41 protein-coding genes, 3 tRNA genes and 2 rRNA genes (2 of these 46 only partly in view) are annotated in these 44,829 nt (G+C 39.4%); 42 read left to right on the forward strand and 4 right to left on the reverse strand.

Annotation, left to right across the window (positions count from 1 at the left end; all coding sequences use genetic code 11):
* The 22 genes from rnmV to MKY88_RS00445 all read left to right on the forward strand — a co-directional run.
* Positions 1 to 87: the final stretch of a ribonuclease M5 gene (rnmV, locus tag MKY88_RS00340; RefSeq protein ID WP_069483064.1), read on the forward strand. The gene continues 480 nt to the left of window position 1, outside the view; only the last 87 of its 567 coding nucleotides appear in the window; the start codon falls outside the window, past its left edge; it ends in the stop codon at positions 85 to 87.
* A complete protein-coding gene (gene rsmA, locus MKY88_RS00345; RefSeq protein WP_258270510.1) occupies positions 80 to 961 on the forward strand; it encodes a 16S rRNA (adenine(1518)-N(6)/adenine(1519)-N(6))-dimethyltransferase RsmA in 882 nt (293 codons plus the stop codon). The genes rnmV and rsmA overlap by 8 nt, the downstream gene beginning before the upstream one ends.
* 156 nt (positions 962 to 1,117) lie before the next feature.
* Positions 1,118 to 1,378: a biofilm formation stimulator Veg gene (veg, locus tag MKY88_RS00350; protein WP_004229199.1), complete on the forward strand. Its 261-nt coding sequence runs from the start codon at positions 1,118 to 1,120 to the stop codon at positions 1,376 to 1,378.
* Positions 1,379 to 1,493: 115 nt separating this feature from the next.
* Positions 1,494 to 1,673, forward strand: coding sequence for a small, acid-soluble spore protein, alpha/beta type (locus MKY88_RS00355; protein ID WP_025116349.1), 180 nt, complete (start codon positions 1,494 to 1,496; stop codon positions 1,671 to 1,673).
* Between the two features lie 220 nt (positions 1,674 to 1,893).
* Positions 1,894 to 2,760, forward strand: a complete 867-nt coding sequence (gene ispE, locus MKY88_RS00360) for a 4-(cytidine 5'-diphospho)-2-C-methyl-D-erythritol kinase (RefSeq protein WP_069483062.1) — start codon at positions 1,894 to 1,896, stop codon at positions 2,758 to 2,760.
* Positions 2,761 to 2,816: 56 nt separating this feature from the next.
* Positions 2,817 to 3,650 carry a pur operon repressor gene (purR, locus tag MKY88_RS00365; RefSeq protein WP_069483061.1) on the forward strand — a complete coding sequence of 278 codons (834 nt, stop codon included), beginning with the start codon at positions 2,817 to 2,819 and terminating at the stop codon, positions 3,648 to 3,650.
* A complete protein-coding gene (locus tag MKY88_RS00370) occupies positions 3,647 to 4,021 on the forward strand; it encodes a RidA family protein (protein WP_008181603.1) in 375 nt (124 codons plus the stop codon). The genes purR and MKY88_RS00370 overlap by 4 nt, the downstream gene beginning before the upstream one ends.
* A gap of 224 nt (positions 4,022 to 4,245) precedes the next feature.
* Positions 4,246 to 4,548 (forward strand): septation regulator SpoVG, encoded by a 303-nt coding sequence (spoVG, locus tag MKY88_RS00375; RefSeq protein ID WP_069483060.1) that lies wholly within the window; start codon positions 4,246 to 4,248, stop codon positions 4,546 to 4,548.
* 272 nt (positions 4,549 to 4,820) lie between these two features.
* Positions 4,821 to 6,191, forward strand: a complete 1,371-nt coding sequence (gene glmU / locus MKY88_RS00380; RefSeq protein WP_069483059.1) for a bifunctional UDP-N-acetylglucosamine diphosphorylase/glucosamine-1-phosphate N-acetyltransferase GlmU — start codon at positions 4,821 to 4,823, stop codon at positions 6,189 to 6,191.
* Between the two features lie 24 nt (positions 6,192 to 6,215).
* Entirely contained in the window at positions 6,216 to 7,175 is a 960-nt protein-coding gene (locus MKY88_RS00385) for a ribose-phosphate diphosphokinase (RefSeq protein ID WP_036122044.1), read from the forward strand.
* Between the two features lie 265 nt (positions 7,176 to 7,440).
* A complete protein-coding gene (locus MKY88_RS00390) occupies positions 7,441 to 8,037 on the forward strand; it encodes a 50S ribosomal protein L25/general stress protein Ctc (protein WP_069483058.1) in 597 nt (198 codons plus the stop codon).
* Between the two features lie 155 nt (positions 8,038 to 8,192).
* Positions 8,193 to 8,753 (forward strand): aminoacyl-tRNA hydrolase, encoded by a 561-nt coding sequence (pth, locus tag MKY88_RS00395; RefSeq protein WP_069483057.1) that lies wholly within the window; start codon positions 8,193 to 8,195, stop codon positions 8,751 to 8,753.
* A 199-nt stretch (positions 8,754 to 8,952) separates the two neighbouring features.
* Entirely contained in the window at positions 8,953 to 9,180 is a 228-nt protein-coding gene (locus MKY88_RS00400) for an anti-sigma-F factor Fin (protein ID WP_008180264.1), read from the forward strand.
* Positions 9,181 to 9,319: 139 nt separating this feature from the next.
* The gene (gene mfd / locus MKY88_RS00405) at positions 9,320 to 12,829 is read left to right on the forward strand and encodes a transcription-repair coupling factor (protein WP_340812823.1); all 3,510 of its coding nucleotides are present in this window, start codon (positions 9,320 to 9,322) and stop codon (positions 12,827 to 12,829) included.
* Between the two features lie 247 nt (positions 12,830 to 13,076).
* Entirely contained in the window at positions 13,077 to 13,613 is a 537-nt protein-coding gene (gene spoVT / locus MKY88_RS00410; RefSeq protein WP_012291886.1) for a stage V sporulation protein T, read from the forward strand.
* Positions 13,614 to 13,772: 159 nt separating this feature from the next.
* The gene (locus tag MKY88_RS00415) at positions 13,773 to 15,395 is read left to right on the forward strand and encodes a putative polysaccharide biosynthesis protein (RefSeq protein ID WP_328205580.1); all 1,623 of its coding nucleotides are present in this window, start codon (positions 13,773 to 13,775) and stop codon (positions 15,393 to 15,395) included.
* 9 nt (positions 15,396 to 15,404) lie between these two features.
* A complete protein-coding gene (gene mazG, locus MKY88_RS00420; RefSeq protein WP_258270504.1) occupies positions 15,405 to 16,874 on the forward strand; it encodes a nucleoside triphosphate pyrophosphohydrolase in 1,470 nt (489 codons plus the stop codon).
* The gene (locus MKY88_RS00425; protein WP_008180273.1) at positions 16,871 to 17,161 is read left to right on the forward strand and encodes an RNA-binding S4 domain-containing protein; all 291 of its coding nucleotides are present in this window, start codon (positions 16,871 to 16,873) and stop codon (positions 17,159 to 17,161) included. The genes mazG and MKY88_RS00425 overlap by 4 nt, the downstream gene beginning before the upstream one ends.
* 139 nt (positions 17,162 to 17,300) lie before the next feature.
* Positions 17,301 to 17,600, forward strand: a complete 300-nt coding sequence (gene yabP, locus MKY88_RS00430) for a sporulation protein YabP (RefSeq protein ID WP_004229167.1) — start codon at positions 17,301 to 17,303, stop codon at positions 17,598 to 17,600.
* Complete coding sequence (yabQ, locus tag MKY88_RS00435) at positions 17,597 to 18,088, forward strand: spore cortex biosynthesis protein YabQ (protein ID WP_069483053.1); 492 nt, start codon at positions 17,597 to 17,599, stop codon at positions 18,086 to 18,088. Before yabP ends, yabQ begins: the two co-directional genes overlap by 4 nt.
* 17 nt (positions 18,089 to 18,105) lie before the next feature.
* Entirely contained in the window at positions 18,106 to 18,510 is a 405-nt protein-coding gene (locus MKY88_RS00440) for an FtsB family cell division protein (RefSeq protein ID WP_069483052.1), read from the forward strand.
* Positions 18,511 to 18,644: 134 nt separating this feature from the next.
* Positions 18,645 to 19,082, forward strand: coding sequence for a S1 domain-containing RNA-binding protein (locus tag MKY88_RS00445; protein ID WP_008180281.1), 438 nt, complete (start codon positions 18,645 to 18,647; stop codon positions 19,080 to 19,082).
* Between the two features lie 90 nt (positions 19,083 to 19,172).
* Here MKY88_RS00445 and MKY88_RS00450 read toward each other — a convergent pair whose 3' ends face one another.
* The 4 genes from MKY88_RS00450 to MKY88_RS00465 form a co-directional block, all read right to left on the reverse strand.
* Entirely contained in the window at positions 19,173 to 19,424 is a 252-nt protein-coding gene (locus MKY88_RS00450) for a hypothetical protein (RefSeq protein ID WP_328205576.1), read from the reverse strand.
* A 144-nt stretch (positions 19,425 to 19,568) separates the two neighbouring features.
* Positions 19,569 to 19,640: transfer RNA gene (locus MKY88_RS00455), tRNA-Glu, on the reverse strand.
* Positions 19,641 to 19,645: 5 nt separating this feature from the next.
* Positions 19,646 to 19,722: transfer RNA gene (locus tag MKY88_RS00460), tRNA-Met, on the reverse strand.
* Positions 19,723 to 19,732: 10 nt separating this feature from the next.
* A tRNA-Gly gene (locus MKY88_RS00465) sits at positions 19,733 to 19,807 on the reverse strand.
* Between the two features lie 446 nt (positions 19,808 to 20,253).
* Here MKY88_RS00465 and MKY88_RS00470 point away from each other — a divergent pair.
* From MKY88_RS00470 to MKY88_RS00565, 20 genes are all read left to right on the forward strand, one after another.
* Positions 20,254 to 22,638 (forward strand): SpoIIE family protein phosphatase, encoded by a 2,385-nt coding sequence (locus MKY88_RS00470; protein ID WP_193833534.1) that lies wholly within the window; start codon positions 20,254 to 20,256, stop codon positions 22,636 to 22,638.
* Between the two features lie 38 nt (positions 22,639 to 22,676).
* Complete coding sequence (gene tilS / locus MKY88_RS00475) at positions 22,677 to 24,083, forward strand: tRNA lysidine(34) synthetase TilS (protein ID WP_328205573.1); 1,407 nt, start codon at positions 22,677 to 22,679, stop codon at positions 24,081 to 24,083.
* 67 nt (positions 24,084 to 24,150) lie between these two features.
* Positions 24,151 to 24,693, forward strand: a complete 543-nt coding sequence (gene hpt, locus MKY88_RS00480) for a hypoxanthine phosphoribosyltransferase (protein WP_069483048.1) — start codon at positions 24,151 to 24,153, stop codon at positions 24,691 to 24,693.
* Between the two features lie 281 nt (positions 24,694 to 24,974).
* The gene (gene ftsH / locus MKY88_RS00485; RefSeq protein ID WP_340812824.1) at positions 24,975 to 27,005 is read left to right on the forward strand and encodes an ATP-dependent zinc metalloprotease FtsH; all 2,031 of its coding nucleotides are present in this window, start codon (positions 24,975 to 24,977) and stop codon (positions 27,003 to 27,005) included.
* A 162-nt stretch (positions 27,006 to 27,167) separates the two neighbouring features.
* Complete coding sequence (locus MKY88_RS00490) at positions 27,168 to 28,001, forward strand: aldo/keto reductase (RefSeq protein WP_340812825.1); 834 nt, start codon at positions 27,168 to 27,170, stop codon at positions 27,999 to 28,001.
* A 179-nt stretch (positions 28,002 to 28,180) separates the two neighbouring features.
* Entirely contained in the window at positions 28,181 to 28,948 is a 768-nt protein-coding gene (locus tag MKY88_RS00495) for a type III pantothenate kinase (protein ID WP_258270498.1), read from the forward strand.
* A gap of 21 nt (positions 28,949 to 28,969) precedes the next feature.
* Positions 28,970 to 29,851 carry an Hsp33 family molecular chaperone HslO gene (gene hslO / locus MKY88_RS00500; protein WP_069483044.1) on the forward strand — a complete coding sequence of 294 codons (882 nt, stop codon included), beginning with the start codon at positions 28,970 to 28,972 and terminating at the stop codon, positions 29,849 to 29,851.
* Positions 29,835 to 30,806 (forward strand): peptidyl-prolyl cis-trans isomerase, encoded by a 972-nt coding sequence (locus tag MKY88_RS00505; RefSeq protein WP_340812826.1) that lies wholly within the window; start codon positions 29,835 to 29,837, stop codon positions 30,804 to 30,806. Before hslO ends, MKY88_RS00505 begins: the two co-directional genes overlap by 17 nt.
* A gap of 278 nt (positions 30,807 to 31,084) precedes the next feature.
* Positions 31,085 to 32,014, forward strand: coding sequence for a cysteine synthase A (gene cysK / locus MKY88_RS00510; RefSeq protein WP_008180299.1), 930 nt, complete (start codon positions 31,085 to 31,087; stop codon positions 32,012 to 32,014).
* 150 nt (positions 32,015 to 32,164) lie between these two features.
* Positions 32,165 to 33,574 (forward strand): anthranilate synthase component I family protein, encoded by a 1,410-nt coding sequence (locus MKY88_RS00515; protein ID WP_445669162.1) that lies wholly within the window; start codon positions 32,165 to 32,167, stop codon positions 33,572 to 33,574.
* Positions 33,571 to 34,152 carry an aminodeoxychorismate/anthranilate synthase component II gene (gene pabA, locus MKY88_RS00520; RefSeq protein WP_340812827.1) on the forward strand — a complete coding sequence of 194 codons (582 nt, stop codon included), beginning with the start codon at positions 33,571 to 33,573 and terminating at the stop codon, positions 34,150 to 34,152. The genes MKY88_RS00515 and pabA overlap by 4 nt, the downstream gene beginning before the upstream one ends.
* Complete coding sequence (gene pabC / locus MKY88_RS00525; RefSeq protein WP_328205565.1) at positions 34,153 to 34,992, forward strand: aminodeoxychorismate lyase; 840 nt, start codon at positions 34,153 to 34,155, stop codon at positions 34,990 to 34,992. It abuts the gene before it with no gap.
* Positions 34,993 to 35,005: 13 nt separating this feature from the next.
* A complete protein-coding gene (folP, locus tag MKY88_RS00530) occupies positions 35,006 to 35,860 on the forward strand; it encodes a dihydropteroate synthase (RefSeq protein ID WP_193833540.1) in 855 nt (284 codons plus the stop codon).
* A complete protein-coding gene (folB, locus tag MKY88_RS00535) occupies positions 35,860 to 36,225 on the forward strand; it encodes a dihydroneopterin aldolase (protein ID WP_069483038.1) in 366 nt (121 codons plus the stop codon). Before folP ends, folB begins: the two co-directional genes overlap by 1 nt.
* Positions 36,225 to 36,737: a 2-amino-4-hydroxy-6-hydroxymethyldihydropteridine diphosphokinase gene (folK, locus tag MKY88_RS00540; protein ID WP_340812828.1), complete on the forward strand. Its 513-nt coding sequence runs from the start codon at positions 36,225 to 36,227 to the stop codon at positions 36,735 to 36,737. Before folB ends, folK begins: the two co-directional genes overlap by 1 nt.
* A 67-nt stretch (positions 36,738 to 36,804) precedes the next feature.
* Positions 36,805 to 37,836, forward strand: coding sequence for a tRNA dihydrouridine synthase DusB (gene dusB, locus MKY88_RS00545; protein WP_340812829.1), 1,032 nt, complete (start codon positions 36,805 to 36,807; stop codon positions 37,834 to 37,836).
* A 186-nt stretch (positions 37,837 to 38,022) separates the two neighbouring features.
* A complete protein-coding gene (gene lysS, locus MKY88_RS00550; protein WP_193833543.1) occupies positions 38,023 to 39,525 on the forward strand; it encodes a lysine--tRNA ligase in 1,503 nt (500 codons plus the stop codon).
* Positions 39,526 to 39,724: 199 nt separating this feature from the next.
* Positions 39,725 to 40,006, forward strand: a complete 282-nt coding sequence (locus MKY88_RS00555) for a hypothetical protein (RefSeq protein ID WP_069483034.1) — start codon at positions 39,725 to 39,727, stop codon at positions 40,004 to 40,006.
* Positions 40,007 to 40,614: 608 nt separating this feature from the next.
* Positions 40,615 to 42,166, forward strand: a 16S ribosomal RNA gene (locus MKY88_RS00560).
* Positions 42,167 to 42,349: 183 nt separating this feature from the next.
* A 23S ribosomal RNA gene (locus tag MKY88_RS00565) occupies positions 42,350 to 44,829 on the forward strand (it continues 448 nt past the right edge of the window).
* The 16S and 23S rRNA genes sit together here, the layout of an rRNA operon.

Below are 44,829 nucleotides of genomic sequence, written 5' to 3' on the forward strand. Positions count from 1 at the left end.
CATAAAAGATTGAAGATGTTTCAAATTACAGAAAAACAATTTGGTGCCGCAGTTGCACAGCTAGATCAGGAGGAAAATGATGCATAAGGATATAGCAACACCAATTCGAACGCAGGAAATTTTAAAAAAATATGGATTCTCATTTAAAAAAAGTTTAGGACAAAACTTTTTAATTGATCCAAATATATTAAGAAATATAGTTAGCCATGCCAACTTAACAGAAAATAGTGGGGCAATTGAAGTTGGTCCAGGTATTGGGGCATTAACCGAACATTTAGCGAGAAGTGCTAAAAAGGTCGTTTCCTTTGAAATTGACCAACGACTATTACCTGTGTTAGAGGATACACTTAGCCCATACAATAATGTGTCTATTGTCCACTCTGACATTCTAAAGGCTGATGTTGCTAAAGTGATTGCAGAGGAAATGCCAGGAATTGAAGATATTATGGTTGTGGCCAATTTACCGTATTACGTAACTACACCAATTTTAATGAAATTATTGAATGATCGATTGCCGATTCGTGGTTTCGTTGTCATGATGCAAAAAGAGGTGGCAGATCGTATAACGGCTAAACCAGGAACGAAGGAATATGGTTCATTGTCGATTGCGATCCAGTATTACGTAAAGGCAGAAATTGCTATGACAGTACCTAAGACGGTTTTCATGCCACAGCCTAACGTCGACTCAGCAGTCATTCGCCTTATTAAGCATGATGAGCCGCCAGTAAAGGTTATTAACGAGGATTTTCTTTTTGTCGTGACGCGTGCCTCTTTCGTACAGCGTAGAAAAACGATTTATAATAACCTACAATCTGGTTTGCCTAATGGTAAAGCACAAAAGGACTTCATACTAGAAGCTTTAGCTGCTGCTAGTATCGAACCAACTCGTCGTGGTGAAACTTTAACGATTCAAGAGTTTGGAAAATTAGCGGATGCGCTATATCCTGTATTTGCAAAGTAAAAAATTTTGTTAACATTTTTTCTTAGATGTAAAAAAATATATGTTTTTTATAAAAAATAAGTTGACAAGATTTATGAGGTGCTGATAAAATATTATATTTTGTTGACATTTTTGGGCGATTCGCTTATACTAGTTATTAGTGAGGTGTAAGCGAAAATGCCAAAAACTTTAGCGGACATTAAAAAGTCGTTGGATTGTCATTTGGGTAAACGTTTGCAATTAAAAGCAAACGGTGGTCGCAAGAAAACGGTTGAGTGTGCAGGGATATTACGTGAGACATATCGCGCCATCTTTGTAGTTGAACTTGACCAAGAAGACAATACGTGTAAGCGCGTATCGTATAGTTACACAGATATTTTAACTGAAGCAGTAGAGATTACATTTTTAGACGAAGCAAAGGCTGCTGTCGCAAAATAGTTTCTAGTACTTATTTCTATATTTTTGAAACACTCATGTATGTTAAAAACTACATGAGTGTTTTGCGTTTTCACGGGGCATACTAATGTGGTCAGTTGTTAAAGGAGGAGTTTATATGCCTAGAAAGGGTATCATGTCACCTCGATTAAAAGAAGAGATCGCAAAAGAACTTGGATTTTATGATGTTGTGCAAAAGGAAGGCTGGGGCGGCATAAAAGCTCGAGATGCTGGTAATATGGTCAAACGTGCCATTGAAATGGCTGAAAGAGCAAGTAATGAGCAAGAGCGTAAGTAGACTATTTCAAATAAAATAGACGACTTATTAAGTTTCATTCAGCAAGGATGAAAATCCTTACTGACACAACAAATACAGCTGACGAGAGAGAACCGTTACTCCAAACAGGGTATACGGTTCTTTTTTTCCATTTTCGTAATCTCAATATGGTAAAATAAAATGAATAATCTTGTGCGAAAAAGGAATTGTTTATATGTGTTGCTATAAGGGAGGAAGAAAGATGCTTTATGTAAAGGCGCCTGCAAAAATTAATTTAACATTAGATGTACTTTATAAAAGACCTGATAATTTTCACGAAGTAGAGATGGTTATGACAACCGTCGATTTAGCTGATCGTATCAGTCTTGAATCTCGAGAAGATGGTGTGATCCAAATAATTTCAACGGATAATTTTGTACCCAACGATCATCGTAATTTTGCTTATCAGGCAGCGCGTCTCATTAAAGATACATATGGCATTAAACAAGGTGTATCCATTACTATTGAAAAAGAAATCCCTATTGCTGCCGGCCTTGCTGGTGGTAGTAGTGATGCAGCTGCTACACTTAAGGGTCTAAATGAGCTTTGGAATTTAGGTTTATCGATAGATGAATTGGCTGAACTAGGTGCTAAAATCGGTTCAGATGTATCATTTTGTGTCTATGGTGGCACGGCACTAGCCACAGGACGAGGAGAAAAAATAAAGGAAATTCCTGCCCCGCCTAACTGCTGGGTAGTATTAGCAAAACCTAAAATCGGCGTATCCACTGCTGAAGTATATGGAGGTCTTAAGGTTGAAGGGCTGGAGCATCCCAATACGAAGCAAATGATACAGGCTATTGAAACGAAGGATTATGAACTATTATGTTCTTCTTTAGGAAATGTTTTAGAAACTGTAACATTTAAGCTACATCCAGAGGTCGTGATGTTAAAGGAACAAATGAAACGCTTTGGAGCAGATGCTACATTAATGAGTGGAAGCGGTCCGACTGTTTTTGGGCTAGTGGATAGTGAAGCTCGTGTGAGTCGTATTTATAATGGTTTACGTGGGTTTTGTGAGGAAGTTTATGCAGTAAGAATACTAGGTGAGCGAAATACGCTTGCTTAGAAACGCAAATTTGTGTTAATTTTACCTATAAATATTCGTGTTTAGGAGAGGGTCGCATGAAATGGAAACGTAGTGAACGACTAGTTGATATGACGTACTATTTACTAGAGCATCCACATCAGCTGATCCCGCTAACTTATTTTTCAGAACTATATCAATCTGCGAAGTCATCCATTAGTGAGGATTTAACGATTGTAAAAGAAACTTTCGAAGAAAAAGGAATCGGGTTATTGATGACAGTGCCGGGTGCTGCAGGAGGAGTGAAATATATTCCCAAAATGTCCGAGCCAGAGGTGCGTTCAGTTATTCAGGATTTAAAGGCAGAGCTTGAGCATTCAGATCGCTTATTGCCTGGTGGTTACTTGTTTATGACAGATTTACTAGGGAACCCAGATTTAATTAACCGAGTAGGGAAGGTTTTTGCTTCTGCTTTTGCAGATCAACAGATCGATGTCATCATGACAGTAGCAACGAAGGGTATATCTATAGCACATGCCATTGCTAGACATTTAAATGTGCCAGTAGTTGTTGTGCGAAGAGATAGTAAGGTAACAGAAGGTTCTACTGTAAGTATTAATTATGTGTCTGGTTCTTCCAGAAGAATTCAGACAATGGTATTATCAAAAAGAAGCATGAAGAGTGGTCAACGGGTCTTGATTACCGATGATTTTATGAAAGTCGGCGGTACTATGAATGGCATGAAAAATTTATTAGAAGAATTTGATTGTCAATTAGCGGGGATTGCAGTGCTTGTTGAGGCTGAACATGCGGACGAAACGTTAGTAGACGATTACTATTCACTTGTAAAGCTTCATGAAGTGAATGAAAAAGATCGAACAATTGCATTAAGTGAAGGTAACTATTTTTCTAAAAGGGGATATGACAAATGAAAGTAGTAGCAACATCAAATGCACCAGCAGCAATTGGGCCATATTCGCAAGGGATTATTGTGAACGGTATATTTTATAGTTCTGGACAAATTCCATTAACAGCTACAGGTGAATTAGTGGAAGGCGATATTACTGTACAAACAAATCAGGTATTCGCCAATGTAAAAGCAGTATTAGAGGCAGCGGGATCATCTTTAGAAAATGTTGTAAAGACTACAGTGTTTATGAAGGATATGAACGACTTTGTTGCAATGAATGAAGTCTATGCAAGCCATTTTGGGGAGCATAAGCCTGCACGTTCTGCTGTAGAGGTAGCTCGACTTCCAAAAGACGTAAAAGTAGAAATTGAAGTTATTGCTATTGTTAAATAAAGAATAAATTAATGAAGCCCACTATGAAGAGCGTTTGTTCTGTTTAGGGGGCTTTTTTTTATCGGTGACAAACAATTGTCAAAATTTCCGTAAATAAGAAAAAATATTATCCTCGAAAGTATTCAAATTTTTTAGAAAATTTGATAGACTATAAAAAGGAAAATATTCGGTAATTAAGAATATGATAATTTTATTTAGGCATCCAAGAGAGAGGTGGTGAGAAAATGGAAGTTACTGATGTGAGATTACGTCGGGTACAGACGGATGGTCGCATGCGTGCGATTGCTTCCATTACACTTGACAATGAGTTTGTTGTTCACGATATTCGTGTAATTGATGGAAATACTGGATTGTTCGTAGCAATGCCAAGTAAACGAACACCAGATGGTGAATTTAGGGATATCGCTCATCCAATTAATTCTGACACTCGTAATAAAATTCAAGAGATTATTTTAAGCGCCTATCATAACTCTAGTGAATTAGAGGAAACGGGTGAAGAAGTAGAATTAGAGGGCATTGGTGTATAGTTAAAAGGTAATAACTAACTATTTAAGAAGTAGTTACAATTTATAGTTGATTTTATTGGTAAAAAAATTTAAGAACTCTTCAAATTTTGAAGAGTTCTTTTTATTTTGATAAAAAGAGAAAACCAGCAGTTTTAGGATATACTTCATGACATTCGAGCAGAAGGTGCAGTGGATTTTGGAATTCATCTTTTTGTCAACTCTACATGCCTTGAAAATAGATGAATTATGCTATATAGTCATAAGAGAAAATGAGCGTATTGGAGGACTTACAGATGAGCAATATTTTTGCTGTCATTTTGGCTGCAGGTCAAGGTACACGTATGAAGTCCAAATTATATAAAGTGCTCCATCCAGTTTGTGGGAAACCGATGGTACAACATGTGGTGGATCATATTCAAACGTTAGATGTGAATCGCATTGTAACGGTTGTTGGACATGGTGCAGAAAAAGTGCAACAACAGCTTGGAGATAAAAGTGAGTATGTTCTTCAAGCCGAACAGTTAGGGACAGCACATGCTGTTCAACAAGCTGAGGGAATTCTAGGGAATGAAGAAGGAACAACTTTAGTTGTTTGTGGTGACACACCGCTAATTCGTCCCGAAACTATGCAGGCTCTATTTGAGCATCATCAGGCAAAGAATGCTAAAGCAACAATTTTAACTGCAATTGCGGAAAATCCAACTGGCTATGGCCGTATTTTACGTAGCGAGAACGGGCAAGTAGAGCAAATTGTTGAACAAAAGGATGCTTCAGCAGCACAGCAATTAGTAAAAGAAATAAACACGGGCACATACTGCTTTGATAACAAGTTGTTATTTGAAACTTTGAAATTAGTGAAAAATGACAACGCTCAAGGTGAATACTATTTACCGGATGTTATTGAAATTCTACAAAAGCAAGGTGATATTGTAGAAGCATATGTGACAGATGATTTTGAAGAAACGCTTGGTGTCAATGACCGTGTTGCTTTATCACAGGCAGAGACATTAATGCGTGCGAGAATTAATGAAAAGCATATGCGTAATGGTGTGACAATTATTCACCCTGAAACGACATATATTAGCGCGGAAGCTGTTATTGGAAGTGATACTGTCATTCAACCTGGTTGTATGATAGAAGGAGCCACTGTAATCGGAGAAGATTGCAATATTGGCCCAAATACTCAAATTGCAGATAGCCGAATTGGAGATCGTACAACGGTGCATTCTTCTGTTGTGCGTGAAAGCGCTATTGCGGAAGATGCAGCCGTTGGACCATTTGCTCATATTCGACCACTTTCAGACATCGGTAGCCATGTGAAAATTGGTAACTTTGTAGAAGTGAAGAAAAGCAAGCTAGGTAATGACACAAAAGTATCGCACTTAAGTTATATTGGTGACGCTGAGATTGGCAGTAACGTCAATATTGGCTGCGGTTCCATTACAGTTAACTATGATGGGAAAAATAAGTACAAAACAATTATTGAAGATGATGTATTTGTAGGATGTAATACTAACTTAGTAGCGCCAGTGAAAGTTGGAAAAGGTTCATTTATTGCAGCAGGTTCTACAATTACAAAAGAAGTACCTGAAGATGCACTTGCAATTGCTCGTGCAAGACAAGAAAACAAACCTAATTATGTAAGCAAATTAAATTTAAAATAATTATCAACTAAACAGGAGGCCATCATGCCGTATCATTATGCAAACTCACAATTAAAAATATTTTCTCTAAACTCAAATAACCCATTAGCTCAAGAAATTGCGCAAGAAATGGGTGTAGAATTAGGGAAATCTTCTGTTAAGCACTTCAGCGATGGAGAAGTTCAAATTAGCATTGAAGAAAGTATTCGTGGTTGTGATGTGTTTATCGTGCAGTCAACTTCTGCACCAGTAAATGAACATTTAATGGAGCTTTTAATTATGGTAGATGCAGTTAAACGTGCATCTGCTCGTACAGTAAACGTCGTAATGCCTTATTATGGTTATGCACGCCAAGATCGTAAAGCAAAAGCGCGCGAACCAATTACAGCTAAATTAGTGGCAAACCTACTTGAGACAGCTGGTGCAACACGAGTGATCGTATTAGATTTACATGCGCCTCAAATTCAAGGTTTCTTCGATATCTTAATCGACCACTTAATGGCAGTACCATTATTATCAGATTACTTTAAATCTAAAGGTATTCCAGAAGATCAAATCGTGGTTGTTTCACCAGACCATGGTGGGGTAACACGTGCTCGTAAAATGGCGGAACGTTTAAAAGCACCAATTGCAATTATTGACAAGCGACGTCCAAAACCAAATGTTGCGGAAGTTATGAACATTGTGGGTAATGTTGATGGTAAAGTGGCAATCTTGATTGATGATATTATTGACACTGCAGGTACAATTACGATCGGTGCAGATGCATTACGTGCAGCGGGTGCAAAAGAAGTATATGCTTGCTGTTCTCACCCTGTACTATCTGGTCCAGCAATTGAGCGTATTGAAAACTCTTCAATTAAAGAATTAGTCGTGACAAATACAATTCAGCTTGCGGAAGATAAAAAATCTCCAAAAATTACAGAGCTTTCTGTAGCTAAATTAATGGCTGATGCAATTTCTCGCGTGTACGAAAACAAATCTGTAAGTACTCTCTTCGATTAATCATAAAGATATTATATAAAGGGCAAATCTATCTTTTAGATGGATTTGCCCTTTTTTCTTTAATTTAATCAAGGGAAAGAGTGTATTATGTGTGAATCTCCTAATAAAGGGGTATAATAGTAAATGTGTCTTCATAATATTTACACTACTTTAAAAAATAGAGGTAAATATTATTATAGCCTTAAACAACATAGTCACAAAAATGCTGAGTGGCTGATTTGTTGATAAGGCGTAAATAATTTTCTTGGAAGGGGAATAAAGAGGTATGAGTACAGTATTAAGTGTTACAAAGCGCGAAACTGGGCATCGTTCGACATTAACCCAACTTAGAAAAGGGGGAGCCATTCCTGCAGTTATTTACGGCTATAAGTTAGATTCAACCCCAATTTCTATTTCTGCAAAAGAATTCAAGAAATCCATTCAAAAAAATGGGCAAAACAGTGTGTTTTCACTAGATTTAGAGGGGAAAAAAGTGAATGTAGTTGTATCAGAAGTACAGCAATGTTCATTAAAAGATGAAGTTAATCATGTAGACTTTTTAGCGATTAATATGGCGGAGGAATTAGAGGCCGATGTGCCAATTAAATTAATTGGTCAGTCAGTTGGAGTGAGTGAAGGCGGTATTTTAATGCAGCCTAACTTAGAATTAAAAGTGAAGGTTAAACCAGCTGAACTACCTGATTCCATTGAAGTCGATATCTCATCACTGAAAGTAGGGGAATCTCTGACAGTGGCGGAGATTCGAAATCAAACGCCTATAGAAATTATTAGTGAAAATGATTATCTATTAGTAACCATTGTTGCTCCTGTTTCTGCAGAGCAAGAAGAAGTTACTGCTAGTGTAGAAGAAGAGCAAGTGTAAAATAAATTATTTATCAGGCTAGTAAGAAAGCTAAAAACTTTCTTGCTAGCTTTTTTTGTAAGGTTAAAATGGGATTTAGCAATTGTTCAAAATGCTTTCTAGGCATGTGGTATGGTAAAATAATGACTATTAGATTTGAAAGAAGAGAGGTACTTATGAAAATTATCGTTGGCTTAGGAAACCCAGGTAAACCGTATGAGCACACTAGACATAATATTGGTTTTGATGTGATCGATGCGTTAGCAGAAAAATGGGGGACACCTTTAACAAATTCTAAATTTAATGGAATGTACACAACTGTTCATCGACCTGAGGGAAAGGTTCTACTTGTTAAGCCTTTAACATATATGAATTTATCAGGTGAATGTGTAGGTCCCTTAATGGATTATTTTGATATTGATGTGGAAGATCTAATTGTTATATACGATGACTTAGATTTGGAAACTGGAAAATTACGCTTGCGCCAAAAAGGAAGTGCAGGTGGCCATAATGGCATTAAATCCTTAATTCAACATTTAGGTACGCAGGAATTTAATCGAATCCGAGTAGGCATTAGTCGTCCACCAGCTGGCATGAAGGTTGCAGACTATGTATTAGCAAAGTTTTCAAAGGAAGATCAGGTTTATATGAAAGAAGCCATTGAAAAGTCTGTAAACGCTGTAGAAGTATCTCTTTCAAAGCCGTTTCTTGATGTGATGAATCATTTTAACAAGTAAAGTCGTGAATTTAGTTAAAATTGGATACAAAAGTCTAAGTTAAGCTCATGCATATATGGATAAGTCTTGCCTATAAGAAAAAATTAATTCGCCAATTTTTAAGTTCATATAATGCTGAAGACACGAAGATAGTGCATAATCTGATTTATAAATGTCTATACTTTAAGTAGAAAGTTGCTTAAAGGAGGATGATTTGGAGATGTCAGTTCGCTATCGATGTCGGCATTGTGAAGTAGAAATAGGGACACTACCATTTGATGCAGATGATACAATTCGAAAACTACATATTTTCGAATTGGGAGAAGCCGATGATTATGTTGAGAAAGATCAACATGGACATACGACTGTGCACTGTATTTGTGAGCAATGTGAGGATTCGCTGAGACAATATCCAGATTATCATGCACTCAATAAATGGATTCAATAATTGGAAGGATGCTTTGACACACTTTATGTGTGTTCAAGGCTTTTTCCATTTCGTAAAATGGCTAATAAAAATATATAAACTAGCACTAGAATACTAGTAATGACAAATAGAATTTTTATGCTGAAAGGAGCTTTTGACTGTGGAAGTTTTACGACAGCTTGTGTCGCGGGATAAACATATTACATCATTTTTACAGGAAATTCAGAGCGGTCAAACTGCATCACAGCTTATTACAGGTTTAACTGGAAGTGCACGTCCCGTTATGGTTGATGCGTTATTTGAATATGTAAAGAAGCCGATATACATTGTGTCTCCTAATCTACTGCAGGCACAAAGAATGGTGGATGAGCTTGCGGGACTTTTAGGTGAAGAAAATGTTCACTATTACCCAGCGGACGAATTTATTGCTGCAGATCTTTCTGTGGCCTCTCCAGAATTACGAGCGGAGCGAATCGCAACGCTTGATTGCTTAGCTAGAGGCGAGAAAGCTGTTTATGTGATTCCTGTTGCAGGTTTAAGGAAGATCATGCAGCCGAAGGAACATTGGCTACACTACTTTTTACAAACATCTGTTGGCGATGAAATTGAAGTGGATGCATGGCTACAAACATTAGTTGAAATGGGCTATGTCCGGAATTCCATGGTGACTACTCCTGGCGAATTCGCCTTACGTGGAGGCATACTTGATATTTATCCACCGTATTTAGAATCACCTATTCGGATTGAATTATTTGATACAGAAGTAGATTCTATAAGGACATTTTCGGCAGATGACCAACGTTCTATTGATAAATTACAAAAAATTCGTATACTTCCTGCTTCTGAGGTTATTCTTACAAAATCAGAAAGACAGAACTTGGCAGGCCGTTTAGAAAAAGCCTTAGCCACAAGCCTAAAGAAAGTTAAAAAGCAGGAAACAAAAGAACTCCTTTATCAGCATATTCAGTATGATATTGAATTGCTACAACAAGGAAATCTTCCTGACTATGTCAATAAATATGGGTCATTACTATACGAAAAAACGGCTTTTTTAGGTGACTATTTTGCGCAAGATGGAATTGTTCTGTTTGATGAGCTTGGACGTATCCAGGAAGTTATGGACGCCTGGGAACGTGAAGAAGAGGAATGGTTTTTATCTTTAATTGAAGAAGGGAAAATGGTTCATGATGTTAAACCAGCCTTCACAATAAAGGAAATAGTGGCAATGTTGTCACAACAAAAGCTTTCCTTTTCATTATTTTCACGTACATTTTCGGGAATAACGTTTAATAAGACGACTAACTTTTCTTGCAAGCCCATGCAACAATTTCACGGACAAATGGCATTGCTACAAAGTGAGATTGAACGCTGGTTACTGGGCAAATTTACAGTACTCATCGTAGCCAGAGATAAAGAGCGTGTGAAACGTGTTCAGCAAATGCTAGAAGAGTATGATATCCATGCAGCAATAGGTGAGCCTACAAAGCCTGGAATTTATATTGTCGATGGAGCATTGTCAAGTGGTTTCGAATTACCGCTCCAACGTATGGCCATTGTAACAGAGGATGAACTATTTAAGCAGCAGGCAAAGAAAAAAGCACGTACGCAAAAAATGACGAATGCTGAACGTATTAAAAGTTATACGGAAATTAAACCTGGTGATTATGTTGTTCACGTTCACCACGGAATAGGGAAATATATTGGTGTAGAAACATTAGAGGTAAATGGAACACATAAGGATTACTTGCATATTCGTTATCGTGCAGACGATAAATTATATGTACCTGTCGAGCAAATAGACTTAATCCAAAAGTATGTGGCATCAGAAGACCGAGAGCCGAAGCTACATAAATTAGGTGGCGCAGAGTGGAAAAAAGCTAAAGCTAAGGTATCATCAGCTGTACAGGATATTGCAGATGATCTAATTAAGCTTTATGCGAAACGAGAAGCTGAAAAAGGGCATGCTTTTACACCTGATAATGATGATCAGCGTAACTTTGAGGCAATGTTCGCCTATGAAGAAACTGAGGATCAGCTACGTTCTATTATTGAAGTAAAAAGGGATATGGAACGTGAACGTCCTATGGATCGCCTAGTTTGCGGTGACGTAGGTTATGGTAAAACAGAAGTGGCTATTCGTGCCGCATTTAAAGCTATTCAAGATGGCAAACAGGTTGCCTTTCTTGTCCCTACAACTATTTTAGCTCAGCAACATTATGAAACAATTCGTGAACGTTTCCAGGACTTTGCTATTAATGTAGGATTGCTATCACGCTTTAGGTCAAAGAAAGAGCAAACAGCTACATTAAAAGGGTTAAAAGAAGGGCAAGTCGATATAGTTATCGGAACACACAGAATCTTATCAAAGGATTTATTATTCCAAGACCTTGGTTTATTAATTGTTGATGAAGAACAACGTTTTGGAGTAACGCATAAAGAGAAAATTAAGCAGTTAAAAACAAATGTCGATGTGTTAACGTTAACAGCCACACCAATTCCGAGAACACTCCATATGTCAATGGTAGGTGTCCGAGATTTGTCTGTTATTGAAACACCACCAGCCAATCGATTCCCTGTTCAAACATATGTGATGGAACATAGTGGAGCACTAGTACGAGAGGCTATCGAAAGAGAGATGGCACGTGGCGGACAAGTGTTTTACTTATATAACCGAGTAGAAGATATGGCTAGAAAAGTTGAGGAAATTCAAGTGCTCGTTCCGGAGGCACGAATAGGTCATGCACATGGGAAAATGTCAGAGTCGGAATTAGAATCAGTCATATTATCCTTTTTAGAAGGAGACTATGATGTACTTGTGACAACGACTATTATTGAGACTGGTGTAGATATTCCCAATGTCAATACTTTAATTGTTCACGATGCTGATCGAATGGGCTTAGCTCAGCTCTATCAATTGCGTGGCCGCGTTGGGCGTTCTAACCGGGTAGCCTATGCCTATTTCATGTACCAGCGTGATAAAGTTTTGACAGATGTTGCCGAGCAAAGATTACAGGCTATTAAAGAATTTACGGAGCTGGGGTCAGGCTTTAAAATTGCTATGAGAGATTTATCTATTCGAGGCGCGGGGAATTTACTTGGAGCGCAACAGCACGGCTTTATTGATTCAGTTGGTTTTGATTTATATTCACAGATGCTCCAAGAGGCAATTGAAGAGCGTCAAACAGGTGTGAAAAAAGAAGAAAAACCTGAGATTGAAATTTTATTAAGTGTCGATGCGTATATTCCCGATGCCTATATCCCTGATGGATACCAAAAAATTCAAATGTATAAACGCATTAAAGCGATGGATCAGGTGGAAGAGTATGGTGAAATCATAGAGGAATTAGAAGATCGATTTGGTGATCTTCCAATTGAAACAGAGCGTCTACTTCGTGTAGCACGAATGAAAGTATGGGGATTAGGTGCGGGAGTAGTCTCTGTAAAGGATAAGCAGAAACTTATTACAATCTTGCTATCGGAACAGGGAACAGCAAATGTTGATGGTAGTAAAATTATTGAAGAGTCCATGAAATTTGAACGTGCTGTTGGTTTTGGTATGGATGGCATGCAATTAAAACTAACCATTGATGAGCGGAAGTGCGGAAAACATCAACCCTTTGACATTTTGGAAGAACTGATGCAAATTATTGATCAAGCAAAGAAGCTATAATAAAAAGGCAGTCCTATCTTTTGAAGAAAAGATAAGACGGCCTTTTTTCGTTAAATTTTAATAAATTAATTATAGAAACTTATTCCTTGGGTACTCTAATAACGAGTTGATTGGTGTAATGCAAGTTTTTTGAAAAAAATTGATGGTTGTGAAATCCTTTTTCTTCAGTTTTTGCATAGATTGCTTAAATAAAAACCATACTATAGTTGAATAAAAAATTTTATTGTAGCGAAAGCGAGGCATTAGAATGAAGGCAACAGGAATTGTTCGTCGTATTGATGATTTAGGGCGTGTAGTTATTCCAAAAGAAATTCGTAGGACGCTACGTATTCGTGAAGGCGACCCTCTTGAAATTTATACGGACCGTGAAGGTGAAGTCATATTAAAAAAATATTCTCCGATTAACGATTTAGGAGAATTTGCAAGAGAATATGTTGAAACATTATATGAAACATTAGGAACACCAGCATTTGTTACTGACCGTGATGAAGTGATTGCCGTAGCAGGGATTGGTAAAAAAGAATATATTAATCGTCGTATTACGTCCTTTGCAGAAGGCTTCATGGAAGAGCGCTCTACAAAGATTGAAAAAATGGAGACATCCATTGAAATTGTTCCTGGACAATATGAGCAAGTAAAATCATATTGTGCAACACCTATTATGGTGAATGGTGACCCAATTGGTTGCATTATAGTATTGTCTAAAGTGCATTTTGTTGGTGAGGTAGAAGTGAAAGTAGTGGAAACGGCTGCAAACTTCTTAGCGAAACAAATGAATAGCTGATGCATGTAAAAGTTATTGCGGTGACCTTTTAGGCCGAGTAATAACTTTTTTTGCGTACATAAATATGGGTCAAAGTAGGAACTGTATTGTTGCTTGGCGCGTCAAACTTTTTAGATATGCTATACTATTGGCATTGTTAAGAAGGAAAGAGGGCAATTTATGTCTCAACGTTTTGGTATGAAAAGCTACATGAAGGGAGCAGCCTTATTGACAATTGCTGCCCTTATTGTAAAAGTACTTAGTGCAATTTACCGTGTACCTTTTCAAAATCTAGTTGGTGATGAAGGCTTTTATATTTATCAACAGGTATATCCAGTCATTTCAATTTTCGTTGTTTGGACATCTAGTGGCTTTGCTGTAGCCATTTCAAAAATGCTTGCAGATAATGATTGTATAGTTGATACAATAGAACGTAATGAAAAAAGAAGCATTATAATGCGTGTCGTTTTCCGCTATTTGACGGTGCTCTCGTTGTTGTTTTTTGCAGTCCTATTTGGAGGTGCTGAAAAAATAGCTCAGCTGATGGGTGATAATCAACTGGCACCATTGATACGCACAGGCTCCCTTGTAGTATTGGTAATGCCAGCGCTTGCTATTTTGAAAGGCAGTTTTCAGTCTAGAGGGATTATGGAGCCTATTGCTTATGCTCAGGTCGTTGAACAGGCGATTAGGGTAACCGTTATTTTAACAGGAACCTTTGTCATTATGACTACCACAAAATCACTATATGCTGCGGGGAAAATGGCCGTTATTGGTACAGTGATAGGGGAAATTACTGCATTTTTATTACTTGCCTATATTTTTTCTAAACGCTTTGGGCTATTCCGTGTGCATTTACGTTTACACAAGGCTAAAAGCTTGCCTATTATTAAAGAAGTTACATGGCTTAGCTTAAGTGTAAGTATGAGTGGTCTTTTGTTACTTGGCTATCAATTAGTTGATTCCTTTACGATCTATTCGTTATTAATCGATCATGGTATGGACTCTACAGTTGCTAAAGAAACCAAGGGGATTTATGATCGTGGACAGCCGCTAGTACAACTAGGAGTTGTTATCGCATCCTCATTATCCCTTGCAATTGTTCCACTTGTTGCTCATCTATCGAAAAAACAAGAAGGGCGAAGTGCCACTCCATTTATCCAATTAACGTACAAAGCTTCTATTTTGTTTGGTTGGGCTGCTTCGCTAGGAATAATGCTTGTTATGCCCTATTTAAATGAAATGCTTTTTAAAACCAATGTATTATCCGAAGTATTAATTGTGTATGTATTCCAAATCGTGCCTTTGTCGATTATTCTTACATTTACAGCCATTTTACAAGGCTATGGAAAATTAAAGAAACCAGCCCTATTCTTAATGATAGGGTTTGTGCTAAAAATAATATTAAATGTTCGTTTGATAGGCTGGCTTGGTGTATTAGGAGCAGCTATTGCAAATGATATAGGATTACTATTAACAGCATTCTTGCTTATTGTTTATTTAAAAACAATGACTGGTATTCAATTAGCACCCACCGAATTTTATAAAAAAGTGGGGCTCGCATCAATCAGTATGGCAGTGGTCGTATTGGTATGGTTACAGATGGTGTCGGCTTTTTTAGGCCATTTATTGTCATCACGTTCAGTAGCGGTGATCGCAGGTTTTACAGCTGTCGGCTTGGGGGCGTTTGTTATGCTTACAATGATTGCGAAGAAACGAGTGTTAGTAGAAAAAGAATGGTATTTATTGCCATTTGGGCGTAGAATGGCCGTTTACCAACTATGGCTAAATTCAAAGAAGTAGGTGGAGATAGTGAATACTTTAACTATTATTGGTCTAGGTGCAGGGGATTTTAATCAGCTGCAAATGGGCGTTTATAAAAAATTGAAAGCTGCTAAAAAATTATTTGTTCGTACAGTCGATCATCCGGTATTAGAGGAATTAGCGGCAGAAGGTATAACGTTCGAAAGCTTTGACAAAGTATATGAAAAACACGACGCATTTCAACCAGTATATGCAGAAATTGCAGAATCACTTATAGCAGCTACAGCTATAGAGGATATTATGTACGCGGTACCAGGTCATCCATTAGTTGCAGAACAAACAGTGCAATTGCTTATAAAAGCAGCGGATGAGGGAACTTTCAATCTTGTCATAGAAGGTGGACAAAGCTTCTTGGATCCCATATTTGGTGCATTGAAAATTGATCCGATTGAAGGTTTTCAATTGCTGGACGGCACTAGCTTTTCCATGCATGACATCAATATGCGTCAGCATATCTTAATCGCTCAAGTGTATGATACATTTAGTGCTTCAGAAGTGAAGCTAACATTGATGGAGAAATATGAGGACGAGTACCCAGTGACCGTAGTTACGGCTGCGGGATCTTTACAAGAAAAAATTGTTACTGTGCCACTCTATGAACTCGATCAAAGTGTGGAGGTTAATAATTTAACAACAGTCTATGTGCCACCTGTAAGTTCACAGGAAAAGGCTTTAAGAGATTGGACAACATTCCGTACAATAATTGCAACGTTAAGAGGCCCAAATGGCTGTCCATGGGATCAAAAGCAAACTCACGAGTCCTTGAAAAAATATTTACTCGAAGAAGCTCATGAATATTTAGCCGCTGTAGATGCTGAAGATGATTTTGCAATGATTGAGGAACTTGGAGATGTGCTTTTACAGGTGTTCTTACATGCACAAATAGGAGAAGATCAAGGATACTTTACGCTTGAAGATGTTTTAGCTTCTATTAGTGAGAAAATGATTCGTCGTCATCCACATGTCTTTGGAGATGTCGAAGTGGAAGATGCTGATGGTGTTGTAGCCAATTGGGAGGCTATAAAGGCTGAAGAAAAGGGTATTACTGATAAACCATTATTAGACGGGGAATATAGAGCATCCTCTGCGCTACAGACAGCCTTTAACTATCAAAATAGAGCTGCCAAAGTAGGTTTTGACTGGCCAGATGTAGACGGAGCATGGGATAAGTTTGAGGAGGAGTGGCAGGAATTTCGCCATGAGGTGACGAATGGCTCTAGTATATCCAGACTTGATGAATTGGGAGACGTATTATTTACATTAGTGAACTTAGCACGTTTCTATAAATTATCTCCAGAAGAGGCAATCCTGCATGCCAATGAAAAGTTTGCTAGACGATTTGGCTATGTGGAAGCTCAAGTAAAGGCAAGAGGAAAATCATTTACCGACTTTACTTTAGATCAATTAGATAAGTTCTGGAATGAAGCGAAGCAACTGGAAAGGGAGAAAGAACTATGAGATTAGATAAATTTTTAAAAGTTTCACGTTTAATAAAACGTCGTACTTTAGCTAAAGAGGTGGCAGATCAGGGTCGTATCACTATCAATGAGAAGGTAGCGAAAGCTAGCAGCTCAGTAAAAGCAGGGGATGAACTGGCCATCCGATTTGGTCAAAAAATAGTAACAGCACGTGTAGAAGAAATACGTGAGACAGTGAAAAAAGAAGATGCAGCCAAAATGTTTACCATTTTGAAAGAAGAAAGACTAGAAAAAATTGAGCCTGAATTTATAGATGATGAAGAATAAATTTCTTTTTTAGCCTCCTAATGATGTTCCTGCTTCCATTTATGGATGAAAGTAATATACAACTTAAATAAAGTTGTCATGCTTTGACGGTTGTCCGCATAAAGTGAACAGAAGCTAGGACGACTAAAGGAGGAAAAAAATGACGCTACATCAAGAAAGTAATCGTTACACAATTCCATCTGGAGAGCATATTTTAACGATTCGTAATCGTAAAAGAATGGACATGACTTCTGTAAAATCAATTGAACGCTTTGATCAGGAAGAGTTTTTCATTAAGACGTCCCAAGGGCATTTGTTAATCCGTGGAGAGGAACTGCATATCGTTCATTTAGATGTTGACAAAGGATTATTGACACTTGAAGGAACTGTAAAAACTTTACAGTACGACGAGGAGGAAAGTGGCTTCTCGAAGGGTTTCCTTCATAAATTATTTGGATGATTGTTAGTGAACAATTCTTTCAATTAATTGTCATGGTTTTGAGCGGTATAGCAGTTGGTTTCATTATTGATAGCGTAAGGCTTATTGTTTTCTCAACTCCAAAAAGGTCAAGCCTTCGAAAGTGGATGATGATTTTTGAATTACTGACATGGATTCTACTTGGAGGGCTGACATATTATTTATTATTTTGGCTAAAAGACGGCGCATGGCGGGCATACGACCCGCTAGCGCAAATAGCCGGAATTTTTTTGTATCAATCATTTTTTCAAACTATTTTACGTTTCATAGCTAGAGTTTTGGTGAATATTACATGGAGACCCTTCTGGTTCATCGTACGCTTCATCGTCTCTGTTATTCGACATATTTTGCAATTTTTATTAAATATAGTGATGATTGTTATAAGACCTTTTGTCAAAATTTATTCGTATTTGTCCTACACTTTTTTAAAAAAATTACGATATTTGAAGTATAATAAAAAGCAACAATAATTTTCGGAGGTGCGGACATGACAAGACGTCATTCATCAAATGATGAACAACAGAACTTTACAAAGCTTGATAATGACTATGTCCGTAACACGGATAAAGCTATAAATCGCAAGCAGCAGGCACGGAAACGTAAATTGCGTCGTATCGTCTTTTTTGCGATTGTACCAGTCATTATTATCGCCCTTCTCTTAAATGTGCTATCCAACCAAAATGAAACATTAGCGATCAAAGAGAAATCAAAGGAAGAAGCGAAACAGCATCTCTCTGAATTGAAAGAGGAACAGGATACTTTAAATCTAAAAATCAAACAATTACAGGATGATGAATATATCGCAAAACTATTAAGAAAAGAGTATTACTTGTCTGAAAAAGGTGAGATTATTTTTATAATTCCAGATAAGGAAGATAAAAAAGACGACTGAAAAGCTATGTATTGTTGACACACTTTTTTAGTTATATATAATGAAAAGAGAAGCTTATTGCAGTAAAAAGTTTAATTAAATTGATTACATGGCTCAAAAGAGTCGCTTAATTTTTAAGGAGGAGCATTTTTTTTATGTCAATTGAAGTAGGCAGCAAGGTACAAGGTAAAGTAACAGGAATCACAAATTTTGGAGCATTCGTTGAGCTGCCAGATGGCAAAACAGGCTTAGTTCACATTAGTGAAGTAGCTGACAATTATGTAAAAGATATCAATGAGCATCTAAAAGTTGGAGATGAAGTTGAAGTAAAAGTGATGAATGTTGAAGCGGACGGAAAGATTGGTCTTTCAATCCGTAAAGCAAAGCCTCAAGCTGAGAGACCAGAGCGTCCAGAGCGTCCAGCACGTCCACGTCGCGATAATCGCTCTAACGATCGTAACGACCGCCACCAGCCAAAAGAAAATTTTGAGCAAAAAATGGCACGCTTCTTAAAAGATAGTGATGAACGTCTAGCAACACTTAAACGTGCTACAGAGTCAAAACGCGGAGGTCGCGGAGCTAGAAGAGGGTAGTTTGCTGACTGTTTTAATCGTAGAAAAAGTGTATGATATAGAGCTGGGATTAGCTTTAATAAAAAGCTAATCCCCTTTTTGTGGACTGACCTATAAAGTTGAGGAAGGTCCTCTTTTCTTTTTGATAGGTGTGACTACTTTTTCATCAGCATGAGCAATGGGTGCTTTTTCTGCTGGATGAATAACCATTTTAACAAGTAAAAGGACTCCATATACGCTCACAGCAAGTCCGCCAAGTAGCAACATTATTTGAACAACAAACGGTAAATTAATAAGTATTGAAATAAGAATAATCATTGAGCCACTTCCACAAATTAAAGCAGCTTTAGTTAATGCGCTCAAGGAAAAAAAACCTCCTAAAAATACAATCTAATATGTAGTATGCCATATTTTATATGTAGCCACCTAGTCAAACATCGTACATATCATAATTGTAGCGTAAAAAATAGGCGTCTCAGAATATCATTCTGAGACGCCTATTTGAGATGACCCCTACGGGATTCGAACCCGTGTTACCGCCGTGAAAGGGCGGTGTCTTAACCACTTGACCAAGGGGCCTACTATGGTGGCGGCCGAGGGGATCGAACCCCCGACCTTACGGGTATGAACCGTACGCTCTAGCCAGCTGAGCTAGGCCGCCAATTTTTTAATGGAGCGGAAGACGAGGTTCGAACTCGCGACCCCCACCTTGGCAAGGTGGTGTTCTACCACTGAACTACTTCCGCATGTCGTTTAAGCAACAAATTAAATAATACAAGCCATTGGCGCTAGTGTCAAGAAGATTAATAAAAAATATCAAAAAATATATTTTACAATAAAATTCATTAAACAAGATGAGACAGAGTCAGCTATATAAAGATATTTTAGCGGATTTTTTGTTCTTAAGTAGAATTGTATCGCTGTAATGATTGAAAAGAGAGGGGATAGTAGATAGCATGCCTATTCAAGAAGATCTCATGTTAAAAGTTAGACGATACCGATTATATTGTCAGGGACAGATTACTTCATATAGGACCATATTGACAGACAATTGTAAAGAAATTATTGCCAATTCACGTATTTATGTATACGTATTCGTCGAAATGTTTATATTTTTTAATGCCAACGTCAGACAATCTTTCCATGCATAATTCTTTATAATAGCCAAAAGTGCGGGAAAGGGGATAATTAAATGACAAGTATTGAATGGTATAATACAGCAAATGTAGACGACCGAAAGTTAGGGATGAAAAAGAAGCAAATCTTCATAGGCTCCCTATTTTTTTTAACATCCTTTTTTTTGGCTCAATCCGTTGTATTTGAAGCAGCAGTACCGTTCTCAGTTCCTTTTTGGGCAATTATTCGAACAAAGTATAGGGAATATGCAAAATTCGTTTTATTTGGAAGTTTGGCAGGCTGTTTTTTCCTAGGCTTTGGACAAGTTGTTATTTTAGCATTACAAATCATCATGTATGAATGTATTATGCGTTTCCGTTACTGGCGACTTCCTCAAAGTATTGCCGTCTCTTTAGCTGTATTATTGGTGCAAATTATGTGGCAAGGGGCGATGTATCAGGGCTTACCACCAGTGCTTGTACAATTTTATGTAGGCTGTGAAGCGGCACTAGCTCTAATTATGACCCTATTTATGCAAGTGCTTTTCGTCAACTCGTATGAATGGTTTACGAGTCATTGGACTTACGAGAAGCTTGGGTCAGGGTTAGTAGTGTTTGCTGCTATGCTTACAGGGATGCAAGCAGTTGTGTTTAGCTATTTTTCGCTCCCTATATTTTTATTGCAGCTTTTTATTTGTTTTGGGGCATTAGTTGGAAGTGTACCGTTAGCAACGGTAATTGGAGCGGTTTTAGGAACGCTCATTGGTGTTGCTAAGCTTTCCTTTACCGGTATGCTATCTGTTGCCACTTTAACAGGACTGTGTGCAGGTATGGGGGCTAAAGGTGGTAGATTTGGGGTTGCAATCGGGAGTATCTTACCTAGTGTGTTTTTTTTATTTTATGATGCAACATTGCCATTAGATAGTGTGTATTTTACTTCCATTGTCATTGGAAGCGTTCTTTTCCTAACCATCCCTAGAAAATATTCAGATAAGGTGAGGGACAAGCTCTTCCCACAACGGGAAGAAATTTTACTCGCAAGACAAAATTGGTTAACTGAACATGTCACATACAAATTAGAACATTTTCAGCATTTCGTACAATTTATGAAGGAGCTGGTATTTGATCGTTTTATGACCGCGCCAGTTGAAGAAGCGAAGGAAGTATCCCCGATGAATACATGTTTAAGCTGTTTCCGTTATGATCATTGCTGGGGAGCCCAAAATAATGGGATGGACAAGCTGATGACAGATTGGTTTCATATGAAGGGGGTAGGCAAGGAATCAGCCATTCATCGTGTAGAAGAACAAATTCGCTATAAATGTGTGAAATCGACAAAGATTTTTGAAGAGTTGGATACGGAATTATACAGAGAACGTATTAACGGGCAGTACTTTCATGGTAAAAAAATGATTGCACTACAGCTCCGCGATATGAGTAATCATTTAAACCAATTAATTGCTGAGATGAAGGAGGATACGATTTCTTTTGTAAGTGTTGAAAAGGATATCATTGAACGCTTAAAGGATGCTCATATTGAATGCTTTCAGCTAGATGTACTTAACAATAAACCAGGGGCTAGAAAGATAGTGTGTGCTTTAGCGCCAGCGCGTGTCGACTGGGAGAAAGATACAACATTAGCTGAACGGATGATTTTGCCGATTCTTTACGAAATTTTTAATGAGCCATTTGAAATTGAAAAAGTAGTGGCTTGTGAAATTCCGTTTCGTCATATTCAAATATGCTTTAGATCAGCTATTAGCTTTGAAGTAGAGTATGATATATATAGCATGTCTAAAGATGCGACATTGTATTCCGGGGATTCTCATGCACTTTTCCAATTGCATCCGGGACTTTTTGCTATTTTATTATCTGATGGTATGGGGCAAAGTAAAGAAGCGCAACATGAAAGTAGAAAATTAATACATTTAATGCGAGAGTGTCTCAATTACAATATGAATCCTGAAACTGCAATGCATACATTGCATTATGTTATGTCATTAAAACAACAGGATGATATGTATGCAACCCTTGATTTTGCACTAGTGGATTTACAGCATGGTGATTTATGGTCATGGAAGGCTGGGGGAATGTCGACCTATATTTTGCGTGGGAAGGAAATCATAAAGGTAGAAAGTAATGCGGCACCAGTAGGTTTCTTATCGATTTCTGCGGTTGAGGCTGAAAAAAGAAAGCTGAAAGCAGGGGATGTCATTTTAATGCATTCAGATGGACTGTTTTCTAGTGTTGCCGATTGGGATGAGCAAGAGGAGACCTTTTTAGCTTATGCACAGCAGGTAGCCAGTACAAATAATACTATTCAAGAAAAGTTAACAACGATTATGCAGTCATTCCAAGATTATTTTGAAATAGAAGATGATTGTACTGTACTCATGTTAGAGGTGACACATGTTGTACCGACATGGGCTGTATTTAGACCAGCTCAATATTCTGTGAGCTAATCATTTTTTTGTATTATCGAAAAGGGGAGGAGAAGCGTTTGTCATTTGAATTAAAGGTTAAGACATTTATTGAAAAAGAGCAATTATTACAGCAAGACGACCATCTTCTCATCGCCGTTTCGGGAGGAGTAGATTCTATGGCTTTACTCCATTATTTTGTTCAAACACAAGAGCACTGGAACATTCGGGTGGAAGCAGTACATGTCGACCATATGCTTAGGGGAGAAGCTTCTGCTGAAGATAGAGCATTTGTACAAAAGTATTGTGATGAAAATGACGTTTATTTACATGCCACAGCAATCTCCATACCAACAATACTGGCACAGGAGAATGGAAATACCCAGCTAATATGCCGTAGGGAAAGGTATCGATATTTTAAAGAGGTTTTGTACAAAACGAATGCGAATAAGCTTGTAACTGCACATCATGCGGATGACCAACTGGAGTCAGTATTAATGGCCCTGACAAAAAATGCTACGATGAATAGCATGCAAGGCATACGCCCTCAGCGACATTTTGAAGGAAAATCATTAATTCGTCCGTTTTTAACGGTTACAAAGACTGAAATAGGGGAATATTTACTTAGAGAAGGTTTAAATTATCGAGAGGATGTCAGTAACTCGAAAGATACTTATGTACGAAATCGCTTTAGACATCATGTAGTGCCTTTACTGAAGTTAGAAAATCCAAGAGTGACCGAACAAGTGACCCATTTTACATCGCAATTGCAAGAAGACAATACCTTTTTAATGTCATTAGCCGAAGATGTATTTTCCAAAACCATTAAAAGAAGTAATGAAAATACATATAGCATGGAAATTGAGGCTTTTCAATTGGTACCACTTGCTTTACAAAGGAGGCTCATTTTAATACTATTAAACTATCTTTACAAAGATTCAAATACGATACAAAGTTATGCTTTATTGACTTCAATTTTAAAGCTTTGTGATACGACAGCAGGGTATGCTGAAATTCACTTGCCCGAAAATTTCCTTGCAGTTCGCCGTTACGGAAAATTAATAATTCAGAAGAATAGTTCAACTGAGGACCACTTTTCTTCTGAAAAAATAATTATTTCGGCTGCTAATGGATGGACAACACTGACGCATGGTGAACGCTTATGCGTAGTCAAGTTGCACGATTTATCGTCCGAATTGATGACGGATACTGCACAACTTTTTTATTTTAACGCTAGCAAACTCCACCTTCCGCTCTCTATTCGAGCACGCAAGGATGGAGACAGAATGCTGTTAAAAGGAATGGATCAGCCAAAACGCTTATCTCGCCTTTTTATAGATGAAAAGATTCCTTTAAATGAGCGGAATAGCTGGCCGTTACTGATTTCTCAGTCTGATGAGGTGGTAGCGGTAATTGGTGTGCGTATGGGAATGTTTTTTTCAACCACTCCGCAACCAGACGATGATACAGTGCTCATCGTAGACTAAGGTCTTTGTAAAATATTTCACCGTAATTGGTCGAAGATTTGTTGATACATCACGAGGAGGAATCGATATGTTACAAAATGACATCGAAAAAGTAATGATTACAGAAGAACAATTGCAAGAAAGAATTGCAAATCTAGGTGCACAATTAACAGAGGAATATAAAGATGCATTCCCATTAGCTGTTGGTGTACTTAAAGGAGCAATGCCATTTATGACAGACCTCATGAAACGTTTCGATTCTTTCATTGAGCTAGATTTTATGGATGTTTCTAGTTATGGCAATGCTACCGTGTCATCTGGAGAAGTAAAGATTTTAAAGGATTTAAATACGAGCGTTGAAGGGCGTGACGTATTGATTATCGAGGACATCATCGATAGTGGTTTAACGTTAAGCTATTTAGTAGATTTATTTAAATATCGTAAAGCCAAATCCATTAAAATCGTTACATTACTTGATAAACCATCAGGTCGAAAAGTGAACCTATCGGCAGATTATGTTGGTTTTGAAGTTCCAGACGGCTTTGTGGTTGGATATGGTTTAGATTACGCTGAAAAATATCGTAACCTACCTTATATTGGTATCTTGAAGCCTGAAGTGTATTCATTTTAAGATACAAAACCACCAGCTTTAAAAATTATGGCCTCCAGCGCAGTCATGTGTTTTTCATTGTGGTTAACATAATTCGAAATCTTGACACAATGTTCAGCTATTTCGAGTCCATGGAACAGGTACAATTACGCTGGGATGTATTAAGATGGCCTAAAAACTGTTTTGATAATAGCAAAAAATGAACGAAACATTTTTTAAGTAGGGCTTTTCGTTGTATGATGAAATCATGATATGTTAAGATTTTACTTATAATTTTTCTGTTTGTAATGAGGAGGCTGGAGATGAATCGAATATTTCGATATACCATATTCTATCTACTGATTTTCCTAGTGATTATCGGTATTTTTGGTACTTTCAACGGTGGCAATTCACCAACGAAAGAGTTAACTTATCATGAGTTCCAACAAGCTCTAGATAAGAAAGAAATAACAAGTGCTACAATTCAACCTGATAAATCAGTTTATGTCGTGGAAGGTACATTAAAAGGTTATGAAAAGGGTCAAAGCTTTACAGTGAATATCCCTCGCGATAACCAATCATTAATGGATCGCATCGATGAGGCTGCTAAGGAAAAAAATAGTAATATTAAATATTTAGCAGCGCCAGAAACGAGTGGATGGATTCAATTCTTTACAGGGATCATTCCTTTCATTATCATCATTTTCTTGTTCTTCTTCCTAATGAGCCAATCTCAAGGTGGCGGTAATAAAGTGATGAGCTTTGGTAAGAGTAAAGCTAAGCTTTATGATGACCAAAAGAAAAAGGTTCGTTTTACAGATGTAGCAGGTGCTGATGAAGAGAAGGCGGAGCTTGTAGAAGTTGTAGACTTCTTAAAAGACCATCGTAAATTCACAGAGATTGGTGCACGTATTCCAAAAGGTATCTTACTTGTAGGTCCTCCAGGTACAGGTAAAACATTACTTGCACGTGCGGTGGCAGGCGAAGCAGGCGTTCCTTTCTTCTCAATTTCAGGTTCTGACTTCGTAGAAATGTTTGTCGGTGTCGGTGCATCACGTGTTCGAGATCTATTCGAAAATGCGAAGAAAAACGCACCTTGTATTATCTTTATAGATGAGATTGATGCAGTTGGTCGTCAACGTGGCGCTGGTCTAGGCGGGGGTCATGACGAGCGTGAACAAACATTGAACCAGTTGTTAGTTGAAATGGATGGTTTCGGGGCAAACGAGGGTATTATTATTATCGCTGCAACAAACAGACCAGATATTTTAGATAAAGCGTTATTACGTCCAGGTCGTTTTGACCGTCAAATTACAGTAGGACATCCTGATGTAAAAGGACGTGAGGCGATTCTTAAGGTACATGCACGTAACAAGCCTTTAGCAGATACAGTTGATTTAGCAGCAGTTGCACAACGTACGCCAGGTTTCTCAGGTGCAGATTTAGAAAACTTACTAAACGAAGCCGCACTTGTAGCAGCTCGTAAAAGTAAACGTACCATCAATATGACAGATATCGATGAAGCATCTGACCGTGTAATCGCTGGTCCAGCTAAAGCGAGCCGAGTATATTCAGCCAAAGAGAAAAAACTTGTATCCTTCCATGAGGCTGGTCACGTAGTTGTTGGTCTAGAGCTTGATGAAGCGGATACAGTTCACAAAGTAACAATTGTCCCACGCGGTCAAGCGGGTGGATATGCTATTATGTTACCGAAGGAAGAACGTTTCTTTACAACAAGACAAGAGCTTTTAGACCGCATTGCAGGACTGCTTGGTGGTCGCGTAGCTGAAGAAATCGTTCTTGGTGAAGTCTCTACGGGGGCACATAACGACTTCCAAAAGGTTACAAGTATCGCTCGAGCTATGGTTACTGAATATGGAATGAGTGAAAATCTTGGTGCAATGCAATTCGGTTCAAGTCAGGGTGGAAATGTATTCCTTGGCCGCGACTTTAATTCTGACCAAAATTACTCTGATTCAATAGCTTATGAAATTGATAAAGAAATGCAAAAAATTATTGATACGCAATATGAGCGTACAAAACGTATCCTAACAGAGAAACGTGAGTTACTTGATTTAATTGCTAGCACTTTAATGGAGAAAGAAACATTAAATGCGCAGGAAATCGAGCATTTACGTGATCATGGTGTTTTACCAGCACCAGAGGCTGTCGAAAAAATTGAGGGGAATAACACTCCGAAAGTGGAAACGAAGCCAACGTTAGATACGATTGGTGAGCCAGTTGTTGAAAAAGAGCTTTTAAGTAAAGAGTCAAACCCAACAACATTAGACCTTGCAAAAGAAGGCAAGGAATCAAATGATATACCTAAGGGTATCGATGAAAAACGTGAATAATTTGGAAAGACTGTTTACTGTAAAATGAGTAAACAGTCTTTTTCTTTGCCTTTTATTATGAAAAAGCATTAGGATATTAGTGGAAGACAGCTACATATGACTCTGCACAAATGGCGGAGACAAGATGTATTTGTAAAGACAAATGGATAGGAGTGTTTTCGCATGGGAACTGTAACGTTAAATAATGGACTTAAAATGCCTTTGGTTGGTTACGGTGTATTTCGTGTTCCAGAAGGAGAGGATCTAGCTGAAGCCGTAAAAACGGCTATTGCGAAAGGTTATCGAAGCATCGATACGGCACAAGTATATCGTAATGAAGAAAGTGTTGGACGAGGGATACGAGCAGCCATAGAAGAAGGTTTGGTTACGCGTGAAGAACTATTTATAACATCTAAAGTTTGGAACGATGGACTTTCCTATGAAGAAACACTTGCCGCTTATGATAGCAGTTTAGAGAAAATAGGATTAGACTATTTGGATCTATATTTAGTACATTGGCCAGGCATTGACACAAATTATTTAGATATCTATAAGGCACTGGAAAAGATTTATCAAGATGGCCGAGTGCGTTCAATTGGTGTTAGTAACTTCCATGTACATCATTTAGAAAAACTTTTGAAAGAAACTACGGTTATTCCTGTTATTAATCAAATCGAATTCCATCCACATTTAACGCAAGAGGAAGTACGTGCTTATTGTACAGACAAGGACATCCAAGTAGAGGCTTGGTCTCCTTTAATGAACGGCGCCTTATTGGAGGAAGCATTGATTCAAGATTTAGCATCTAAGTATGGCAAAACGCCTGCTCAAATCGTATTACGCTACGATGTACAGCACAACGTTGTAACTATCCCAAAAACGATGACAGCCGCTCGTATGGTTGAAAATCTTGATGTTTTTGACTTTACATTAACAGATGGTGAAATGAATCAACTGGATGCTTTAAATGACGGTCTACGCTGTGGTCCAGATCCGGAAAAATTTAATTTCAAATAATTTTTTTAAGGAGCGTCCTAGTTTAGGATGCTCTTTTTTTTAGAAGGTTGGAATACTATTTCCTAGTATAAAAAGTATGGTATCATTTTCTAAAGTGTTTTAACTTCTAGTTTGATGGATAATGTAAGTTGTAACAGTAGGTTGACGAAAGTTACAATAATGAAATGGGGGTGTCAACCATGATTTTAGTTTTAGATGCAGGGAATTCTAATATAGTGTTAGGTGTTTATGATGACAACGAACAATTAGCCTTCCATTGGCGTATGGTGACAGACCTTTATAAAACAGAAGATGAATATGCTATGCAAGTTCTTTCATTTTTTAATCATGCAGGCATTTCATTTGAACAAATTACGGGCATTATTATATCCTCAGTTGTGCCACCAATTATGTATTCTTTAGAGGCAATGTGTCAAAAGTATTTTCGAAAAAAACCTCTAATAGTGGGTCCAGGTGTCAAAACGGGCTTGAATATTAAATACGAAAATCCTCGAGAGGTTGGTTCTGACCGTATTGTTAATGCTATAGCAGCTTTAGACTTATATAAATCACCTTGTATTATTGTTGATTTTGGTACAGCAACAACTTATTGTTATTTAAATGAAAAAGGCGACTACATGGGTGGTGCGATTGCGCCAGGTATAACCATTTCGACAGAGGCGCTTTATACTCAGGCTGCTAGATTGCCGCGTATTGAAATATTAAGACCTACACATATTGTAGGAAAAACAACCGTTTCCGCCATGCAGGCCGGAATTTTTTATGGCTTCGTAGGACAAGTTGAAGGCATTGTTAATCGGATGAAGGGACAAAGTAAAGAGGAGCCATTAGTAATTGCTACAGGTGGATTAGCAAATCTAATTGCAGGGGAAACGCAAATTATTGATGTTGTGGATCCGTTTTTAACGTTAAAGGGTTTATATAAACTGTATAAACGTAACCAATAAGAAATGAGGGACATTTCATTTATGAAGGATTATTTAGTTAGAGGTTTAGGATTTAATGGACAGGTTCGTGTATTTGCAGCCCGTACAACAGCCACAGTTGGAGAAGCACAACGTCGTCACGATACATGGCCAGTTGTATCTGCTGCTCTAGGGCGCTCTATGACAGCGGCTGTAATGATGGGTGCTATGTTAAAAGGTGAAGAGAAGATTACAATCAAGATTGAGGGTAATGGTCCGATTGGTCCAATGGTAATCGATAGTAATGCACATGGTGAAGTACGTGGATTTGTCACGAATCCTCATGTTCATTTCGACTTAAACGAGCAAGGTAAGTTGGATGTGCGAGCAGGAGTTGGAACAGAAGGAGCTCTAACAATCGTTAAGGATCTTGGTTTGCGAGATATGTTTTCGGGCCAAACACCCATTGTTTCAGGTGAAATTGCTGAAGATTTTACTTATTATTTCGCTACATCTGAGCAAGTACCTTCATCAGTTGGTTTAGGTGTATTAGTTAATCCGGACAACACAATTCTTGCTGCAGGAGGATTTATTCTGCAATTAATGCCAGGCTGTGATGAAGAAACAATCAATGAAATCGAACAGCATCTTGCTACAATAGAGCCAGTTTCAAAAATGATTGAAAAAGGTTTTACACCTGAGCAAATATTAGAAGCTGTATTAGGAAATGGACATCTACAAATTTTAGATTCCATGCCAGTTGAATTTAAATGTCAATGTTCAAAAGAGCGGTTTGGTGCAGCAATTTTAGGTCTAGGAATAGCTGAAATTAAAGAAATGATTGAAGAGGACGGCAGTGCAGATGCACAATGTCATTTCTGCTTAGAGACTTATCATTTTTCAAAAGAAGAGTTAGAAGGGTTTATTGATGAGCTCAAATCGTAATAGACGACCATCTGCTACTACAACACCAAACCACCCCCCTTTATTACAGCGCCGGTTAAAAACAAAACCAGCACTGGCTGTCATTGCGGTATTGTTATTAGGTAATATTTTATGGTTCATTGCATGGGCCATCCCAAATAAAAGTCAGGAAATTGGTAGCGATGAACAAGTCGCTGCCATTGACGGGGATGTTATCACGCGACAAGAGTGGATGATTGCTATGGAAGAGCGATATGGTAAAGAAACACTACAAAATTTAGTCAATGAATCTGTAATGGAAAAGGCAGCAAAGACATATAAAATTAAAGTTACTGATCAAGAAATTGATCTCGAATTAGCCTTAATGCGTTCTGCTCAAGATAAATTTGATACAGCGATGCAAAATCTCTCAGCGGAGCAACTACGCCAAAAAATTCGTTCACAACTTATTTTAGATAAGGTACTCACAAAAGATGTGGTGATAAGTGAAGAGAGTATTGAAAAGTACTATGAGGAAAATCAGGGACTATACAATACAAAAACAAGCTATCGTACTAATTTTATTGAGGTTGATGCCAAGAAAGCTGCTGATGAGGCGCTGGGTGAATTAAAAAATGGCTCTGATTTTTCAGTGCTAGCCCGTGAGATTTCTTTAGATAGTGCTTCGGCGAGTTTAGGGGGAGATGTTGGTTTCCTGACGGAAAATCAGGAAAACATGGATCCTGCCATTATTAATGCTGTAAAGTCTACAAAGGCAAATGAGGTAAGTAAAGCTTTTAAGTTAGATAATGGTCATTATGGCATTGTTCAGGTGCAAGAGGTTTTAGAGGGACAATCCTTTACATATGACGATGTGAAAGAATATATCGAGCGTGAATTGGCTTTAGAGCAGTTGCCACAATCTGTTACACCTGAAGCGTTTTGGTCTGAATTTAATGCTACATGGTATTATGGAGAATCTAAAAAAGAAAAATAATAAATGAAAGAATCTGCAAGTTCTTTGCGGGTAGCATGAGTCTAAAAAAACTTGCAGACATATGATGTCATCAGAATTGACCTACCCGACAAATGGTGCAGATTCTTTTTATCTTTGTGCGATGTTTGATTGACTAGTAAATGCGCTATCCATTTTTGACAGTAGATAAATATTCTGAAAATACAAGTTTTATTTATTGACAATCGAATGGAAAAATTGATAAAATACAAAATAAGTAAAACCTATAAAATTAGTAGGGATTGGGAGTGGATTATTAAATGAGTAGATTAGCGAACTCGATAGCTGAATTAGTTGGTAAAACACCAATCGTTAAATTAAATCATGCAACAAGTGAAAATGAAGGTACTGTTTATGTAAAACTAGAATATTTTAATCCAGGAAGCTCAGTGAAAGACCGTTTAGCGTTAGCCATGATTGAAGCGGCAGAAAAAGATGGAACGTTACAACCAGGTGGTACGATTATTGAGCCGACATCTGGTAATACAGGTATTGGTCTTGCGATGATTGCTGCTGCTAAAGGCTATAAAGCAATCTTAGTTATGCCAGAAACAATGAGTTTAGAGCGACGAAACTTACTTCGTGCTTATGGTGCGGAGCTTGTATTGACTCCTGGACCAGCGGGTATGAAAGGTGCTATTGCTAAAGCAGAAGAATTATCTGCAGAGCATGGCTATTTCCTACCACAACAATTCACGAACCCAGCGAATGCTGTTATTCACCGTCTAACTACAGGTCCTGAAATTGTTGAAGCATTTGATGGCTTAACACTAGATGCATTTGTAGCTGGAGTTGGTACTGGTGGTACTATTACAGGTGCAGGTGCCGTATTGAAAGAAAAGTATCCAAATGTTGAAATTATCGCTGTAGAGCCAAAAGATTCACCTGTTCTTTCTGGTGGTCAACCTGGCCCACATAAAATTCAAGGGATTGGAGCAGGGTTTGTGCCGACAGTTTTAGATACAGAGATTTATTCGTCTGTATTCCCTGTTGAAAACGAGGTAGCTTTTGAAGTAGCTCGTAAAGTAGCGCGTGAAGAAGGTATTTTATGTGGTATTTCGTCAGGCGCTGCGATTTATGCTGCAATTGAAGCTGCAAAACGTTTAGGTAAGGGTTCAAATGTCCTTGCTATTGTGCCTTCGAATGGTGAACGTTACCTATCAACACCTCTCTATCAATTTGAAGACTAATATAAGTTAATAGAAAAAAGACTCCTTCATGATAAGGGGTCTTTTTTAGTGTGCTTAGAATTTCATAGAGCCTTATAAAAATATTCGCATCTATGTAATATTCAAGTTAAGATGGAATCACATCAAATGATTTAAAAGGGGAAAGCTAATTTGAAGACAATTTTGACGAAAACAGTACAGATGGATGCAGATTCATTTTTTTATAGCTATAAAAAGCAAACTGAGACACAAGATTCGCATGTCTTTCTAGAAAGTGGACGTGGTGGTCATTTTACAATAGCTGCTTGGAATCCATTAGCAACTGCACAATCAGTAGAGGACGGACTTTTAGTAAATTGGAGAAATGGTATAAACCAAGTTTTACCAGGTGAATCTCTTGCATTATTGGAAGAGCTCGTGGGGGAATATCAGGTTTCCTATAATGCGGAACTTCCAGTTTTTCAGGGGGGGGCTATTGGATTTGTGACATATGATTATGCGCGTAATATTGAAGTGCTTCCCAATACAGCTAAGGATGATCTACAAGTACCAGATATTTATTTTTATTTGTTTGATAGCTGGGCAGTACATGATGTGAAAAACAATACTGTCACGTTAATGAAGCTAGAAGATTGTGTTGTTGACTTAGAAGAGTGGGCTACAAATTGGCAAGTAGCAGCCCAGGATGGACTAGCTACGCGTAAATTTGAAAAGACCAATGCTATAGAAGTAGTCAATGACGAGAGTGAATTGCTTGTGTCATTCGCAGGGACTGACTTTGAGGCGGCGGTGCAGAAAATTCAAACCTATATCGCACAAGGTGATGTGTTTCAGGTGAATTTATCAGTTCGTCAATCTAAAAACTTAAATGCGACAGCGATGGATGTATATGAGGCATTAAGAGCCTTTAATCCATCACCTTACATGGCTTATATGGAAGCCCCTGATTTTGCGGTTGTTTCTGGATCACCTGAGCTTTTAGTTAAACGCCAAGGACAAGAGTTATCGACAAGACCAATTGCGGGAACTCGTCCAAGAGGAAATTCTGAAGAGGAAGATTTAGCATTAGCTCAAGAATTAATTGACAATGATAAAGAACGCGCAGAGCATGTGATGTTAGTAGATTTAGAGCGTAATGATTTAGGGCGTGTATCAACCTATGGAACAGTAGAAGTGGATGAATTTATGGTCATTGAACGCTATTCGCATGTTATGCACATTGTATCGAATGTTCGGGGAGAAATAGCTGAAGACAAGTCAAATGCTGATGTTATCCGTGCAATGTTCCCAGGCGGTACTATTACTGGTGCACCAAAGATACGCACAATGGAGATTATTGAAGAATTAGAGCCTGTAAGACGTGGTTTATACACGGGTTCTATTGGCTGGCTCGGCTATACCGGGGACATGGAGTTTAATATTGTGATTCGGACAGCATTTATAAAAGATGGGGTCGCACATATTCAGGCAGGAGCAGGTATTGTCATTGATTCTGTTCCAGAAAGAGAATATCAGGAATCTTTAAATAAGGCGAAGGCCATGTGGCAGGCAAAGGCAATGGCGGAGGAGCGAGCAAAATGATTTTAATGATTGATAACTATGATTCATTTATTTATAACATCGTACAATATTTGGGTGAATTTGGTCACGAGGTAATAGTAAAACGAAATGATGTATTAACAATAGAGGACATAGAGCAACTTGCACCTGATATGATAGTTATTTCACCGGGGCCGTGTAGTCCAAATGAGGCGGGTGAAAGTCTGAATATTATCCGATATTTCGCGGGAAATATTCCAATTTTAGGTGTTTGTCTTGGACATCAGGCTATTGCGCAAGTGTTCGGTGGTCAGGTAATACGGGCTGAGCGCCTTATGCATGGGAAGACATCCCCTGTATTACATGCTGAAGTTGGTTTACATAAAGCTATGCCAAACCCATTTCAAGCTACTCGCTATCATTCTCTCATTGTAGAAAAAGAGACGCTACCGACGTGTCTAGAAGTAACCGCTTGGACAGAAGAGGGAGAAATTATGGGGCTTCGTCACAAGGATTATCCAATAGAGGGTGTACAATATCACCCAGAATCTATTATGACTGAGCGAGGTAAACAACTCCTTCGTCAATATATAGAAATGTACGTAGAAGGAGTTAAATAGATGCAGTGCTGGATGAATGGAAGCTATATGGCAGCCGAGGATTTGCGAATTTCCCCTTTTGACCATGGTTTTTTATATGGTTTGGGCTTCTTTGAAACGTTCCGAACATATGAAGGGCAGATATTTGAATGGGATGCACATATGGAAAGATTACAGCAGGCTTTATCCCAATATCGCATTCATTTACCCTATCCTGAAAGTGTATTATTTGAGGTTGTGCAACAATTAAATCAGCAAGCTGGTGGTCAGGATGGCTATTTCCGTCTTAATGTTTCAGCAGGTGAACATAATATTGGTTTGCAGCCAACAGAATACACTCAACCCAATGTCATTATCTTTCGTAAAGAATTACTGGATACACCTCGTGGAACTGAAAAGACAGCTCAGTGGCTTACTACACCACGTAATTCACCTGAACGAGGGGTGCGTGTCAAATCACATCATTATGGCAACAATGTGCTTGGTCGTTTCGAGCTGCCGTCATTGGCACAGCAGGAAGGTTTCTTTTTAACGGAAGCGGGCTATGTTGCAGAAGGTGTGACCTCAAATGTTTTTTGGGTAAAAAATGATATACTATATACGCCTTCCTTGGAAACAGGCATACTACCTGGTATTGTTCGAGCTTGGGTTATAAAGAAAGCTGATGCTCTTGGTCTTGAAGTAAGAGAAGGCTTTTATACGAAGGAAGATTTACGACAAAGTACGGAATGCTTTATTACCAATTCTGTGCAGGAGCTTGTACCGATTATTCATATAGAGAACCAGCAATTATTGGGTAATAAAGGACCTGTATATACGCGTTTACATGATGCATTTGCTCAAGAAGTGGAGCAACGATAGAGGGAGCGTTTGTATGCTAGATAAATATATGAAGCCATTAACGATTAATGGTATTACATTAGACTTTACAAAAGAAACGTTTGTAATGGGTATTTTAAACGTTACACCAGACTCCTTTTCTGATGGAGGAAAGTTCAACAGTGTCGAAGCTGCGGTAGCTCAAGCGAAAAAAATGGTGGCCGATGGAGCTAAAATAATCGACGTTGGCGGAGAATCTACACGTCCTGGTTACGAGCGTATTTCAGATGAAGATGAAATCGCACGTATTGTACCTGTTATTCAAGCTTTATTGAAAGAAGTAGATGCCATTATATCGGTTGATACGTATAAAGCAAATGTAGCACGAGCTGCCATTGAGGCGGGGGCGCATGTGATAAATGATATTTGGGGAGCAAAAGCTGAACCGGAAATTGCACAGGTTGCAGCTGATTTACATGTTCCAATAATTTTAATGCACAATCGTGAAAATATGGAGTATGGTGTTGATTTTTGGTCAACGGCGAAGGCAGATTTAGATGAAAGTATTGCTATCGCACATCAAGCAGGGGTTCCTGATCGTCATATTATCCTAGATCCTGGTATTGGCTTTGCTAAAAACACTGAGCATAATATAGCCATGATGCAACACTTAAAGGATTTAGTGGAGCTGGGCTATCCTGTCCTTTTAGCAACATCACGTAAATCCATGATCGGCAATGTCTTGAAGCTACCAGTTGATGAACGTCTTGAAGGTACGGGAGCAACGGTAGTTTATGGAATTGAAAAGGGTTGTCATATGATACGCGTTCATGATGTAAAGGAAATGGCACGTGCAGCGCATATGGCTGATGTGCTAGTAGGGAAACGACTGTATAAGGAGGAGGCATAATGGATTATATTCATTTAAAGGATATGCAGTTTTATGGTTACCATGGGGTATTAGCGGCAGAAACAACTCTTGGTCAACGTTTTCGAGCAAATGTTTCGTTGGCTGTAGATATGACAAAGGCTGGAGAAACGGATGACCTCACTTATACAGTAAATTATGCAGAGGTCTATGCTTTGTGTCGTGATATTGTAGAAGGAGAACCTTTTAAACTTATTGAGGCACTTGCTGTGAAAATAGCAAACGTGATTTTAACAACATACCCTGAAAAAATAAAGGGCGTTCGTGTAGAGCTGATCAAGCCAGACCCACCAATTCATGGCTATTACAAAGAAGTATCTGTTGAAGTAACGAGAGGTGATTTTTAATGAAAGATGTCTATTTATCAATAGGTACAAATATGGGTGAGAGATATGAAAACCTTCAACAAGCTGTTGCTCTCTTAAGAGAGAAGGAGAACATTGAGGTTGTTCGTGTTTCGTCTGTTTATGAAACGGTAGCAGTAGGCTATACAGATCAGGCAGATTTTTTGAATATGGCTGTTCATCTCAAAACCGATGTATCATCTACTGAAATGCTGAAGATTTGCCAATCGATTGAACAAGAATTAGGGCGTGTGCGAGAATTTCGTTGGGGTCCACGAATCATCGACCTTGACATTTTACTTTACAATCACGAAAATATTGAAACAGAGAACCTACTTGTTCCTCATCCAAGAATGTATGAGCGAGCTTTCGTCTTAGTGCCACTGGTAGAGATTACTCCAGCACCTTTCGGCGATCAGCTACAACAAGCACATCATTTATTTCAACAGATGGACTGTGAGAGTGAAGGTATAAGCTTGTGGCAGCCGACTAACGAACCTCTTATAGTGAGTTAGGTTGGCGCTTTATATAATTTTAAATTAAGGATAGATAGGTACATGCCTATATAGGAGGAAGACAACGTTGAGTCAAACAACAGAGAAGCCCTTTCAAATTGGCGATATTGTCATGGACAACCGTGTTGTATTAGCTCCAATGGCAGGGATTTGTAATTCTGCTTTCCGATTAACCGTTAAGGAGTTCGGAGCAGGGCTTGTATATGCTGAAATGATTAGTGATAAGGGCATTGTTCAAAAAAACGAAAAAACATTAGGTATGCTTTATATTGATGAACGTGAAAATCCTTTGTCATTACAAATTTTTGGTGGAGATAAAGAAACATTAGTAGAGGCAGCTAAGTATGTAGATCAAAATACAACCGCTGATATTATTGATATCAATATGGGGTGCCCTGTTAATAAAATCATTAAATGTGAAGCGGGAGCTCGCTTGCTTTTAGATCCTAATAAAGTGTATGAAATGGTAGCCGCTGTGGTGGATGCAGTGAAAAAGCCAATTAGCGTAAAAATGCGAATTGGTTGGGATGATGAGCATATCTTCGCCATTGAAAATGCCCAGGCTGTTGAACGTGCTGGTGCATCAGCGGTAGCAGTTCATGGTCGTACACGTGTACAAATGTACGAAGGGAAGGCGAATTGGGATATCATTCGTCAGGTAAAGGAGAACGTGAAAATCCCTGTTCTTGGTAACGGTGATGTTGAAACGCCGCAGGACGCTAAACGTATGCTAGAAATTACAGGTGTAGATGCAGTGATGATTGGTCGTGCCGCTTTGGGTAACCCATGGATGATTTATCGTACAGTTCAATACCTAGAAACTGGTGAATTAAAGGAAGAACCGAGTGTACGTGAAAAAATGGACGTCTGTCTACTTCACTTTGAACGTCTGCTCCAATTAAAAGGAGAAGGTATAGCGGTTCGTGAAATGCGTAAGCATGCATCGTGGTATTTGAAGGGAATTAGAGGAAATGGTAAAGCACGTAACGCTATTAACCAAACAGAAACGGCAGCAGAGCTGCGCGTGTTATTAAATGGCCTTGTTCAAGAGTATGAAGAATCCGATCCCAATCTCCTGGTCCCTGAAGCAAAAGAATAAATTATTTAAGATAAAGATACTGTGAGCGTCTCAAGTTTTGCCAGAGACGCTTTTTTTTGCAGGCTTTAATTTTTAGAATTATTAATTATCTTATCTTGTATTGAAAATAAACTGAAACAGATGATTACAGCATTAAAATTGTGTACAATAGAAATATTATGGACGTAAACGCTATTTATTTAAGGAGTGAAACAAGTGTCAAACATAGAAGAATTAAATGACCAGCTTTTGGTGAGACGCCAAAAAATGACGACTATATTAGAGAACGGACAAGATCCATTTGGTAGCCGTTTTGAGCGTACGCATTTGTCAACAGAAGTAAAGGAACAATTTGCAGATCAAACAAAAGAGCAACTAGAAGAAAATCTGCAAGAGGTTACTATTGCGGGTCGTATAATGACGAAGCGCGGTAAAGGAAAAGCTGGCTTTGCACATATTCAAGATTTGGGTGGCCAAATTCAAATCTACGTTCGTCAAGACCATGTAGGTGAAGAAGCGTATGAATTATTTAAACAAGCTGATTTGGGAGATATCGTAGGTATCCGAGGAAATGTATTCCGCACACAGGTTGGCGAGCTTTCAGTAAAGGCAGAGGAATTCACATTCCTTACAAAAGCGCTACGTCCTATGCCAGAGAAATTCCATGGTTTACAGGATGTTGAGCAACGATATCGTCAACGCTACTTAGATCTTATGACGAATGAAGAAAGCAAATTAACATTTATAGCACGTTCTAAAATTATCCGTGCTATCCGCAACTATCTTGATAACTCTGGATATTTAGAAGTAGAAACACCAATGCTTCATACAATTGCTGGTGGTGCGGCTGCTCGTCCATTTATTACTCATCATAATGCACTTGATATGGAATTATATATGCGAATCGCAATCGAATTGCATTTAAAACGCTTAATTGTGGGTGGTTTAGAAAAGGTTTATGAGATTGGGCGTGTATTCCGAAACGAAGGGATCTCTACACGACATAACCCTGAATTTACAATGATTGAGCTCTATGAAGCATACGCTGACTATCAAGATATCATGTCTCTAACGGAAAACCTTATAGCTCACGTTGCTCAAGAAGTTCTTGGAACGACTACAGTTCAATATGGAGAAGATGAAATTAATCTTGCAGTGGGCTGGAAACGAGTTCACATGGTTGATGCCGTAAAAGAAGCAACAGGTGTAGACTTCTGGCAGCCGATGACAAAAGAGCAAGCTCAGGCTCTTGCTAAAGAACATGGAGTAGAAGTGAAAAATGTTCATGAAGTAGGTCATATTATCAATGAATTCTTTGAGCAAAAAATAGAAGAGACACTTGTACAACCTACATTTGTATATGGACACCCAGTGGAAATCTCGCCTCTTGCAAAGAAAAATCCAGAGGACGAGCGTTTCACAGATCGCTTTGAGCTATTTATTGTTCGTCGTGAGCATGCGAATGCCTTCACAGAATTAAATGACCCAATCGATCAACGTCAGCGCTTTGAAGCACAATTAGCAGAGAAAGCAGCTGGTAATGATGAAGCGCATGAAATGGACAATGATTTCATTGAAGCTTTGGAATATGGTATGCCTCCAACTGGTGGGCTAGGTATCGGTATTGACCGATTAATCATGCTATTAACAAACTCACCTTCCATTCGTGATGTATTATTATTCCCGACAATGCGTCATATTACAAAATAGTCGTAGCATCTTTTCTAGCAGTAAGATAAGAATAGATTGAATGAAGAGGAGAATTTGCTGGATAAGGCAATTCTCCTCTTTTTTGTATTAAAAAAATTAAGTTGTTTAAACGTGGATTATATTTAGGTTATACTTTTATAGTTCTATGTTTTATAAATGACAGTAGATAAAAAAGAAGTACTTTTATTGGGGGCATATAATGAATTACAAAATTATTAACAAACAAGTATTTGAACAGGCTCAATTACGTTCTGTATCGGATGTTCCATTTACAGAAGAAGAACTTGAGCATGGAATGAAATTAGTAGTTGCCAAAAAAGACGAGAATCTTACTTTACATTTAGTAGAGATTGACGGACATAAGAAGTTCGATGTTCGCTGGGATGATTCTTCTGAAATTTTCAGTGGCTGGTATTCCGCGTGGGATAATTTCCTGTGGTGCTTAAATATAGTTGATCCACAAGATGATGGCTTAAAGTAGTAGCGCGAAGCTTGAATGACAAACGATGAGGTTTTTTAGTTGAGTAAGCAGGAGAAAATGAAGCAGATGCTTTAACTCCTGCTTATATGTTTTAGTTTTTGAGTTTTAAAAGAAAGCAATGTATAGTAAAACAAATCATTTAAGTTAGAACAGAGAATGATATAAAATCTATCTTCTCATAAGTGTATAAAATAGCTTACTAATGTATGTTTTTTCAATAGTATCGTTTTCTGTGAAAAAAACACTTGCGAAGTACCTACAAACATGATAAATTATTACTTGTCGTTAAAACGACGTAAGAACAACACCATCATAAAGATTCAATAAACGAAAAAAGTTATTGACACTGAAATGTGGTTGTGATAAGATTTAAAAGTTGTCTCTTGTAAAAGAAAAAACTTTTTCGAAAAAAGTTGTTGACAATGATAACTGAGTGCATTATAATTTAAGAGTTGCTATCAAAAACTTAGTGACGAAATGAACTTTGAAAACTGAACAAGCAAAACGTAATCAATAAAGTTTTTAGTAGCTAGCTTGCTAGTGAACGAAACAAAATTTTGGACATCAAAATCGATGCCAGCAAAACAATTTGAGCTAATCAAATTTCTTTTATGGAGAGTTTGATCCTGGCTCAGGACGAACGCTGGCGGCGTGCCTAATACATGCAAGTCGAGCGAACAGAGAAGGAGCTTGCTCCTTTGACGTTAGCGGCGGACGGGTGAGTAACACGTGGGCAACCTACCTTATAGTTTGGGATAACTCCGGGAAACCGGGGCTAATACCGAATAATCTGTTTCACCTCATGGTGAAACACTGAAAGACGGTTTCGGCTGTCGCTATAGGATGGGCCCGCGGCGCATTAGCTAGTTGGTGAGGTAACGGCTCACCAAGGCGACGATGCGTAGCCGACCTGAGAGGGTGATCGGCCACACTGGGACTGAGACACGGCCCAGACTCCTACGGGAGGCAGCAGTAGGGAATCTTCCACAATGGGCGAAAGCCTGATGGAGCAACGCCGCGTGAGTGAAGAAGGATTTCGGTTCGTAAAACTCTGTTGTAAGGGAAGAACAAGTACAGTAGTAACTGGCTGTACCTTGACGGTACCTTATTAGAAAGCCACGGCTAACTACGTGCCAGCAGCCGCGGTAATACGTAGGTGGCAAGCGTTGTCCGGAATTATTGGGCGTAAAGCGCGCGCAGGTGGTTTCTTAAGTCTGATGTGAAAGCCCACGGCTCAACCGTGGAGGGTCATTGGAAACTGGGAGACTTGAGTGCAGAAGAGGATAGTGGAATTCCAAGTGTAGCGGTGAAATGCGTAGAGATTTGGAGGAACACCAGTGGCGAAGGCGACTATCTGGTCTGTAACTGACACTGAGGCGCGAAAGCGTGGGGAGCAAACAGGATTAGATACCCTGGTAGTCCACGCCGTAAACGATGAGTGCTAAGTGTTAGGGGGTTTCCGCCCCTTAGTGCTGCAGCTAACGCATTAAGCACTCCGCCTGGGGAGTACGGTCGCAAGACTGAAACTCAAAGGAATTGACGGGGGCCCGCACAAGCGGTGGAGCATGTGGTTTAATTCGAAGCAACGCGAAGAACCTTACCAGGTCTTGACATCCCGTTGACCACTGTAGAGATATGGTTTCCCCTTCGGGGGCAACGGTGACAGGTGGTGCATGGTTGTCGTCAGCTCGTGTCGTGAGATGTTGGGTTAAGTCCCGCAACGAGCGCAACCCTTGATCTTAGTTGCCATCATTTAGTTGGGCACTCTAAGGTGACTGCCGGTGACAAACCGGAGGAAGGTGGGGATGACGTCAAATCATCATGCCCCTTATGACCTGGGCTACACACGTGCTACAATGGACGATACAAACGGTTGCCAACTCGCGAGAGGGAGCTAATCCGATAAAGTCGTTCTCAGTTCGGATTGTAGGCTGCAACTCGCCTACATGAAGCCGGAATCGCTAGTAATCGCGGATCAGCATGCCGCGGTGAATACGTTCCCGGGCCTTGTACACACCGCCCGTCACACCACGAGAGTTTGTAACACCCGAAGTCGGTGAGGTAACCTTTTGGAGCCAGCCGCCGAAGGTGGGATAGATGATTGGGGTGAAGTCGTAACAAGGTAGCCGTATCGGAAGGTGCGGCTGGATCACCTCCTTTCTAAGGATATTTTCGGAATACAAACCTTGGGTTTGTAAGATTACGTTTTGCGTTCAGTTTTGAAGGTTCATTCTTTCTGAATGAAATACTTCAAAACTTGTTCTTTGAAAACTGGATAAAACGACATTGAAATTGTAACAAACACATTTATTTTTTTAAGTTTTTTTATAGGCTTAATAACTTGGTTAAGTTATTAAGGGCGCACGGCGAATGCCTTGGCACTAGGAGCCGAAGAAGGACGGCACTAACACCGATATGCTTCGGGGAGCTGTAAGTGAGCTTTGATCCGGAGATTTCCGAATGGGGGAACCCACTACGTTTAATCGCGTAGTATCTTGACGTGAATACATAGCGTCTTGAAGGCAGACCCAGGGAACTGAAACATCTAAGTACCTGGAGGAAGAGAAAGAAAAATCGATTCCCTGAGTAGCGGCGAGCGAAACGGGAAGAGCCCAAACCAAGAGGCTTGCCTCTTGGGGTTGTAGGACACTCAATACGGAGTTACAAAAGAGCGAGTTAGATGAAGCGACTTGGAAAGGTCCGCCAGAGCAGGTAAAAGCCCTGTAGTCGAAAGTTCGTTCTCTCCTGAGTGGATCCTGAGTACGGCGGAACACGTGAAATTCCGTCGGAATCCGGGAGGACCATCTCCCAAGGCTAAATACTACCTAGTGACCGATAGTGAACCAGTACCGTGAGGGAAAGGTGAAAAGCACCCCGGAAGGGGAGTGAAAGAGATCCTGAAACCGTGTGCCTACAAGTAGTTAGAGCCCGTTAATGGGTGATAGCGTGCCTTTTGTAGAATGAACCGGCGAGTTACGATTACGTGCGAGGTTAAGCTTTAGAAGGCGGAGCCGCAGCGAAAGCGAGTCTGAATAGGGCGAAATAGTACGTGGTCGTAGACCCGAAACCAGGTGATCTACCCATGTCCAGGGTGAAGGTAAGGTAACACTTACTGGAGGCCCGAACCCACGCACGTTGAAAAGTGCGGGGATGAGGTGTGGGTAGCGGAGAAATTCCAATCGAACTTGGAGATAGCTGGTTCTCTCCGAAATAGCTTTAGGGCTAGCCTCGTGATGAGAATACTGGAGGTAGAGCACTGTTTGGACTAGGGGGCCATCCCGGTTTACCGAATTCAGACAAACTCCGAATGCCAGATATTTATACACGGGAGTCAGACTGCGAGTGATAAGATCCGTAGTCAAAAGGGAAACAGCCCAGACCACCAGCTAAGGTCCCAAAGTAATCGTTAAGTGGAAAAGGATGTGGCGTTGCACAGACAACCAGGATGTTGGCTTAGAAGCAGCCATCATTTAAAGAGTGCGTAATAGCTCACTGGTCGAGTGACGCTGCGCCGAAAATGTATCGGGGCTAAACGATTCACCGAAGCTGTGGATTGACATCTACGATGTCAGTGGTAGGAGAGCGTTCTAAGTGCGTTGAAGTCAGACCGGAAGGACTGGTGGAGCGCTTAGAAGTGAGAATGCCGGTATGAGTAGCGAAAGACGGGTGAGAATCCCGTCCACCGTATGACTAAGGTTTCCTGAGGAAGGCTCGTCCGCTCAGGGTTAGTCGGGACCTAAGCCGAGGCCGATAGGCGTAGGCGATGGACAACAGGTTGATATTCCTGTACCACCTCCTCACCGTTTGAGAAATGGGGGGACGCAGTAGGATAGGGTAAGCGCGCTGTTGGTTATGCGCGTCCAAGCAGTAAGGCGTGTGTGTAGGCAAATCCGCACACTGTAACGTTGAGCTGTGATGGCGAGTCCGTATGGACGAAGTTCCTGATTTCACACTGCCAAGAAAAGCCTCTATCGAGGTGAGAGGTGCCCGTACCGCAAACCGACACAGGTAGTCGAGGAGAGAATCCTAAGGTGTGCGAGAGAACTCTCGTTAAGGAACTCGGCAAAATGACCCCGTAACTTCGGGAGAAGGGGTGCTCTTGAGCGTGCAAGCGCATGAGAGCCGCAGTGAATAGGCCCAGGCGACTGTTTAGCAAAAACACAGGTCTCTGCAAAACCGTAAGGTGACGTATAGGGGCTGACGCCTGCCCGGTGCTGGAAGGTTAAGAGGAGTGGTTAGCGCAAGCGAAGCTGCGAATTGAAGCCCCAGTAAACGGCGGCCGTAACTATAACGGTCCTAAGGTAGCGAAATTCCTTGTCGGGTAAGTTCCGACCCGCACGAAAGGCGTAACGATCTGGGCACTGTCTCAACGAGAGACTCGGTGAAATTATAGTACCTGTGAAGATGCAGGTTACCCGCGACAGGACGGAAAGACCCCGTGGAGCTTTACTGTAGCCTGATATTGAATTTTGGTACAACTTGTACAGGATAGGTAGGAGCCAGAGATCTCGGAGCGCCAGCTTCGAAGGAGGCGTCGGTGGGATACTACCCTGGTTGTATTGAAATTCTAACCCATGCCCCTTAGCGGGGCAGGAGACAGTGTCAGGCGGACAGTTTGACTGGGGCGGTCGCCTCCTAAAAGGTAACGGAGGCGCCCAAAGGTTCCCTCAGAATGGTTGGAAATCATTCGTAGAGTGTAAAGGCACAAGGGAGCTTGACTGCGAGACCTACAAGTCGAGCAGGGTCGAAAGACGGGCTTAGTGATCCGGTGGTTCCGCATGGAAGGGCCATCGCTCAACGGATAAAAGCTACCCCGGGGATAA

The organism is Lysinibacillus sp. FSL R7-0073, from assembly GCF_038009065.1.
Lineage (GTDB): Bacteria > Bacillota > Bacilli > Bacillales_A > Planococcaceae > Lysinibacillus > Lysinibacillus fusiformis.

What these genes read in the sequence shown, in the direction of transcription:
- rsmA (WP_258270510.1), top strand. Translation starts at nt 80, where the DNA reads ATGCATAAGGATATAGCAACACCAATTCGAACGCAGGAAATTTTAAAA.
- veg (WP_004229199.1), top strand. Translation starts at nt 1,118, where the DNA reads ATGCCAAAAACTTTAGCGGACATTAAAAAGTCGTTGGATTGTCATTTG.
- MKY88_RS00355 (WP_025116349.1), top strand. Translation starts at nt 1,494, where the DNA reads ATGCCTAGAAAGGGTATCATGTCACCTCGATTAAAAGAAGAGATCGCA.
- ispE (WP_069483062.1), top strand. Translation starts at nt 1,894, where the DNA reads ATGCTTTATGTAAAGGCGCCTGCAAAAATTAATTTAACATTAGATGTA.
- purR (WP_069483061.1), top strand. Translation starts at nt 2,817, where the DNA reads ATGAAATGGAAACGTAGTGAACGACTAGTTGATATGACGTACTATTTA.
- MKY88_RS00370 (WP_008181603.1), top strand. Translation starts at nt 3,647, where the DNA reads ATGAAAGTAGTAGCAACATCAAATGCACCAGCAGCAATTGGGCCATAT.
- spoVG (WP_069483060.1), top strand. Translation starts at nt 4,246, where the DNA reads ATGGAAGTTACTGATGTGAGATTACGTCGGGTACAGACGGATGGTCGC.
- glmU (WP_069483059.1), top strand. Translation starts at nt 4,821, where the DNA reads ATGAGCAATATTTTTGCTGTCATTTTGGCTGCAGGTCAAGGTACACGT.
- MKY88_RS00385 (WP_036122044.1), top strand. Translation starts at nt 6,216, where the DNA reads ATGCCGTATCATTATGCAAACTCACAATTAAAAATATTTTCTCTAAAC.
- MKY88_RS00390 (WP_069483058.1), top strand. Translation starts at nt 7,441, where the DNA reads ATGAGTACAGTATTAAGTGTTACAAAGCGCGAAACTGGGCATCGTTCG.
- pth (WP_069483057.1), top strand. Translation starts at nt 8,193, where the DNA reads ATGAAAATTATCGTTGGCTTAGGAAACCCAGGTAAACCGTATGAGCAC.
- MKY88_RS00400 (WP_008180264.1), top strand. Translation starts at nt 8,953, where the DNA reads ATGTCAGTTCGCTATCGATGTCGGCATTGTGAAGTAGAAATAGGGACA.
- spoVT (WP_012291886.1), top strand. Translation starts at nt 13,077, where the DNA reads ATGAAGGCAACAGGAATTGTTCGTCGTATTGATGATTTAGGGCGTGTA.
- MKY88_RS00415 (WP_328205580.1), top strand. Translation starts at nt 13,773, where the DNA reads ATGTCTCAACGTTTTGGTATGAAAAGCTACATGAAGGGAGCAGCCTTA.
- MKY88_RS00425 (WP_008180273.1), top strand. Translation starts at nt 16,871, where the DNA reads ATGAGATTAGATAAATTTTTAAAAGTTTCACGTTTAATAAAACGTCGT.
- yabP (WP_004229167.1), top strand. Translation starts at nt 17,301, where the DNA reads ATGACGCTACATCAAGAAAGTAATCGTTACACAATTCCATCTGGAGAG.
- yabQ (WP_069483053.1), top strand. Translation starts at nt 17,597, where the DNA reads ATGATTGTTAGTGAACAATTCTTTCAATTAATTGTCATGGTTTTGAGC.
- MKY88_RS00440 (WP_069483052.1), top strand. Translation starts at nt 18,106, where the DNA reads ATGACAAGACGTCATTCATCAAATGATGAACAACAGAACTTTACAAAG.
- MKY88_RS00445 (WP_008180281.1), top strand. Translation starts at nt 18,645, where the DNA reads ATGTCAATTGAAGTAGGCAGCAAGGTACAAGGTAAAGTAACAGGAATC.
- MKY88_RS00470 (WP_193833534.1), top strand. Translation starts at nt 20,254, where the DNA reads ATGACAAGTATTGAATGGTATAATACAGCAAATGTAGACGACCGAAAG.
- hpt (WP_069483048.1), top strand. Translation starts at nt 24,151, where the DNA reads ATGTTACAAAATGACATCGAAAAAGTAATGATTACAGAAGAACAATTG.
- ftsH (WP_340812824.1), top strand. Translation starts at nt 24,975, where the DNA reads ATGAATCGAATATTTCGATATACCATATTCTATCTACTGATTTTCCTA.
- MKY88_RS00490 (WP_340812825.1), top strand. Translation starts at nt 27,168, where the DNA reads ATGGGAACTGTAACGTTAAATAATGGACTTAAAATGCCTTTGGTTGGT.
- MKY88_RS00495 (WP_258270498.1), top strand. Translation starts at nt 28,181, where the DNA reads ATGATTTTAGTTTTAGATGCAGGGAATTCTAATATAGTGTTAGGTGTT.
- hslO (WP_069483044.1), top strand. Translation starts at nt 28,970, where the DNA reads ATGAAGGATTATTTAGTTAGAGGTTTAGGATTTAATGGACAGGTTCGT.
- MKY88_RS00505 (WP_340812826.1), top strand. Translation starts at nt 29,835, where the DNA reads ATGAGCTCAAATCGTAATAGACGACCATCTGCTACTACAACACCAAAC.
- cysK (WP_008180299.1), top strand. Translation starts at nt 31,085, where the DNA reads ATGAGTAGATTAGCGAACTCGATAGCTGAATTAGTTGGTAAAACACCA.
- pabA (WP_340812827.1), top strand. Translation starts at nt 33,571, where the DNA reads ATGATTTTAATGATTGATAACTATGATTCATTTATTTATAACATCGTA.
- pabC (WP_328205565.1), top strand. Translation starts at nt 34,153, where the DNA reads ATGCAGTGCTGGATGAATGGAAGCTATATGGCAGCCGAGGATTTGCGA.
- folP (WP_193833540.1), top strand. Translation starts at nt 35,006, where the DNA reads ATGCTAGATAAATATATGAAGCCATTAACGATTAATGGTATTACATTA.
- folB (WP_069483038.1), top strand. Translation starts at nt 35,860, where the DNA reads ATGGATTATATTCATTTAAAGGATATGCAGTTTTATGGTTACCATGGG.
- folK (WP_340812828.1), top strand. Translation starts at nt 36,225, where the DNA reads ATGAAAGATGTCTATTTATCAATAGGTACAAATATGGGTGAGAGATAT.
- MKY88_RS00555 (WP_069483034.1), top strand. Translation starts at nt 39,725, where the DNA reads ATGAATTACAAAATTATTAACAAACAAGTATTTGAACAGGCTCAATTA.